The sequence below is a fragment of the Mesorhizobium sp. CNPSo 4684 genome, from assembly GCF_057784315.1.
In genome coordinates, this window is record NZ_JBWLUX010000011.1 from 115,203 (window position 1) to 171,285 (window position 56,083).

Consider the following 56,083-nt stretch of genomic DNA (forward strand, 5'->3'; position numbering starts at 1 on the left):
GCCACGCCGCAGACGCTGGAAACTGCGCTCGGCCGCATGGACCAGGAGCGTTTCGGCAAGGCCAAGGCGCGCGTGCTGGCCCGCAATCCGAGGACATGGAGCTACGACCACAGCGACTGCCGCGCCTTTGTCGACCGGCTGCGCGGCCTGGCGGTTTCACCCGGCTCCTTCGTCACCGAGGCACTGGCTTAGGGATGGCTGGCGATGGGAAAAGAGCAGAGCATGGGAAGACACCGATGACGCAAACTGGAGTGCTTCCGCCAAGCCTGATCGTTATCCCGTGCCTGAACGAGGCGGCGCATATCGGGGCGCTGCTCGAGCAACTGAGGCCAGCCTCGCTAAGGCTCGGCGCTCGCATCGTCGTTGCCGACGGCGGCAGCACCGACGGCACTTTGGCCATTGTCGAGGCGGTTGCGGCGAAGGACTCCCAGGTCATCCTCCTGCACAACCCAAAGCGCATCCAGAGCGCCGCGATCAACCTCGCCGTCGCCAGCTACGGCGCCAGCGCCGAATATCTGATCCGCATCGACGCCCATGGCGGCTATCCCGCCGATTATTGCGACCGGCTGGTCGAGGAGGCGCTGGCCACATCTGCCGATTCGGTCGTCGTCTCGATGCTGACCAGCGGCAGCGGCGTGGTGCAGAAAGCGGTCGCGGCGGCGCAGAATTCCAAATTGGGCACTGGCGGCTCCAAGCACAGGCACCTCTCGGCCGGCGAATGGGTCGATCACGGCCATCACGCGCTGATCCGGATTTCAGCCTTCACCGCGGTCGGTGGCTATGACGAGACCTTCAGCCACAATGAGGATGCCGAGCTCGACTACCGGCTGCGCCAGGCCGGTTACCGCATCTGGATGAGCGGCAAGACGCAGATGGTCTACTATCCGCGTTCCTCGCTGAAGGGCCTGTATTTCCAATATCTCGGCTATGGCCGCGGCCGCGCCAAGAATGTGCTCAAGCATCGCATGATCCCAAAGGTACGGCAGATGATCCCGCTTCTGGTGGCGCCTGTCGTTCTTCTCGCGGCATTTTCCTTCATCCACTGGCTGGCGGCGGTGCCGCTGCTGGTCTGGGGCTCGGTGTGTCTCGGCTATGGCGTGTGGACCGCGATTGCCCAGCGCAACCCCAACAATGTGCTGACCGGCATTTCGGCGATGGTCATGCATTTCGGCTGGTCGGTCGGGTTTTGGCTGCAACTGCTCGGGGCGGGATCGCAGCGCAAGGTGGCGTCATGAGCATGGCCTCGAGGGATCGCCGCATCGATATTTGCGTCTGCACGTTTCGCCGGCCGGAACTGGCCGACACGCTGCGCTCGCTCGCTGCCATGAACATGCCTGCCGGCTTCGGCATCGGCGTCATCGTTGCAGACAATGACGACGAGCCGACTGCCGAGTCGCTGGTGACCGAGCTGGCGCGGGAATTGAAGCTGCTGGTCCGCTACCGGCACGCCCCGGCACGCAACATCTCGGTCGCCCGCAACGCCTGTCTTGACACCAGCACGGCGGATTTTGTCGCCTTCATCGACGATGATGAGACCGCCTCCGCGCAATGGCTTGCCGAGCTGGTCGCCACCGCCGAGACGAGCGGCGCCGAGGCCGTGCTCGGTCCGGTGCGGGCGCTCTACCGCGCGGACGCGCCGGACTGGATGCGCAAGGGCGATTTCCATTCGACCTTGCCGGTCTGGGTGCAGGGCGAAATCCGCACCGGCTACACCTGCAACGTGCTGCTCAGAATGGGCGCCGACAGCCTGCGCGACCGGCGTTTTAGCCTGGCGCGCGGCCAAAGCGGCGGCGAGGACACTGAATTCTTCGATCGCATGGTCAGGGACGGTGGCCGCATCGCCTTCGCGCCGGAAGCATGGGTCGAGGAAGTAGTGCCTTCCGCCCGTGCCGCGTTCGACTGGCTGCGCCGCCGCCGCTTCCGCTTCGGCCAGACACATGGCCACCTCATCGGCCAAAATGCCGGTGCTGCCAGACGCGTAAAGGACGTCGGACTTGCCTCGGCCAAGGCAGCCTACTGTTTCGGCATGGCGGCTCTCACCGCGATCAGCCCGGTTCGCCGCAACCGCAGCGTGCTGCGCGGCATCATGCATGTCGGCGTCGTCAGCGGCCTGGTCGGTATCAGCGAGATCCGCCAATACGGCCTGCCATCCCCGCAGCAAGGAGGCAAGCGTGCAGCCTGACGTCTCCTTTGTCATCGCCGCCTACAATGCCGCGGCCACGCTTGACCGGGCGATCGTCAGCGCCATGGCCCAGCGCGATGTGAGCGTCGAAATCATCGTCGTCGACGACCAGTCGCGCGACAACACGCTCGACGTCGCAAGAGCCTACCCGCAGGACACCGTCCGCGTCGTCGCATTGCCCGCAAACCGCGGACCGGGCGGCGCCAGGAATGCCGGGCTCGAGCTGGCTTCCGGCCGCTGGGTCGCGGTGCTCGATTCAGACGATGCCGTCCTTCCCGGGCGGCTTTCCGCCATGATCGCGCGGGCGGAAAAGGCAGGCGCTGTGATCGCCGTCGACAACCTCCAGGTGGTGCGCGAGGACGGCGTTGCCGAAGCGACGATGTTCCCCGCCGAATATCTGGAAGGCCTGCGTGAAATCACGCTCGCCGACTACATCGCCGGCAACATCGTTTTCGAATCCACGTTCAATCTTGGCTATCTCAAGCCGATCTTCCAGCGCCGCTTCCTGACCGAAAACAGGCTCCGCTATGATGAAAATCTGAGCATCGGCGAGGATTACATCCTGCTCGCCAACGCGCTTGCCAAGGGCGGCAAATGCGTGGTCGAGCCGACGACCGGCTATATCTACCACATCCGCACAGGCTCGATCTCGCGTGTGCTCGAACTTCACCATGTCGAGGCGATGCGCAAGGCCGATGCGGTCTTCGCCGAGACCAATTCCATGGACGCGGCTGCCGCGGCCGCCTTCGCCAGGCGCGCCCGCAGCCTGCGCAAGGCGGCATCGTTCCTGTCGCTGGTCCAGCACATCAAGGCGCGCTCGCCGTTGAAGGCGATACGCACCGCGCTAAGTGATCCGGCAGCTGTCAGGCATATGTCGATGCCGATCGCCGTCCGGCTGCGGAGGGTGGCGGCACAGTTTGCCGTGGGGGCGGGGAGATGAAGCATGCGGGCCAGAGCATGATCCCGAAAAGTGGGAACCGGTTTTCTCGGACAAAACGGTTCCCGTTTTGCCCAGAGATCATGCTCCGACAATGAATCGGCCGGCGATAGGTAGAAATCTTTTCTCTCAGAAGGAATACCAGATGCAGAAAGTCAGGAAGGCAGTCATCCCGGTGGCGGGGCTCGGAACACGGTTCCTGCCGGCGACCAAATCGATGCCCAAAGAAATGCTGCCCGTGGTCGACCGGCCCGTCGTCCAATATGCCGTGGACGAAGCTTTCGAAGCCGGGATCGAGCACATTGTGTTCGTCACCGGCCGCAACAAGGCTGTCATCGAGGACTATTTCGACCTGCATCCTGAGCTGATCGGAACGCTTGAGCAGACCGGCAAGAAGACCCAGCTGGAGGCGCTCGAAAGCATGCTGCCGGTGGCCGGCGCGACCAGCTTCATCCGCCAGCAGTCGCCGCAGGGCCTCGGCCATGCGGTGTGGTGCGCGCGCGAAGTCATCGGCGACGAGCCGTTTGCGCTCCTGCTTCCCGACATGGTGTCGTTCGGCAGCCGCGGCTGCCTGGCCGAAACCGTCGATCTCTATCAGCAGACCGGCGGCAACGTCATCGCCGTTGAACGCTGCGACCCGTCTGAGACCAGCAAATACGGCATTGTCGGCCGGGGCGCTGAAGCCGGCGGCGGCTTCGAGGTGACGGCGATGGTGGAAAAGCCGGCGCCGGCCAACGCGCCGTCGAATTACTACATCAACGGCCGCTACATCCTGCAGCCCGAGATATTCTCACTGCTCGGCAACCAGCAGCGCGGCGCCGGCAACGAAATCCAGCTTACCGACGCCATGGTCCGCCTGTCGAAAAGCCAGTCTTTCTACGCCCAGCCCTTCAACGGCCGCATGTTCGACTGCGGCTCCAAGGAAGGCTTCATAGAGGCCACCATCGCCTTCGCGCTGGCGCGCGACGACATGAAGGGGCCGGTGCTGGAAATGCTGCAGGCGTTCGTGCGGTCGCATGAGCGTCAGGAAGTGGCCGCATAATGCCCATCTTTCGAGGGCATATGCGTTTGGACGATGGCGCAGCCCATGCTTGCGCGCCTGGCCCTTCAGACCCGGCGTCGGATGGCACGAAGCTTGCGTTGCATATCTCGCCCCCGATCTCCGCAGCTTCGGGCGAGAAGCCCGTCTCGCTCCGGCGCCTGTAACCTAGAATTGGACCGAAGATGAATTATGCCAGCTTTCCTCTCGACAAGAGGATGCCATTGCCCAACACCGATCAGGAAAAGGGTGAAGATTTCATCGACGTCGAGCGCCTGCTTGGCATGGCGGCGCGGCAGGTCAAGGTGGTGGCGGTCTGCGCCATCATCGGCCTGTTCATGGGCGTGCTTTATCTGCAGACCACGCCCAAGCAATACATGTCGGTCGCCAGCGTGCTGATCGACGAAGGCCTGAACAAGGTGGTCGACGACATCTCGGCTACATCCGTCACCATGCAGACCGACGCCGCCCTTCTCAGCCAGATCGAAATCATCAACTCGGCGCGGCTGGCCTCAGTGGTGGTCGACAAGCTGAAGCTTGACCAGAACGCAGAGTTCATGAACCCGCCGCAATCGGCCCTGGCCAAGGGCATCGGCTTCGTGCGCGGCGTGGTCGGCTATTTCCGCTCAAGTTCCGCCGACCAGATTCCCGGCATGGAAAATGTCGATGAAGCGACGCGCCAGGCGATGATGCAGACGGCGCGCCATGACTATGCCGTGCTGAAGCTGCAGAGCGAGGTGCTGGCACAGCGCACCGGCCGCAGCTATGTGATTGCCATCGGTTACCAATCGACAAATCCGGCGCTGGCCACCGCCATCACCAAGGCCTATGCCGACGCCTATCTCGCCGACCAGCTCAACGCCAGCTTCGACGCCACCGAGCGCGCGGCGGTCTGGCTGCAGGGCCGGCTGACCGAACTTCGGCAAAACTCGCAGGCAGCGGCGCTCGCGGTCGAGAAGTTCAGGTCCGAGCACGGCCTGGCCGCCAACAGTGACGGCCAGCTGATCAGCGACAAGCAGATCGCCGACCTCACCGCCCAGCTGATCGTCGCGCAGGCCGATACGGCGCGCGCCGGCGCCCGCTACCAGCAATACAAGGCTATCGTCGAAAGCGGTTCCGACAACGCCTTCAACGATTCCGCCATATCGAGCGACCAGCCGGCGAGCTCGGTCATTGCAACGCTCAAGACCCGGTATCTCACGGTCGCCAAGCGGCTGCAGGACGTGACGGCCAATTTCGGCGCCGAGCATCCGCAAGCCGTGGCGCTGGCCAAGGAGAAGGCCGATCTGTCGACACAGATTTTCGGCGAGTTGAAGCAGCTGACCGAAAGCTATCGCAACGAATATGAAGTGGCTCTGTCGCGCGAGACGGCGTTGAGGCAGAAGATCGCCGACGCCGCCGGCAAGAGCTCCGTCGACAACCAGAGCCAAGTCAAGCTGCGCGAACTCGACCAGCAGGCGCAGGCGCTGACCACGCTCTACCAGACTTTCCTCGGCCGCTATGAGGAAGCCTCGCAGCAGCAGTCCTTCCCGGTCGGCAAGGTCCGCATCATCTCGGATGCGTCAGCACCGCTTTCCGCCTCGAGCCCGCGCACCTCCAGGGTGCTGGCGCTCGCGCTGGTGCTTGGCGTGCTGCTCGGCGCCGGCTTTGGCGGCCTGAACGAGTTCAACGAGCGGTTCTTCAGGACCGGCGAGGACGTTCGCGATCGCGTCGGCCTCAAATTCCTGGGTTATCTGCCGACGATCGGCGGCAGGCTGAGCAAGGATGCCGATGACGGTGCGGCGGATGCCAAAGGCACCAACACCTTGTCGGCGGCCGAGAAACGCGCGCGCATGCGGGTGAGCGTTGATGCGCCGGCCTCGATGTTTTCCGAAACGCTGCGCAACGCCAAGATCGCCTTCGACGTCGTCATGGAAGGGCAAGGCAGCCGGGTCATCGGCGTGATCTCGATCCTGCCTGGCGAGGGCAAGTCGACGGTCGCCGCCAATCTGGCCGGATTGCTTGCCGCCAACGGCTCGAAAACCCTTTTGATCGACGCCGATCTGCGCAATCCGGGCCTCAGCCGCAACCTCGGCATGGAGGCCGAGCAAGGGCTGATGGAAGCCGTGGTCAACGGCCAGACGTGGCAGTCGGTCGGCAAGGTCGACCGCCAGACCAAACTGGCGATCATCCCGGCCGTGCTGCGCGGCCAGTTCTCGCACACCAGCGAGCTGCTTTCGTCCGCCGGCATGCGGCGCTTCATCGACAACGCCAAGGAGACGTTCGAGTACATCGTCGTCGACCTCCCGCCGCTCGGCCCCGTGGTCGACGCCAAGGCCTTCGCGCCGCTGGTCGACGGTTTCGTGCTGGTCGCCGAATGGGGCCGCACACCGCGCGCCATGGTACGCTCGCTGCTGGAACAGGAGCCCTATGTTGCCAACAAGATCGTCGGCGCCGTGCTCAACAAGGTCGACCTGAAGAAGCTGGCGAAATACGGCTCGCTCGGCGGCTCGGAGAAGTTCTTCGATCGCTATTCGACCTATTATCTCGAAAAGTCGGATCTGCGCGCCAAGACGGCGGCGTGAAGTCGTTGTAGCAGCTCAGCGTCAAACGCTGGGCTGCTTTGATCTCTTGCTCGCGGAATAGGGCAAGACGCCGGCGCCGGCGGTATGGCGCTGCTGGCCGGCGGGTCGGGGTAATATTGCGACCCAGTCGAACATTTCGAACGGACCGGTCACATCGAGCATATCGACATGATCGTAAACCGGAATGCCGCTTCTCATCCTCGCGCTCCTGGCAAGCCGCATTCAACTGTCAGGAAAAGATCAGCTTGCCGAATTTGCCGGCGATCCTGACGGCGGTCAGCCGGCCGGTGTGAAAGGCGCCGGTGTCGATGTCGAGCCTTCGTCCGTCGAGCCGGGGGATGTCGACCGGCGTGTGCCCGTGCACAACAAAGCGGTCGAGCAGATAGGCGGCATCGAAGAACTCGTCGCGGATGTTGAGCAGATCCTGCTCGTCTTGCGCGACAAGGTCGATGCCCGGCCTGATGCCGGCATGGACGAACACGAATTTCTCCGAACAGAGCAACACCGGCAGGCTACGCAGGAAGTCGATATGATCGACGGGGATGACCTCCCTTATGCGCCTGTCGACCTCGTCGCTGGATGCGTAGAGGCTGCTGAGTCGCTCCGGGTCGACGCCGTAGGAAAACAGCGTCTCGCGGCCGCCGATCGCCAGCCAGCTGTCCCGCGACAGATAGCCGTCGAGATAGTTCAGCATCGCCACTTCATGGTTTCCCGCCAGACAGACGCGCAAAAACCCTTTCGGCGGCGGCGCCAGCAGATGATCTAGCACGCGCGCCGATTGCGGCCCGCGATCGATATAGTCGCCAAGCATGACGATGATCTTGCGCCCGCGAAATTGCAGCCCGTCGAGCGCGATCTTCTCCTCCAGCGACAGCAATTCCTTGTAGCAGCCATGCACGTCGCCGATCGCGTAGACGACGGTATCCTCCATATCCATTTCCAGGCGCTCGCGCGGCGCCGGTCGAGGGGGTCTGGATCGCTGAAACAAGGCCACTGGGCTCGATGCCTGCCAAAAATCGGGTTTCGTTTCCACTGGCGCGCCTTTGTGACGCGCCAGAAATCCGTGGATACATGGCAGGCGTTGGAAATTCCATAACGGCGGCTGCTTTCGCCACGAGCCTCAAGGCCTGGCGATCAGACCGCCTTGTGGTCGAGCAGCAGCCGGATCCGTGACTCAGCCGATCGCCACCACGCCTCTGTGCCGGCTCGGCCCCCGCAGCGCGAGTGGTCAGATTCCGATGCCGCGCGCCTTGAGCGCCGCGGTGATCTCGTCGAGGATGACGGGATCGTCGATGGTCGCCGGCATCGTCCATTCTTCCTTGTCGGCGATCTTCTGCATGGTGCCGCGCAGGATCTTGCCGGAGCGCGTCTTGGGCAGCCGCTTGATCGTCACCACCGTCTTGAAGGCGGCGACCGGACCGATCCGCTCGCGCACCAGCCCCACCACCTCGCTTTCGATGGCAGCGGCATCGCGGGCGACGCCGGCATTGAGCACGACGAAGCCGAGCGGCACTTGGCCTTTCATGGCGTCGGCGATGCCGATGACAGCGCATTCGGCGACATCGGGATGCGCCGAAAGCACCTCTTCCATGGCGCCGGTCGACAGCCGGTGGCCGGCGACATTGATGATGTCGTCGGTGCGCGCCATAACATAAAGATAGCCGTCCTCGTCGATCATGCCGGCGTCGGCGGTCTTGTAGTAGCCGGGGAACTCCTCAAGATAGGCCTGCCGGAAGCGGGCGTCGGCGTTCCACAGCGTCGGCAGGCAGCCGGCCGGCAGCGGCAGTTTCACCACCACATTCCCGAGCGTCCCGCGCGGCACTTCATGGCCGGCATCGTCGAGCACCCGGATGTCGTAGCCCGGCATCGGCACGCCGGGCGAGCCGTATTTCACCGGCAGCAGGCCGAGGCCCGCCGGATTGATGGTCATTGGCGATCCCGTCTCGGTCTGCCACCAATGGTCGACCACCGGCACATTGAGTTTCTGTTCCGCCCATTTGATGGTTTCGGGGTCGGCGCGCTCGCCGGCGAGGAACAGCGTGCGGAACTTCGACAAATCGTATTTCGCAACGAACTCGCCCTTGGGGTCCTGCCCCTTGATGGCGCGGAAGGCGGTCGGCGCGGTAAACAGCGCGACGACCCCATGCTCGGCAATTACTCGCCAATAAGTGCCGGCATCGGGCGTGCCGATCGGCTTGCCCTCGAACAGCACGCTTGTCGCGCCATGCAGCAGCGGCCCGTAGACGATGTAGGAGTGGCCGACCACCCAGCCGACATCGGATGCCGCCCAGAACACCTCGCCCGGTTTGACGCCGAACTCGTTTTCCATCGTCCATTTCAGCGCGACCATGTGGCCGCCATTGTCGCGCACGATGCCCTTTGGCTGGCCGGTCGTACCGGAAGTGTAAATGATGTAGAGCGGGTCGGTGGCGAGCACCGGAACGCAGTCGACATTGGCGCCTGCCGCGCGCTCGCGCGCAACCGCGTCGGCAAAATCGATGTCGTAATGCTCCTTCAGATCGCAGCGCAGCTGGTCGCGCTGCAGGATCAGGCAGGCGTCCGGCTTGTGACGCGACATCTCGATCGCCTTGTCGAGCAGCGGCTTGTAGGCAACGACGCGTCCGGGCTCCAGGCCGCAGGACGCCGAAATGATCAGCTTCGGCTTGGCATCGTCGATGCGGGTGGCAAGCTCGTGCGAGGCAAAGCCGCCGAACACCACCGAATGCACCGCTCCGATGCGGGCGCAGGCGAGCATGGCGATCGCCGCCTCGGCCACCATCGGCATGTAGATGATGACGCGGTCGCCCTTGACGATGCCGCGGTTCTTCAGCACCGACGTCAGCGCCACCACTTCGCGCTTCAGCTCGGCATAGGTGAATTTCTTGACCGTGCCGGTGATGGCGCTGTCATGGATCAGCGCGATCTGGTCGGCACGGCCGCCGGCGACATGGCGGTCGATGGCGTTGTAGCAGGTGTTGCAGGTGGCGCCGTTGAACCAGCGCCCGTAAACGCCCGCACTGGCATCGAACACGCTGGTCCACGGCGAATACCAGTCGATCGCCTCGGCGGCATCGGCCCAGAATTTTTCGGGGTCGCGTTTCCAGCCGTCATAGACCTCGTGGTAGCGTGACGCCATCCATTCCTCCCCAGGCAAGTTTGCCGTCTTGCAATAGCCTATGCCGGCTTTCCCGGCCATGCCCCCCAAGTTTGCTGTATAACCGATCTCGCCATGGTCACAAATTGCAGGCACCATAAATCGAGTTGAAATCGGGGCAGGGCGCAATGACGTCGCGATACGGGTTTGGATCTGCCAGCCTGGCAGTGCTGTTGTTGATGACTGTTTCCGCCGCCCAGGCCGGCGATGCCGCGGCCCGGCGCATCATCGGCTTCTCGCCCGACGGCAATTATTTTGCCTTCGAACAATATGGCACGCTCGACGCCGGAGCGTCCGATTCAGGTTACTCGGAGATCGAGATCATCGACACTCGCACCGACGAATTCGTCGGTGGCAAGCCGATTCTTATCGTCGATCTATCGGAACAGGCGACGATGACGTTGGAGCAGGCACGGGCGCAGGCGGCAGAGCAGGCCGCACCCATCCTTGCCCAATATGCCATTGCCGCACGCGGTGAGCGCACGGCGTCCGACAAGTTCTCCTTCCCGGACGATATCGTCGAGTACAACGACATCTTCCGCCTCGAACAAGCGGCGCAGAAGTGGCTGTCGCCGCTCTATGACGAAACGGAGATCTCGACCATCCAGCTCGATGAGATCCTGGCCGACAGCAAGACGGATTGCTCGGCAAGCTTCGACGATGCAAAGCCGGACGATCAGCAGGGCGACAAGGCACTTCAAGGCGACAAGGCACTTCAAGGTGACAAGGCACTTCAAGGTGACAAGGCACTTCAAGGTGACAAGACGGGCAAGGCGCTCGGCTTCCGCCTGTCGCTGCAGGGGCAGGACGGCAAGCCGTTGAAGGTGCTGCACGAGGACAGGGCTGTGCCAGGCTCGCGCAACTGCCCGACCTCATACAGCCTGTCGGAATCCTACAAATACGCGCCGCCCGGCAAACCGGCCGTGCTGGCTGTGCTGGTGCAGCGTTTCAGCCAGGGTTTCGAGGGACGCGACCGCCGCTTCATCGCCGTGACGGGGTACGCACGATGAGCCGCGGCCTGCCTTGCGGCAGGCAGCAACGGCTTATGCGCCCCCGTGAGGCTCGTGTCGGATATCAGCTCTTAAAGCGGCAAGGCCGCCAGCATGAGGCCGACGCCACCTGCAATCAATATAGCGGCTGCCAGTGCCTTCCGATGGCGTTCGAACGTCGTCGGAGCCCGCTCCCAATTGTAACGCATACTCGTAAGTCTCCCAAAACCCGGCGACTCCATAGCTTACTTAAGGTAAGAAAAGCAACACCTTGACCCTGTCCGACAGCCGGCTTGACGGTTTGCGCACTGGGGCGGAGTCCTGCTCTCAGCCCTGCGACGGCGTGGAACTTAACACAACCCAGGATTGGATGTCTCCACCGTGTTTTGGTAGCGTGTGTCGTAGAGGTGTTGCCGTTGCCGGATTGCCACAGATCGTTTCGACCGGCCTGTTCTCCGTCCCGTCCGCGTAATGGACATCGCCGCATCGCCGCGCTATCTCCTCTTCAGGAAATGGTCTGGAGGGGCTCCATGGCCCAAATCGCTTCTGAAATGGTCCTGCGGCTGGCCGACGACGCCTCGGTCCAGCATGTCGGCGATGGCGCCGTCGTGCTGCTCGCACGCAGCGGCCAGCTTTACACCTGCAACGGAACCACCGAAGCCTTTCTCGACAAGGTCGACGGTGCCCGCAGCCTCGACCAGATCGTTGTCCTGTTGTCCGACGAGTTCGAGGTCGACAAGGATACGCTCGGCCAGGACATGGCGGCGCTGGCCGCCGAACTGGTGGGCGAAGGCATTCTCGCCGATCCGGCTCTCTGATGGCGGACGGCGTTCTCCTGCGCACCCTGTTTCGCGTCCATCTGTGGACAAGCGCGCGACTGATGCCGATCCTGATCGGCCGCCGCAGCTTCGAATCGGTGTTGAAATGGGCGCCGCTCAGCGCGCCTACCCCCTATCGCGGCCTGTCGTCCGCCTACATCGTGGCTGCCGTCAACCGTACCGTCCGGCACCCCTGGTTGATGCGCGATCGAAGATGCCTCAGGGAAGGCCTGCTGGCTCACCGATTTCTGCGCTTTGCCGGCTTCGATCCGGATCTGCGCTTCGGCGTCGATCCAAAGTCGATGCAGGCGCCGCGCATGTCCGCCCATTGCTGGGTTTGCCTCGACGGCCGGCCGGTGGTCAGCGACAGCCTCCCCGGCATGGTGGAGATCTATCGCCATCACGCCGATGCCGGAAAGGCGCACGCTGCTTGACCGGTTCGGCGGCCACTTTCTGCTATGACCTCAAGGGCCAGGTCATCAGCATATCGGCCTCGCGGGCCGATCTCTGGCCGAGTTTCGACCTCATGCTCGGCACGTTGCGTGTGGCCGAACCCGTCGAGCCCGCTTTCCGCGTCAACATCGTCGAGACGTCGGCGCTGCAGGAATCACCTGCCGGCAACCTCGCTTTCGACGGCGAGGTGCCGGAGGAAGGCCATTGCCGGATGATCGACGGCGGCGGCATCATTCACCTGATCTTTCCCGGCCTGCAGACCGCCTCGATCAACGCCGATGAGGGCTGGGCCGAAATCCGTGTTCATCCCGACGCCAAGGTCAAATGGACGTTGCTGATGATGGTGCTGGATGCCGCCCTCGATGCCGGCGGCCAGCATATGCTCCATACCGCCGGCCTGACATTGCCCGGCCACGAGGCGCTGGTGCTGGTCTATGCGCCGAGCGGCACCGGCAAGTCGACGACCTCGCTGGCGCTGGCATCGCAAGGCTTCGGCCTGTGCTCGGACGACGTCATGATCCTCAAGCTTGCGTCCGACGGCGGTATCACGGCCTGGGGCTTGCCGCGCAAGGTGAAGGTCCACCGCAACACGGCGGCGATGCTGCCCTTCGTGGCTCCCTGCCTTGGCGACAAATGGGATACCAATGGCGAGCAGGCCGTCTCGCTGGAACGTCTCGCCGAGATCATCCGCATCGAGGAGACAGTCGACCGGCCGGTCGTAGCATTGCTTCATCTCGCCCGCTCGGCGGACGGGCAAACCCGGCTGGTGCCGATGGCCAGGACCGACGCCATGGTGGCGCTCGCCGCCGACAATGTCAGGACCGGCATGACCGGCCTTTTGCCGGCGCAGAAGCGTCGCATGGCAACGATCGCGATGCTGGTCAAAGCCGTTCCGACATTTACGCTGGAAGTCGGCGCGAACCCGGCCGAGGCGTCCCCGCTGATCCGCTCGGCGCTGGCGGCGCGGGACTAGAGCGTTTCACCGTTTCACGGAAACGGCGAACCTCTCTATCTCTTTGTTTTTACGCAATTCCGGACGGAAAACCGCACACACTTTTCCTGGAATTGCTCTAGCACCATTCAGGCGACATGCGGCTTTGGCCTGGCAAGCCGCTGGACCCAGCGGAAGGCGTCGCGGCGCAGACGCGAATGCATCTTGTCCCTGGAATTGACGCCGAGCAGTGTATCGCCCGTGATGAGCCATTTGGCCAGACGTATCGGGAGATCGGGCTCAATGCGGTCGGCCAGTTCGACCGCGCGCGGTGCATTAAACAGCCGCCCCGTCACATTGAGAACCGTCGCCAGTTCGAGCTCGATGCCGCTCATGCGCGCCGCCTCGAACAGCCGGTCCTCGTCCGCATGCGAGCGCAGCGCGCGCACACCCTGCAACACGTCCACGCAAAGCTGCAGCCGGTGGAACTTGTGCCCGCCCGCGGCATGCACGATGGCGATGGTCAGCAGCGCGGCCGGCGTGTCGGCCTCGCCGCTGTCGATGATCTGCAATTCGCGAAAGCCTAGTGACAGCCGTCGCCGCATGCCGGAATCATGCACCAGATTACCGTGCAGTTCGATCAGCAGGCTGGTATTCTCCTTCTCCAGCCATTTGAACTCCTGCAAATCCTGCGACTGCGCCTCGCCGCTCCAGAGCTCGAAGCCGCATCCGGCAATCACGGCGTTGGCCTCGACGATGCTGGCCGGCTCGACCAGAATGTCGATGTCGGTGAAAGGCCGGTCGGCGGCGTGGCGGTAAAGTTTGCGCGCGAAGACCGGCCCTTTGACGATGCGGGCCGGAACGCCTTTCGCCGCCAATGCCTTCATGATGCGATCGCCATGATACTGCAACAGCATCGACTGGCCGGTCGCCAGCATCGACTGGTCGCGCAGTTCCGACAATTTTTGCTGCAAGGCGGCGTCTGCCGGCAGTCGCGCGTCGCCGATTTCCCGGAGCTTGCGCAGCATGATCGGCAGCACGCCGTGGAACTCGGCATTGGCGAGCAGTGCCAGCAAGGTTTTGGCAGCAACGTCACTGCCGACAGCAGCCGACGCCTCCGGATCGGCGAAGGTCAGCAGCAGTTTTTCATCGGCAGGCGCAAGAGATGGCAGCATTAACCCGGATGACGTTAGCCCACTGGAGCAATCCCAGGAAAAGTGTGAAGAGGCTTTCCGTCCGGAATTGCGTCAAAACAAGAAGCCAGAGCAGTTCGCTGTTTCGGTGAACTGCTCTGGGAGGGCGTATGTTGCAGAAAAGCATGCATGAAGCCAGCGCATGGTGGCAGAACCGGCTCATGAATTGACTTTCCGAGGTTTCCGTCCATTCTTTTGCATTGGAATCTGGAGGATATTGGAATGACCAAGAAAAAGTATGAGGCGCCTGTGCTGCGCAAGGCGGGCAAATTGTCCAGTCTGGTGGCTGGCGGGGCGTCAAAGGCGCTTTAAGACTTCTGAGACTTCGCTTGGCTAAGGCCAGATGCCGGTGTCCTTGTCGGGGCCACCAGTGGACTTGCCGACAAAGGGGGAAATGAAATGACCAAGAAGCAATACGAGGCGCCGGTGCTGCGCAAGGCGGGCAAGCTGTCCAGCGTGACCGCGGGCAACGGTGCGTCCGGTCCGGCGGGCTGACGGCCGGTTCATAACGCTGCCTGATCGGAATATCGGGCAAAGCCTCTCCGCTACATTCCCCAGCGCAGCGCCGCCGTGTGCACCGGCGCGTCCCACAAACCCGTCGTTTCGCCATCCAGCATGGTCAGCGTAATCGAGCAGCCGGCCATGTCTAGCGACGTCACATAGGACCCAACCAGCGAGCGGGTCACTGTCACGCCGCTGTTTTCGAAGATTTTGCGGGCGCTGTTGTACATCAGGTAAAGCTCCATCAGCGGCGTACCGCCAAAGCCGTTGATGAACAGCAGGGCGGGGCCATTCGCCTTGTCGCCGAGATCGCCCAGGATCGCGGCGCAAATCTCCCCGGCGATCGCATCGGCGCTCTTCAACGTGTCGCGACGCCGGCCGGGCTCGCCATGGATGCCGACGCCGAATTCCATCTCGCCATCGCCAATGTCGAAGGTCGGCTTGCCCGCCGCCGGCACGGTGCAGCTGGTCAGCGCCGCGCCCATTGAACGCGTCGCACCGTTGACGCGGTCGCCGAGCGCCTTGAGATCCGCCAGCGCCATGCCTTGCTCGGCGGCGGCGCCGATGATCTTTTCGACCACCAGCGTGCCGGCAACGCCGCGCCGGCCGGTCGTATAGGACGAGTTTTCGACCGCGACGTCGTCATTCGTCACCACCTGCAGGACGCCGTCGGCCATCTCGGCGGCCATGTCGAAATTCATCACGTCGCCTTCATAGTTCTTGACGATGAACAGGCAGCCGGCGCCGGTATCGACGGCCGCGGCGGCCGCCAGCATCTGGTCCGGCGTCGGCGAGGTGAACACCTGGCCGGGGCAGGCGGCGTCCAGCATGCCGTGACCGACAAAGCCGGCATGCAGCGGCTCATGGCCGGAGCCGCCGCCCGAGATCAGTGCTACTTTCCCTGGCTTCAGCACCTTGCGGTGGATGAATTTGTGCTCGTCACCCAGCACCAGGATGTCGGCATGGGCAGCAACCAAGCCGTCGAGGCTTTCGGTCAGCACCGTGTCGACTGAATTCAGAAATTTCTTCATGTGTCCTCCCGAACACCAGGAAACGCTCAACCCCCGCTTTTACCGGTGATGCTGGTGATCTTCTGGATGAAATCATTGACCGCCCTGTCGAGCGCCGCATTCTGCCTGTCGTCGCCGAAATCCGGCACGATCAGCGAGACATGCCGCGTCTTGCGCATGCCTGCGGCGATCGACATCTTGCCGGGATGCGCCAGATGATAGGCGGCGAGAAAATGATCGCGCTCGGCCGGGCTGAAATGGCAGACAGAAAAAATAGCCGGCAAATGTTTCGATGGTATCGGGATCGAATAGGCTGGGCTGGAGATTTGCGTCACGAAGCTACGGTGCTTGCCCAGCGCATCGGCAAGGCGCTGGCGCATGCCCGACGGGCGCTGGTCGATGACCTGCGACAGGATCGTCTTATAGGCGCGGATCGCCTCGTCGGAGCCGGGTTCTGGTGTCTTGTCGACCATCTCAGCCACGCCTAGATCGCAACATCTGCTATAGTCGCCTTGGCCATGGCAAGTTGTGCAGGAGCGACGGATAGATCGCGCAGCCCGGCCTCAATCAGGGCCGGTATCGCTGCGGGGTCGCCGCCGGCATCGCCGCATAGGCTGACCGGGATCTTTGCGCGCAAGCCGAAAGCGGCGACTTCAGCAATCAGCCGCAATACGGCCGGATGGCGGACCGAATTGAGGTTTGCCACCGCAGCGTTGTCGCGGGCTGCCGCCATCACATACTGGGTCAGATCGTTGGAGCCGATCGAGAAGAAGGCGACATCGGCAAACGCCTCCGGCGCGATCGCCACCGACGGCACCTCAACCATGATGCCGAGCGGCGGCATTTTTTGCGCGACGCCGCGCGCGACGAGCCCAGCCTGCTCTTCCGCGAACAGAGCGGCGGCACGTTGGTATTCATCGCTGACGGCAATCATTGGAAACATCACCTTCAGACTGCCGTGCACGGCGGCGCGCAGCAACGCCCGGATTTGCACACGAAACACGTCAGGCCTTGCCAGTGACAGCCTGATGCCGCGCAGGCCGAGGAATGGATTGCTCTCCCCGACGGTGAAGCCCGGCACCGGCTTGTCGCCGCCGGCGTCGACGGTGCGGATGGTCACCGGCTTGTCGCCGGCCCATTCCAGCACTTTGCGATAGCAGCTGTATTGCGTCTCCTCGTCCGGCGGCGCCTTGCCGAACAGGAATTCGGTGCGCATCAGCCCGATGCCGTCGCAGGTTGCGATGTCGATGCCGTCGACCTCTGAGGGATCGGCGATGTTGACCTGCACGCGCACTGTCGTGCCGGCTTTGGTCACCGCCGGCCTCGCCAGATAGGCTTCGGCCTTGCCGCGGCGTGCCGCAAACGAAGACGACGAACGGCGAAAGGTTTCGATCTCGGCCCTTGAGGGCGCCAATACAATGCCGCCATGTTCGGCATCGAGCAGGGCCAGGCCATCGGGATTAGCCGGCGAAGAGCCAAGCCCCACCACCATCGGCACACCGCGTGAGCGCGCGAGCATCGCAACATGACTGGCGGTGCTGCCGGCCCTTAGCGCGATGCCGCCACCGGCGCTCCAGTCGGTCTCGAGAAAGCGCGTCGGCGCAATGTCCTCGCCATAGAGAATGGCGCCCGCTGGCGCAGCGCTCTCCTGCTCCTCGGTCAGCGCGCGCAGCACGCGGTCGCGGATATCGCGCATGTCGGCAGCGCGCGCCCGGAAATAGTCCTGGTCCGATGTTTCGTAGCCGGCGATCTCAGCGTCCAACGCCTGCCGCCAGGCCAGGTCAGCCGGCATGCCAGACGGGATCGCGGCGAAGGCCGGCCCGGTCAGCGCCTCGTCCTCCAGCATGGCAAGCTGAAACTCGAGAATGCCGGCGGCCTCTTCATCGGCGGTTTCGATCAGGGTCGCAAGCCGGTCCGTCGCGCTGGCGAGTGCTGCTTCCAGAGCAGCCTTTTCCTCGCCGGCTGTCGCCTTTCCCGTGTAGCGCGCTGGGCCGCGGTCGAGATTGAACAGCGGCCCTTCGGCATAGCCGGCCGAGGCCGAAATACCTTGCAGCCTAAGCGGTTCGGGCATGGCCCGCGCCCTCGTCGAAATCGCGCCGCACCAGTTCAGCCAACGCGCCGACCGCCTCAGCAGCGGCCTCGCCGCTGGCCCTTATGTGCAGCATGGTGCCTTTCGGCGCCTTGGTTGCCATCACCTTGACGATGCTCTTGGCGTCGAACCACGGACCGTTGGCGGCGAGTGCTATTTCCACCTCGGCGGCAAAGCTCTTGGCGAGCTTGGTGAACTTCACCGAAGGGCGCGCATGCAGACCCACCTCGTGGGTGATCAGGACGGTTGCCTCGGCAAATGCGGACATGCGCTCAAAATTCCCGTTCATTCACGACGGTGACAATTCATGTGCCGTCGCCACCACTTCCTTCAGCGAGGCGCCGCCGGACGCCTCGGTCGCCGCCATCACCGCACCTTCGACGATCGGCGCGTTGCAGACGACAATTTTCTGCGCCCGCGGCTCACCGATCATTTCCACCGCCATCTCCGAGTTGGTCTCGGCGCCGCCGAGATCGACGAGGATGGCGACTCCGGCCTCCGACCACGCCTTTTCGATGGCGCCCATGATCGCCTCGACACTGGTGCCGAGACCGCCATGGCCGTTTCCGCCGCACCATGCAAGCGGCACTTCGTCGCCCACCATCTGGCGCACCATGTCGGCCGTGCCTTCGGCGACCAGCGGCGAATGCGAGACGATGACGATGCCGACATTGCTCATGGCTGACCTTCCAGCGTTTCGCCGATCGCCCGCACCAGCAACGCGACCGAGCGTCCGCCGGCATCCATGTGACCGATAGAACGGTCGCCAAGGAACGAGGCGCGGCCGCGCAGGGCCTTCATCGGAATGGTCGCGTCGGCCGCCCGATCAGCGATATCGGTGATCTCCGCCGCCGTCTTTCCACCCGCAAGCGCGTCATGCACCGGCTGCAGCACGTCGAGCATCGTCTTCTGGCCGACCTGCGACTTGCCTCTGGCGGCCACCGCTTCGATCGCCTTGCCGAAGGCAGCCGTCAGACTGGCGTGATCCGGCTCTGCCGAAATCTCCTTGCCGAGCGCCAGGAACAGCGTGCCGAACAGCGGCCCGGACGCGCCACCCACCGTCATCACCAGCTTGGTGCCGATCCCCTTCAGGGCCTCGGGCAACGGTTTAGCCGAAAACGCCTCTGCCTCGGCCCGCACGGCTTCAAAGCCGCGCTTCATGTTCAGCCCGTGGTCGCCGTCGCCGATCGCCTGGTCGAGCGCGGTCAACTCCTCGGCGTGGGCGGCAATCGTGTCCGCAGCGGCCGTGATCAGCCTGGCAAGATCAAAGACCGCCATATCCAAATTCCCGGTTTCGGTCCTGCCGGCAGTATCGAAAGAATTTTCATTCGACAACTGAAGCATGCCGTCAGGCCGTTGCATACAGGGCGGCGGTGGCGGCGAACACTTCGGCAACCGCATGCGCGCCGGGGTCGACAACGCCCTGCAATTTGGTGCCGACATAGGCGGAGCGCCCGGCTTTCGCCTTCTCCATGGCGGCAGTGGCGTCGGCGCCATACCGGGCCGCTGTCGCCGCAGTGTCCAGGTCCCTGGCGTCGAGCGCTTTTAGCGCCGGTTCCAGCGCATCGACCATGGTGCGGTCGCCGATCCTGGCGCCGCCGTAGAAGGTCATCCGGTCAAGGCCGGCAAGCAGCGCCTTGGACAGGGTAGCACCCGTATTCGAAGCCCGCGCTGCCGCCGTGAAGAAGATCGACAGCAGCACGCCCGAGGAACCACCCATGGCGACACCCAGGAGATCGCCCACCGCCGCCAGCGTGGCGGCCGGATCGGCCAGCGGCAGCGCATCGAGCTTTTCCAGCACACTGCGCGCCCCGGTCGCTACGGTCGAACCGGTGTCGCCGTCGCCTGCCTTGGCATCCAGCCCGTTCAATGTCCCTTCGAGCCCGATAAGCCGCTCGCAGACCGTGACGACAAGTCGCCTTGTCCGCGCATCCTCGCTCGGCTTGCGCGTCGTGCTTTGTCCGGCCGCTTTCGCCATAGGCACGGTGGCCGGCGCGACTACAGATTTGGCCGGCATCCAGGCGTGCGGACCCACGGGCGCCAGCAAGGCCGCCTCGCGCGCGGCATCGAGCTTGATCAGCGACAGCGAGAAGCCGTTCATGTTGAGCGCCGTCATCAGCGGTCCGGGGCCGATCGCCAGCTTCACTGTCTTTGCCAGCGGCGAGGCCAGCACCGCATTGGTGACCAGCGACATTTCGAGCGGCGGCACCGACCCGAGATTGTTAATCAGCAGCGCGTGGCTGGCTTTCGGGTCAAGCCGCGCTGCCAGCCGCTCCGCCATGATCGCCACCAGCCGGTCAGCGTTTTGCACCGCGATGCGCTCGACGCCTGGCTCGCCATGGATGCCGAGGCCGAGTTCGCCATCATTTTCGCCAAACCGCTCTTCATGCGGCTGGCCGGGGATCGAGCAGGACGACAGCGACATGCCGAGCGAGATGATATCCTTCGCCGCCGTGCGCGCCGCCGTTGCGATCGCTGTCAGATCGCTTCCCGTCTCCGACAGATGGCCGGCTATCTTGTGCACGAACAGGGTGCCGGCAACGCCGCGCGGCTGGTTGATATCTGGCAAGGCGATGTCGTCGGCGACGATCGCCATCTCGACGCGAAACCCTTCGGCGCGCGCCTTCTCGGCCGCCAGGCCGAAATTGAGCCGGTCGCCGGTGTAGTTCTTGACGATCAGCAGGCAGCCGGCCGGTCCGGTCACCGCGCGGATCGCCGCAAGCACTGCCTCGACGCTTGGCGATGCAAAGATCTCGCCCGAGACCGCCGCCGTCAGCATGCCCTTGCCGACAAAGCCGGCATGCGACGGCTCGTGCCCGGCGCCACCACCGGAGACAACGGCGACCCTGGTCTTGTCCCAGTCGGCGCGCAACACGACCTTGATTTCGGGATAGCCGTCGAGGCGCGCGAGATCGCCCGAACCGATGGTCCGCAACAGACCGTCCAGCGCCTCGGTGACGATTGTTTCCCTGCGGTTGAAAAAGTGCTTCATCGAATTCGTCCCGTATTCGCAATCGTCAATCAGAAGCCGGCGTGTAAACCGCCGAAAACCTCACATCAGCCTCTGCCCATCAGCGCCGAAATAGAGCGGCGAGCGGTAGCGGATCACTACTTGGTCGCCTTGCGCCAGATCCGTGTCGGGGTCGGTCAGCGTCACCAGCTTCTTGGCCCCCACCGTCACATGCAGATGGTTCTGGTCGCCGAGATGCTCGACCCAATCGACGACGCCGTCGGCGTGGCCGTTCGCGGCCTTCTCGATCGACAGATGTTCGGTGCGTGCGCCGATCGTCTTGGTGCCGGTCGGAGCGCCACCATCGGGCAGCAGTCCGGCCGGCAGAAGATTGATCGCCGGCTGACCGAGCCGTGCCGCGACATGAAGATTTGCCGGCTCGGAATAGATCGTGCGCGGCGTGCCGATCTGCACCAGCACGCCATCGGCGAGGATGCCGATGCGGTCGGCCATGGTCATCGCCTCGATCTGGTCATGCGTGACATAAAGCATGGTGGCGCCGAGCTCGGCCTGGATGCGTTTCAGCTCGAGCCTGAGATCGGCGCGGAGCTTGGCGTCCAGCGACGACAGCGGCTCATCCATCAGATAGATCGACGGTTTGCGCACCAGGGCGCGGCCGATGGCGACGCGCTGCATCTCGCCGCCGGACAGCTTGGTCGAGCGGTTGTTCAGCTTGTGGTGGATGCGCACCATTTTCGCCACTTCTTCGACGCGGCGGCGGATCTGGTCCTCCGGTATTTTCCGCGCCGGCGAGCGCAGCGGGAAGGCGAGGTTGTCGTAGACCGACAGATGCGGATAGAGCGAATATTGCTGGAACACGAAAGCCGTGTCGCGCTCCGCCGGCGACAGCACCGTCGCATTGTGCCCGCCAATATGGATCGTGCCGCTGTCGGGCTGCTCCAGCCCGGCGATCAGGCGCAGCGTGGTCGTCTTGCCGGCGCCGGTCGGCCCGAGCAGCACGACGAACTCGCCATCCTTGATCTGGAGGTCGAGATTGCTGACGGCGGCGTGGTCGCCAAACGTCTTGGTCACGCCTTTGATGTGTACATCAGCCATGCTGCGCTCTCCCTTGAGAGGCCGTGTCGTGGATCGCGGTGCGCACGGCGCGGCCCGATCCCTTGTCGAACAGCGACAGCCGCGCGCTGTTCAAGGTCAGGCCGACATGATCGCCGGCAGCGAGCCGGATTTCGGCCGGCACCCGCGCCTTGATGATGCCGTCGGCCGTCTCCACCGCGACGATCTGCGTGGTGCCGAGATATTCGGTGCCGTAGATGGCGCCGCGCAGTTTCGAAGCGTCGTCGAAGCGGATGTGCTCGGGGCGGATGCCCAGCGCCATGTCGGCTGGCGCGATGTCTTCGCGCACCTCCGGCACCGCCACCTTCGCGCCCTGGACGACAATCTCCTTCGCCCCCTTGGCCAGTCCGCCGCCAAACCCCAAAAAGTTCATCGGCGGCGAGCCGATGAAGTCGGCAACGAACATGGTTGCCGGACGATCGTAGATTTCGCGTGGGCTGCCGAACTGTTCGATGACGCCGTGGTTCATGACAGCGATCTTGTCGGCCATCGACATCGCCTCCATCTGGTCATGCGTGACATAGACGGTGGTGGCGTGGATGCGGTTGTGCAGCTCGCGCAGTTCATGCACCATCAGGTCACGGAACTCTGTGTCGAGCGTGCCGAGCGGCTCATCCATCAAAAAGCATTTTGGCCGCCGCACGATGGCGCGGCCGAGCGCGACGCGCTGGCGGTCGCCGCCGGCAAGCCCTGAGACCGATTTGTTCAGCAGATGGTCGATGCGCAGCAGCTTTGCGGTCTCTTCGACGCGTTGACGGATTTCGGCCGACGGCATGCCTTGCGCCAAAAGCGGGAAGCCGATGTTCTTGCGCACATTCATGTGCGGGTAGAGCGCAAACAGCTGGAAGACGAAAGCGATGTCGCGCTCCCGCGCCCGGCGCATGGTGACATCCTCGCCGCCGAGCAGGATCTGGCCGCCGGTCGGCAGTTCGAGGCCTGCGATCATGCGCAATGTCGTCGTCTTGCCGCAGCCCGACGGCCCGAGCATGACGAAGAACTCGCCATCCTCGACGACAAAATTGGAGTCCTGCACGGCGACAAAATCGCCGAAGGCCTTTCTCAGATGCTGAACCCTGATCTCAGCCATCGTCTACTCCGGGAACTTCGATACGATGATGAACATCACGGTGCCGGCGAGCATGGTGATGAAGGAATAGGTGTAGAGCGACAGCGCGAAAGGCTGGAACAGCATCAGGAAGCCAATGGCGATGATCGCCGTGGCGATGTTTTCCAAAAGGCCGCGCCGAGCCCAGAGCGGCCAGCGCGACTTGCGTTTCGTGGGTTGGGTCAGGCTCATTTGCGCACCGCGCCGAAGGTGATGCCGCGCAGCAATTGCTTGCGAAGCAGGATGGTGAAGACGAGGATCGGCACCAGGAAGATCGTCGTGCCCGCCGCCACCGCCGGCCAGTCCTGGCCGCCTTCGCCGATGATGGTCGGGATGAAGGGCGGCGCGGTCTGCGCAGTACCGGAGGTCAGCAGTGCCGCGAACGCATACTCGTTCCAGGCGAAGATCAGGCAGAAGATGGCGGTCGCGGCAATGCCGGTGGTGGCCTGCGGCAGCACGGTGCGCCAAAAGGCCTGCAACCTGGTGTAGCCGTCGATCATTGCCGCTTCTTCATACTCGCGCGGGATCTCGTCGATGAAGCCCTTGAGCAGCCACACCGCCAGCGAGACGTTGACCGCCGTGTAGAGCAGGATCATGCCGAGCGCGGTATCGGAGAGGCCGAGCTCGCGGTACATCAGGTAGATCGGGATCGCGACCGCGATCGGCGGCATGAAGCGCGTCGACAGGATGAAGAACAGAAGGTCATCGGCCAGCGGCACCTTGAAGCGCGAGAAGCCGTAGGCCGACAGCGTGCCGAGGAAGACGGCGCAGAAGGTCGAACCGAAGGCGATGATCAGCGAGTTGACGAAGCGCGGCAGGAAGTTGGACGGGCCTGCAATCACCATGTTGCGCTTGCGCACCGTCTCGTCGCAGAAGCCGGTCGCCGGCCCCAGCGAGTTGATGTATTCCGGCGTCTGCCGGGTGCGGGTCGTGAACAGGTTGCAATAGCCCTCGATGCTCGGCTGGAAAACGATCTTCGGCGGATAGGCGATCGAATCCGGCGGCGTCTTGAAGCTGGTGGCAAAAATCCACAGCAGCGGCACGATCGAGATCAGCGCGTAGGCGACGATGATCGTGCCGGCGATGCCTTTTGCCGTTCCCGACGGGGCGACGACGGAGTGGGCGGTGGTCAGGCTCATCTCTGCTTCACCTTGTTGAGCGCCTTGACGTAGATGTTTGCGAGGCCAAACACCGCGACGAACAGGATGATGGCGAAGGCCGAGGAATAGCCGGTGCGCCAGCTCTCGAAGGCCTGCCGCTTCAGCGTGATCGAGGCGACCTCGGTGGTCGAGCCGGGGCCACCGCCGGTCAACAGATTGACCATGTCGAACATCTTGAAGTTCTCGATGCCGCGGAAAAGCACCGCCAGCATGATGAAGGGCAGCGCCATCGGCAGTGTGATCGACCAGAACTGCCGCCAGTTGGAGGCGCGGTCGACCTCGGCCGCCTCATAGATGTATTCGGGGATGGAGCGCAGGCCCGCGAGGCAGATCAGCATCACGTAGGGCGTCCACATCCAGGTGTCGACGATGATGATCGACCACGGCGCCAGCTCGACGTTGGACAACATCTGGATGTTCGTCGGCGGAATGCCTGACACAAACGAGATGGCGTAGGCGAACAGGCCGATCTGCGGCTCGTAGAGGAAGCGCCAGAAATTGCCGACCACCGCCGGCGACAGCATCATCGGCACCAGGATGATGGTCGTCCAGAAGGCGTGGCCGCGGAATTTGCGGTCGATCAGCCAGGCCAGCGTGAAGCCGATCAGCGTCTGCAAAAGAATGGTCCAGAAGACGAAATGTGCCGTCGTCTGCATGGCGATCCAGATGTCCTGGTCGCCAAGGATGCGCTGGTAATTGGCAAAGCCGAGGTTCTTCACCACCTCGTTCGGCCGGTTGGCACGGAAGTTGGTGAAGGACAGATAGATCGCCCAGAACAGCGGGAAGATGTTGATGGCGAGCAGCAACAGGATCGTCGGCGAGATGAACAGCCAGGCGAGGCCCTTGTCGCTGATGCCCCGGACCTTGCGGGCCAACGGCTCCGGGGTCGCCCGGGCAACGCTGTCCGCAGTCCGATTGAGCATGGTGAGTCCTGCTTCGGTCACGTCAAGTCTCGACAACTGGAATTTATCTGAACTGCGTCCCGTGCCAAGAGTGGCACGGGACGCGTCGGTCAGGCTCGGGAGGAGCCCTTACATCTTGCCGTCGTCCTGGAACACCTCTGTCCAGTCCTTGACCAGGCCGTCAAGCGCATCCTTGGCCGAACCCTGGCCGGCAACGACGTAGTCGTGGAAGCGCTTCTGCGAGGCCTGCAGCAGCGGCGCGTAGCTCGGCTCGGCCCAGAAGTCCTTCACGATCGCCATCGAGTCGAGGAAGGTCTGCGCGTAGGGCTGGCTGGCCGGGAAGGCCGGGTCCTTGACCACCGCGTTCAGGCAGGAATAGCCGCCGAGCGACCACCACTTGGCCTGCACGTCCTTGTTGGCGAACCACTTGATGTATTTCAGCGCCGATTCCTGCTTGTCGGAATAGGAAACCACCGAAATGCCCTGGCCGCCGAGCTGGGCGAACTGCTCGCCGTCCGGACCCTTGGGATTGACGAAGTAGCCGATCTTGTCGCCGCCGACATTCTCGTCCTTCTGCAGGCCGGGCCAGGTGAAGGCGAAGTTCATATGCATGGCCACCTGGCCGGATTTGAAGGCGTCGACGCCTTCGCCCATGTAGCTGTTCGAGGCGCCGGGCGGGGTGCAGCAATCATAGAGTGCCTTGTAGAATTCCAGCCCCTTCACCGATTTCTCGGAGTTGACGAAGCCTTCCATTTCGTAGGGCTTCTTCGGGTTTTCGTACTGGAAACCGAAGCTGTAAAGCACGTCCATGGCGCCCATGGTGATGCCTTCCGAGCCACGCTCGGTGTAGATCGAGGCGCCATAGACGGTTTTGCCGTCGATCTCGCGCTTCTGGAAGAATTCGGCGATCTGCTTCAGCTGGTCGAAGGTGGTCGGCGGGCCGAGATCCCAGCCATACTTTTCCTTGAATTCCTTCTGCAGCTCCGGCTTGGAGAACCAGTCCTTGCGATAGGTCCAGCCGACGACGTCGCCCATGGCCGGCAGTGCCCAGTAGTTCGGCGTGTTCTTCGGCCATTCGGAATAGCCGACGACGGTTGCCGGCACGAAGTCGTCCATGCTGATCTTCTCCTTGTCGAAGAAGTCGTTCAGCTTGACGTAGTGGCCGTTTTCGGCCGAGCCGCCGATCCACTGGCTGTCGCCGATGATCAGGTCGCAGAGCTTGCCGTGCGAGTTGAGCTCGTTGAGGAAGCGGTCGGCATAGTTGGTCCACGGCACGAACTCGAATTTCATGCCAATGCCGGTTTCCTTGGTAAAGTCCTTGGACAGTTCGACAAGCGCGTTGGCCGGATCCCAGGCGGCCCAGCACAGCGTCAGGTCTTCAGCGTGCGCAACGTTCGAGACGGCTGCCGACGCGGTGATCGCCGAAGTCAGTCCCAACGCCAGTTTCAAGCTCGATTTCATGCCTTCCTCCCATTTGCGAAACGCGCCCGGATGGCGGTTTCAAGAGCCCTCAACCCTCGCTCCTCCGAGGGCCCAAACATGGCGGCGCGGTGCGCCGCAGATGTTTAGTAATTTGTTTAGTGATGCAATTTTTACTAAACAAGGCAAGCGAATTCGTTGCTGCGCCGCAGCATTTCGAAACGAGGATTGAAATCGTTGGGAAATGATTGCCGGAAGGTTCGCTCGGAAGTTGTTTAGCCGGCGTCGCCTACAATTTTCGTGTGTGGCGTGACCGGCCGGACAGGTGGCGCCGGCGGCAGCAGCCCGCGGATGTCGGCGAAGGGAAATGTCGGCTCGAAGCGGAAGGCCTCGGCCAGGGACCCGGCGACGCTGTTGCACTGCCCGGCACGAAACTCATTCTGGACGCGCGCCCTGTCGACATACTGCTCCGGCATCTGCGACCGGTGCGCGCGGATCGCCTGCGCTTTGACATCCCGGTAGGCGGAAATGTCGACATAGTGCGTCGGCGAAAATCCGGTTCCGCCCATCGTATCGGCATGCAGCACCGGCACGGCGAAGGAGGCCGCGATCCGCACGCCGTCCGACAGCGCGCGGTGGTCGGCATGATAATCGTTGGGAGCATGGGTGATCACCAGATCCGCTGCTGTCTCACGTATCAGCGTTTTCAGCGAACTGATCAGCGCTGCATCGGCCACCAGTTCGCCGTCGGGAAAGTCGAGGAAGCGCGGGGTCGCGCCGAGCAAAGCCGCAGCGGCAGCCGCTTCCTCGCGCCGGACACGGACCAAAACGCTTGGGTCGCCCTTGCCGCCCTTGGCGCCATCGGTGGCTATGGCAAAAGTGAGCTCTGCGCCTTGCGCCGCATAGGCGGCCATCGTACCGAACATGAATATCTCGATGTCGTCCGGATGCGCGCCGAGCGCCAATACCTTCACCGCACTCTCCCCGGAAATGGAAAAACGTGACGAACGGAATCCTGCTCGCCCTCATCGCCTATGCAAGCTATTCGTGCAGCGACGCCGTTATCAAGAGCCTTGGCGCACAGTTCACCGTCTTCGAGATCGCCTTCTTCGTGACGCTGTTTGCCGGCGGCTTCCTGTTTTTCAGCCGGCCGGCCGATGAGCGCTGGCGTGGTTTCTGGCGCACGAAGCGGCCATGGGCGGTGCACGCCCGCGCCTGGGCCGGCATGGCATCGGGCCTGCTCAGCGTCTATGCCTTCACCACCATTCCGCTGGCTGAAGTCTATGCACTGGTCTTCCTGGCGCCGCTCTGCGTCACCATTCTCTCGACGCTGGTGCTCAAGGAAAAGGTCGGCCCATGGCGTTGGCTGGCGGTGGTTGCGGGCTTTGCCGGCGTCGTGCTGGTGGTGCGGCCGGGTTTTCGCGAATTGCATCTCGGCCACCTTGCCGCCTTCGCTGTCGCCTTCCTGGCCGCTTCCAACATCATCCTGACCCGCTCGCTGGCGCAGCAGGAAAAACGCACCACCATGCTGGGCGTGCTGGTTGGCTATGGCCTGGTGTTCAACGGCATAGGCGTCGCCACCACATCGTTTACCCTTCCCAACGCGATGCAGCTGCTGTGGCTGGTGATGGCGGGCGCGTTCGCCGCTTGCGGACAGTTGCTGCAGCTGCTGGCCGCCAGATACGCGCCCGCCAACCGCATCGCGCCGACGCATTATTCGCAGATCGTCTGGGCAGTGATCCTCGGCGCGCTGTTCTTCCAGGAATTTCCCGACTGGCTGTCCCTGGTCGGCCTCGCCGTCGTTGGCGCTTCCGGCCTGCTGACCATGGTGCGCGAGGAAGTGCGGTTGGGTACGGTGCGCTGGAACCCGCTGTCGCGGACAAGACTGTGAGCGAGCGCCGGTTGCACGGCCATAGTGACCGCTGATATGCGGACGCGATGACGACAAGACCCTTGCCGGAGCTTCCGGTGTCCGCCGTACTGCCGGCGCTGAGCGAGGCGCTCGGCACTGGCAACAGCGCCGTTTTGGTGGCGCCGCCCGGCGCCGGCAAGACGACGCTGGTGCCGCTGGCGCTGCTCGACACGCCATGGCTGGGCGCCGGCAAGATCGTCCTGCTTGAACCGCGCCGGCTCGCCGCCCGCGCAGCCGCCCGCCGCATGGCCGAATTGCTGGGCGAGGAGCCCGGCGCCACAGTCGGCTATGCCATGCGCATGGAAAACCGCACGTCGGCCCGGACAAAAATACTGGTCGTCACCGAAGGCGTGCTGGCGCGCATGATCCTCGACGATCCGGAGTTGCCCGGCGTCTCGGCGGTCATTTTCGATGAGTTCCATGAACGTTCGCTCGACGGCGATTTCGGCCTCGCTTTGGCGCTCGATGTGCAGGGCGCGTTGCGGCCGGACCTGCGGCTGCTGGTGATGTCGGCGACGCTCGACGGCGCGCGCGTGGCAAAACTCCTGTCCGGCGCGCCGGTGATCGAAAGCGCGGGCCGCGCCTTTCCCGTCGACATCCGTTACGACGAACGGCCGGCCGGCGTTGCGATCGAAGACGCCATGGCCAAGGCAATCCGTTCGGCGCTTGCCGGGGAGAGCGGCAGCGTCCTCGCCTTCCTGCCCGGCCAGCGCGAGATCGAGCGCACCGCCGAGCGGCTGCAGGACCGCTTGGGAGCCGACACCGACATCGTGCCGCTCTACGGCCAGCTCGACAACAGGGCGCAGGACGCCGCCATCAAGCCGCCGCCGCCCGGCCGCCGCAAGGTGGTGCTGGCGACGTCGATCGCCGAGACCTCGATCACCATCGACGGCGTGCGCGTCGTCATCGATTCCGGCCTGTCGCGGCTGCCGCGCTACGAGCCGGCAAGCGGCCTGACCCGGCTGGAGACGGTGCGGGTTTCCAGGGCATCGGCCGACCAGCGCGCCGGCCGCGCCGGGCGCACGCAGCCAGGTGTCGCCATCCGGCTGTGGCGGGCCGAGCAGACGGCGGCACTTCCTGCCTTCACCCCGCCCGAGATACTCGAAGCCGATCTGTCCGGCCTGCTGCTCGACTGCGCCGCCTTTGGCGTCGCCGATCCGGCGAGCCTGTCCTTCCTCGATCCGCCGCCTACGCCGGCGCTCAACGAGGCACGGATCCTGCTCGGCGCGCTGCACGCCATTGATGACGCCGGCCGGCTGACGGAGCAGGGCGGCGCGATGCGCAAGCTGGCGCTGCCGGTGCGGCTGGCGCACATGGTCGCCGAAGCTGCTGGGACCGGCCATGCGACGGAGGCTGCGATGCTGGCGGTGCTGCTCACCGAGCGTGGTCTCGGCGGCGACGGCGCCGACCTCGAGCGTCGATTGACGCGCTTTCGCACCGAGAAATCGCCGCGCGCCGTGGCGGCAAGGCAATTGGCCGAGCGGCTGGCGAAGCAGGCCTCCTCCCCCTCGTGGGGGTCCGAAGGACGGGCGAGACCCGCGGCTCGCCCAGGCACGTCGATCCGCGCAGCGGATCGGGGTGGGGTCGGTTCGGGCACGCCATCGTCGCGCACGCCACCGGCACCCCCACCCCGTCTCCCTCGCCTTGCTGCGCAAGGCGCGCTCGCCGACCCTCCCCACAAGGGGGAGGGTAGCAGCGCCGGCGCTTTGCTCATCCACGCCTGGCCGGACCGGGTCGCCAAGGCGCGCGGCGAGCGCGGACGCTTTGTGCTCGCCAATGGTTCCGGCGCCATGGTGGATGCTGCCGACCCACTGGCGGGCGAAAGCTGGCTGGTCGTCGCCGATTTGCAAGGCAAGGCGCAGAATGCCCGCATCACCGCAGCGGCCGCCGTCGACGAGGCCGACATCCGCGCAGCACTCTCAGACCGGATCGAGACCCGCCGCGACGTGAGCTTCGACCGCGAGCGGCGCGCGGTGCGCGTGCGTGAGACCGCCAGGCTCGGCGCCATCACTCTGTCCGAGCGCATGCTGCCGGCGCCGTCCGGCGCGGACGCCAACCGCGCCATTCTGGATGCCTTGCGCGAGCACGGCCTGTCGCTGCTGGAATGGGACAAGGACGGCGAGACGCTGCGCCAGCGCCTCGGCTGGCTGCATCGCGGCCTCGGCGCCCCATGGCCCGATGTTTCGGACGCGGCCCTCATCGAACGCCTCGACGACTGGCTGCTGCCGTTCCTCACAGGCAAGGCGTCCTTCGCCGCGATCGATCCGGGCACGCTGTCTTCAGGCCTGATGGCGCTGGTGCCGCATGAATTGCAGCGCAAGATCGGCGCACTGGCGCCGACCCATTTCGATGCTCCTTCGGGCAGCCATGTGCCGATCCGCTATGACGGCGAATGGCCGGTGCTGGCGATCCGCGTGCAGGAGCTGTTCGGCCTTGACCGCCATCCCGCTATCGCCAGCGGCACCGTGCCGCTGACGCTCGAACTTCTGTCGCCGGCCCACCGGCCGATCCAGACGACGCGCGACCTGCCCGGCTTCTGGCGCGGCTCCTGGGCCGATGTGCGCACCGACATGCGCGGCCGCTACCCCCGCCATGTCTGGCCGGAAAATCCGCTGCTCGCCGCTGCCACAGCGCGGGCAAAACCGCGCGGCACCTAGCGTTTCTGCTTTCCCGGCTATAATCCTTGGCCATGATCAAAATCCTGCATGCGCCCGACTTCCAGCAGAGCCAGCGGCTGCGCCTCAACACGCTGATCCGGCTGCGCTGGCTGGCCATTGTCGGCCAGAGCCTGACCGTCCTGGTCGTCGCCTATGGGCTGAAATTCCCGCTGCCGGTCAGCCTCTGCTTCGCGCTGATCGCCTGTTCGGCCTGGCTGAACCTGGTTCTGACCTTCCGCTACCCGGCGGCGCACCGGCTGACCCCGTTCCCAGCCTTTTTCATCCTGACCTTCGACAGCCTGCAGCTTGCCGGCCTGCTTTACATGACCGGCGGCCTCACCAATCCGTTTTCGCTGCTGATGACCGTGCCTGTCGTGGTCTCGGCGACATCGTTGCCACTGCGGCTGACCGCCATTCTCGGCGGGCTGGTGATAGTGGGGGCAAGCTTGCTGGTGTTCTTCCATCTGCCGCTGCCCTGGTACGAGGGCGCGCCGCTGCCCATGCCGTTCATCTATGTCGCCGGCATCTGGATGGCGGTGTTTTCCTCGATCGCCTTTACCGCCATCTATGCCTTCCGCGTCGCCGAGGAAGCCCGCCTGCTCGCCAACGCGCTTGCCGCCACCGAACTGGTTTTGCAACGTGAGCAGCATTTGTCGGCGCTGGATGGCCTCGCCGCCGCGGCCGCGCACGAGCTCGGTACGCCGCTCGCCACCATCGCCCTTGTCTCCAAGGAGATGGAAAAGGCGCTGGGCGACGACCCGAAATACGGCGAGGACGTCAAACTGCTGCGGTCGCAGAGCGAGCGCTGCCGCGAGATCCTGAAACGCCTGACCAGCCTGTCCTCCGAGGGCGAGGCGCATCTGTCGCGTCTGCCGCTGACCTCGCTGGTCGAGGAGGTGACGGCGCCGCACCGCGATTTCGGCATCTCGATCAAGCTGCGGCCGGGCGAGCGCATCGGCCCCGAACCGGTCGGGCGGCGCAATCCCGGCGTCATCTACGGCCTCGGCAATCTGGTCGAGAACGCCGTCGACTTCGCCCGCAAGACCGTCACTATACGCTGGAGCTGGGACGAGCTCGACGTCACCTTCTCGATCATCGACGACGGGCCGGGCTTTCCGCCCGAAATCATCGACCGCATCGGCGAGCCCTATATGTCGACGCGCCAGGGCAACGAAGCCGGCGGTGGCCTGGGTCTAGGGCTGTTCATCGCCAAAACCTTGCTCGAACGCTCCGGCGCCACGCTCGATTTCCGCAATTCGAGCGGGCTGGGCGAGGGCGCCATCGTGCAGATATCGTGGCCGCGCACCGTCTTCCTAAACCCGGAATCGGTGGGAACCTCGATGTTCGACACCGCCTGAGGCATTTTGATTTGGCGCACGATCCTTTCCGAAAATCGATTACGATTTTCGGGGTCATGCACTGGCTGAGACCGGCAAAATTGGACAATGGCGTTCAGGAACTATATCTGCGTAAAATTAAGGCAGCAGGATTTTTTGAGACGATGACTGGCGAAGAAACAATTGGCGCAATGGTTGAAGGCGAGGACACCTCGCTGCTGATCGTCGACGACGACAAGCCGTTCCTGACGCGGCTGGCGCGGGCCATGGAAACCAGGGGTTTCGTGGTCGAGACGGCCGAGAGCGTCGAGGAGGCGGTGGCCAAGGCGCGCGCCCATCCACCGGCCTATGCGGTGGTCGACATGCGGCTTGGCGACGGCAATGGCCTCGACGTCGTCGCTGCCATCCGCGAGAAGCGCGACGATGCCCGCACGGTCATCCTCACCGGCTATGGCAACATCGCCACCGCGGTGACGGCGGTGAAGCTCGGCGCCATCGACTATCTGTCGAAGCCCGCCGATGCCGACGATGTGTTTGCAGCACTTACCCGCACCGCCGGCGAACGCGCCGCCCCGCCCGAAAACCCGATGTCGGCCGACCGCGTGCGCTGGGAACACATCCAGCGCGTCTACGAAATGTGCGACCGCAACGTCTCCGAAACCGCGCGGAGGCTGAACATGCACCGCCGCACACTGCAGCGGATACTGGCCAAGCGCGCGCCGCGTTAATCACCAATGGCGCAGGCCAATCGTCGAGGTCGGCATCGCCCCTCATTGCCCTGCCGGGCATTTCTCCCCGTGAACGGGGAGAAAGAAGCTGGCCGCAACGCCGGCGATTGGCGAAACCAATGGCGACAGCATCCCTCGCCCCGTTTACGGGGAGAGGATGCCGGCAGGCAGGTGAGGGGCAGCGCCGACGCTCGGAACGTGTGACGCTTGCCCTGCCATCGACCTTTGCGCATCATCGCTAACGCCACCGGGAAACCCGGCAACGGAGAACACATGCGCGACGAGCGGCCGAAATCCATCCTTCGCGAATTCCTCGATGGCGAGGCTGCCGGCGGCATCATCCTGATGGTGGCGGCTGCCCTGGCCCTGATCGTGGCCAATTCGCCGCTGGCCGAAACCTATTTCGCCGCACTCCACGCCTATCTCGGTCCGCTCAGCCTCTCGCACTGGATCAATGACGGGCTGATGGCGGTGTTCTTCTTGCTGGTCGGCCTCGAGATCAAGCGCGAGATGCTGGATGGCCAGCTCTCGACCTGGCCGCGCCGTGTGCTGCCGGGCGTCGCCGCCGCCGGCGGCATGCTGGTTCCGGCGCTGGTCTATGTCGCCATCAACCGAAACAATGCGGCCGCGCTCTCCGGTTGGGCGATCCCGACCGCCACCGACATCGCCTTTGCGCTCGGGGTGCTGTCGCTGCTCGGCAATCGCGTGCCGGCGTCGCTGAAAATCTTTCTCACCGCGCTCGCCATCATCGACGATCTCGGCGCTGTCATCATCATCGCCGTCTTTTACACAAGCGGCCTGTCGCTCGCCTATCTCGGCGCCGCCTTTGGCGTCATCGCCGTGCTCGTCGTGCTCAACCGCATGCGGGTGACGACGCTGACGCCCTATCTCGTGCTCGGCGCCATCCTGTGGGTGCTGGTGCTGAAATCGGGCGTGCACGCGACGCTGGCCGGCGTCGCGCTGGCGCTCACCATCCCGCTCAAAGTGTCTCCCGGCAGCGGCCACGATCTCGACCATTCGCCGCTGCACCGGCTGGAGCACGGCCTGCACAAGATCGTGCCCTTCTTCGTCATCCCGATCTTCGGTTTTGCCAATGCCGGCGTGTCGTTGGCCGGCCTCAGCGCCGCTGCCCTGGTTGAGCCACTGACGCTCGGCGTTGCCGCCGGCCTCGTGCTGGGCAAGCTGGTCGGCGTCTTTGGCTCGTCGGCGCTGGCCATCCGGCTCGGCTTCGCCGACCTGCCGGTCAATGCCGGCTGGCTGCACATGGTCGGCATTTCGCTTTTGTGCGGCATCGGCTTCACCATGAGCCTGTTCATCGGCCTGCTCGCCTTCGCCAACGACGTGGCGCTGCAGGACGCGGTCAAGGTCGGAATCCTGGCCGGCTCGTTCATCGCCGCGCTGCTCGGCGCCGCCGTGCTGCTGATGGCGCCGGCCGTGGAGAAATCGACGAAGACTAAAGCAATTCCAGGAAAAGTGTGATCGGTTTTCCGTCCGGAATTGCGCAGGAACAAAGAGATAGAGCGGTTCGCCGTTTCCGCGAAACGGTGAAACGCTCTAGATTGGCGGCAGGCCGAAAGCCGCGAACAGTTCGGGTCCGAGCGGCGGCACATAGATCGTCAGCGAGGCGATCTTGCCGTCCGCAGCTTCGATGACATGCAGCGAATGCGCGCGCCATACAAGGTCCTGATGGCTGCGTGCGTAGACGCCGACCGCCGGTTGGGCGTTGGCTCCGATGGCCACCGTGCGGTAGCCCGAAAAATTGCCCCAGATGGTCGCCAAGAAAGCATGGATCGCCTCGCGTCCCCGGTACCATTCCCGCCATGGCGGCATGTGGTAGGTGGCGTCCTCCTTCAAGAGTTCGATGAGGCTGTCGAGCTTGGCCGCCTGCCAGGCCTGCATGTAGCGCTCGAGCAGCAGCGCCTCTTGCCGGTTGGGCCGTGACCGCTGCTGCGGACGCCCCTGAGGATATCGCTCGCCCAGCGTTGCGCGGGCCCGCTGCAAGGCGCTGTTGATCGAAGCGGTCGAGCCGCCCAGCAATTGCGCCGTCTCGACAGCCGACCATCCCAGCACATCGCACAGAAGCAGAATGGCCCGCTGCCTGGCCGGCAGAAGCTGGATCGCCGCAACGAAGGCGAGCTGGACCGCTTCACGGGCTTCGTAGCGGGCTTCCGGACCGGGCTCGTCGTCAACGAGGTCCGGAAGCTCCGTGTCCGGATACGGCTCCAGCCAGGTGAACTCGGCGGCGGGCCCGCCGGTGGCCCGCCCGTCGGTCTCAGGTCGTCCGGGCTGCTGGAGAATGCGATGCGCCGTCGACCTCGCCTTGATGGCGTTGAGGCAGCTGTGGGTCGCGATCGTATAGAGCCAGCCGCGCACCGAGCCCCGGCCGTCGAATTGCGACCTGCCGCGCCACGCCCTCAGGAACGTGTCCTGGACAAGGTCGTCTGCCTCATGCAGCGAGCCCATCATCCGGTAGCAATGGAGTTTGAGCTCGCGGCGGTGGGCCGCCGTCAAACGCTCGAAGGCCAGTCGATCGAGGATCGGCCGGCCCAGGGGCTCAACAGGGCCAGGAGCGTCTGTCATGGAGGAGCCTGCGGTGCTGAAGCTTCCTGGCATGGTGCGCGCCTCACGCCGCTGCCGCAAGTCCGCTGCCGCTGACGGCGAAGGAGCTGCCTTCCAATTTGCCGGTGGCGAGCGCGACCACCGCGCGGCCGACATCGGCCGGCGTCTGCATGTCGGTCATGCTCGCGAGGACGTCTGCGGGCCGGATGCCCAAATAGGCCGCAAAGCCATCGAGCCCGGCATCGCCTATGCCGGTCCCTGGCATGATGCGAGCCGGTGCGAGCGCCATAAATCGCAGGTCCAGCCCAAGCCGATCCGATTCCTTCTGGCAATGACCGGCCAGGAACATCTGCATGCGCTTTGCGCCTGCATACCCGCCGGCGAACGGCGGTCCGCCGGTCAAGGCTGCGCCGCTGGAGATCAGCACAACCCGGCTGCCTGGCTTCAGCCGGCCCTGGAGCGCGGCCTTGCAGAACAGGAACGACGCCTTGACGTCCATTTCCCAGTTCACCGAGAAGTCCTCCCAGCTCTGATCCTGGACGGGCGCGGACGGGGCAAGGGCGCCGGCGCAGATCACCAGCACGTCCGGCTCGAGCGCGGCGAAAACCGCATCGGGTGCGGTCTCGTCGGTGGCGTCGACCGCAAGCGTCTTCACACCTGATGTCTCCCAGGAGAGTTCCTTCAGCGCCGCTGCACCGCGAGCAACGGCAAGCACTGTCGCGCCCTCGCCAAGCGCAGCCTCCACGATTGAGCGGCCGACACCCCGGCTGCCTCCGACGACGACGACATTCTGACCTTGTAACGATCGCATGGATCACCTCTCTTTCCGGCCGCCGGACCATCCAGCGCCTATTGATGCCTATTGATCAGGACAATCGAGGTGATCGGAAATCATCGGTGCAGGTCAAAAATTGTCTCGATGGATCGGCGGGCTCGCGCGAAGCCGTGGTCGGACACAAGCGGGACGCGCCACCGTCTGTTATTCGCTCTCCCCCTCCAGCGCCGGCACCGCCACGCCCGCCAACTCCGCCGCCAGCAGCCGCGCTGCACCCGCCCTTGCAATGCGCAGCATCAGCGCCTTGCGCGTCGCCGCCGCCATGCGGTGCTCCGGCGCATCGCGCAGGACCTCGGCGCCGTAGCCGTCGGAAAGGATGAAGCCGCATTCCTCCGGGAAGATCTCCGCCGGCACGCCGGGATGGGTGGCGAAGAAGAAGCGGTCGGAATGCAGCCGGTAATCAGGCCATTTGCGGTCGACGCGAAAATCCTCGATCGAGGATTTGATCTCGATGATCCAGATGTCGCCTTGCCGGGTCAGCGCCACCAGATCGGCGCGCCGGCCTGTGGCCAGCGACAGTTCAGGCAGCACATGCATGCCCATCTGCATCAACAGCCGCTGCACGCCACGCCGCACCAGCATGGCGCGTTCCGACTGGCGGCCGTCGATCAGGGGATTGAGGGGAATCGGTGAAATGATCGGCATGGCAGCCACCATGCCAGATTTTGTTCACGGTTTGAACCTGTTTTCGAGGGGGGATTGTATGGTTGACAAATCCAAAGTGAATAGGAACGTCGTCCTCGACAGGCCGACAGTCATTCGGAGCTTTCTCTATTAGTTAGCGTGGACTAATATGCTAACTTCTCCGGGTGGGGAGGGCCGCGCGCATGTCGGATCGAGATGCTTCAGCTCCCGCTACAATCGTGCCAACCACGATGCCGACCCCCATTTGCCTTGGCGTCATGCCTGAAGGGCTTTGGGTGGAAGCATTCCAAACCGATGAGGATGTCCGCCAGTATTGGCGAGGTTATGCCATTGGGGGCGCGGTGTGCGCCTTTCTGCTGATCATCGAGCTTCTGGCAATTCACCTGCTGCTCTGAGCTAGCCCGCCCTTCCATAAGGGGGGCCGCTCGCGTTAGGATTGAAGTTCCTGCTTGGGGAAGGGGGAACTATGTATTCGCGAGGTGTCACGGTTGATCTTATTTTCACCGCTGCAGCGGGCGTCGCTACTGTCGTATGCGTGCTCTTGACTCAAAGGTACAAGGTCAAGCGGTCACTTCTAATCCGCTTGTTTTTCCTGATTATGATTGGGACAATTTTGCTGGAAATGAAGGTGGCAGTCGCTTTCGGATTTTGATCCCAGCATCAGCGCCTCATTAGGCGATTATCCGGTTGGCAACCCAGGGGCGAAGGCTTGATCCGAGCGTCTTCCGCGATCGCACCATATTTGGTCTGGGTGCAGTCTGGTATTGATCCAGGGCGGCCCTATGTCGTGCCAATCAACTTCCGCTCTTAACTATAAGACGGCAGGACGAAAGTCTTGTGCCGTGAACGCAAAGGTCTGATGTAACCGCTTTGGTTCCGGTCTTGTCCATTGGACGTTCCGTATTTTAGTCAAACGAGATATTAGACCTACGGGAAGTCAGCTTTCGTGCGCCACCCCAGCCATGGCGGCCCGAACCGGCCCGTTCCAGACCATAGTGGCACCCTAATCAACCCCTGGGGCATGCCTTCAGGCCACCTCGACCGTCACCGGCACGCCCCGCCGCAGCGAGTTGCTGATCGCGGAAATCTCACCGGCTTTGTCGATGACCTTCCGGGGATCTGAGCCGTCCAGTGTTTCGCAGGAAACGGTCATCGTGGCTGAGGTCGCCAGCAACGGCTTGCCATCGAGGTTCACGGTCACGCTGACGGCGATCTTTCCCAGACCAACGCCCATCTCCTCGGCGACATAGCGCAGGTCGTTGCAGAAGCAGCCGCCGATCGCCAGCGCCAGCATCTGGGCGCCGTTGAAGCCCAGCCCCATGCCGCCGGCCTTGCCTTCGGGCCGGTCGACGACCACCGTATGTCCGCCGGCCCAGCCCATCGCGGCCTGCGTGCCCTCGACAGTGCGCAGTTCAACGGTTGCCGACATCATCGCTGGATCGCCCTCCCTGCGAAGCGCCAAAAGCGTCCGGCGCCTAGTCCTTCAAGCCGTGGCCGACGTCGACCTGTCTCCGGCCGGCGCCGACCCCGCAATATCGTCCAGGATCGGGCAGTCCGGCCGGTCGTCGCCATGGCAGGCATGGATCAGCTTCTGCAAGGTCGCGCGCATCGACTGCAGCTCGCGCACCTTCTCCTCGATCGCACTGACATGGGCAGCGGCGATCTCGCGCACATCGTGGCTGGCGCGACTGCGATCGCGATAGAGCGCCATCAACTGGCGGCAATCGTCGATTGAAAAGCCGAGGTTGCGGGCGCGGCGCAGGAAAGCCAGCCGGTGGATGTCGTCGCTGGAATAATCGCGATAGCCATTGCCGGCGCGCGCCGGCGCGATCAGGCCGATCTCTTCATAGTAGCGGATGGTCTTGGCCGGCAGGCCAGACCGCGCCGCGGCATCGCCAACATTCATAGTGGTTCCTCGATGTGGTTCCCTGAATCTGGGCCATCCGACAGGACCGCCCATTGTTTTTCCTTCACAATCCCGTGACCCCTGTTGCCGAAATGCCATAGTTGACGGCTTACCGGCGGGTAAGGTCTCGCATATAGGCATCGCGCGCTTGGCAAGCAAAGCAAATGCCAGCATGAATGATTTCAGGAAAAGCGGCCGCAACGTGCCGCTCGATTCTGGGCGGGGCATCGGACCATTTCATGCGCATGAAGTCATTTGCAATCGTCGCTGCACTTGCGTTGTCGACCGCGATCTCGGGTTGCAGCACGATCGGCTCGCAGCTCTTCAGCAACAACTACGGCGCGGTGAACGATGCAGGTTATCAACTGCCGCGCATCCCGATCGAGAAGGTGCCGTTGAAGTACCACCGGCAGGAGGTGAATTACGACACCTCGGAAAAGCCGGGCACCATTGTCGTCGATACCCAGAACAAGTTTCTCTACTTCGTCGAAGGCGACGGCCGGGCGATCCGCTACGGCATCGGCGTCGGCCGCGAAGGTTTTGAATGGCACGGCACCGCCCACATCGCGTTGAAGCGCGAATGGCCGACCTGGACCCCGCCGCGGCAGATGATCCAGCGCCAGCCGGAGCTCGCCAAGTTCGCGGGCGGCATGGAGCCGGGCCTGAAGAACCCGCTCGGCGCGCGCGCCATGTACCTCTTCAACAAGGGCGGCGACATGGGCTACCGCCTGCATGGCAGCCCGGAGTGGAATTCGATCGGCAAGGCGATGTCGTCGGGCTGCATCCGGCTGATGAACCAGGACATTATCGACCTCTACGACCGCACGTCGGTCGGCGCCAAGGTCATTGTGATGTGATTACAGTTCGTGCGCGGACCGTCTAGGCAACAACGGACGTCCCAAACAGAAAACCGGGCAATTTGGCCCGGTTTTTTGTTTTTTACGGCACTGGCGGAAGCTCTGCGCTGAGAACTCTCAGGAAACCTGCTCGACCTGCTGCACTTCCGGCACGAAATGCCGAAGCAGGTTCTGGATGCCGTGCTTCAGCGTCGCCGTTGACGACGGGCAGCCGGCGCAGGCGCCCTTCATGTGCAGGAACACGGTGCCGTTCTCGAAGCCGCGGAAGGTGATGTCGCCGCCATCCTGAGCAACCGCCGGGCGCACCCTGGTGTCGAGCAGTTCCTTGATGGTGATGACCAGTTCCTCGTCGGCCTTGTCGTAGAATTCGCCGGTCTGGCTGGTCTCGGCGGCGGGGCCGGCATTGACCATGACAGGCGCGCCCGACATGAAATGCTCCATGATGGCGCCGAGGATGGCCGGCTTCAGATGCTGCCAGTCGGGGCCGTCCTTGGTCACGGTGATGAAGTCATAGCCGAAGAAGACGCCGGTGACGCCGGGAATCTCGAACAGGCGGCCGGCCAGCGGCGAGGCGCCCGCCGCACTGTCGGCATCGCGGAAATCGGCGGTGCCTTCGACAAGCACTTCCTTGCCGGGCAGGAATTTCAGCGTTGCCGGGTTCGGCGTCGATTCGGTCTGGATGAACATGGCCGTCTCCGTGCCCCATTCGGGCAGCTAGTTTGGAGTAATTCTAAATAGGCTCAATTGGCTGGACATTCAAGCGAAACGCATCGCTCAAACGGCTGGCTGGCGGAATGTTTTTTGCTGGCCCTTACCTCAAGCCGAGGCGTGTTGAGATTCAAGGCCGGCTCACCTCAGGCGAGGCTGTCGATCTCCTCGTCCGACAAATTCTGCGGCACCACCGTGACCGGAATGGGGAAGGCCGCGCCCTTGCCGGCGACAGCGCCGACCAGCGGTCCGGGCCCTTCCTTGCCGGCGCCTGCGGCCAGCACCAGGATGGCGATATCCTGGTCTTCCTCGATCAGTTTGTGGATCTCTTCAGTCGGCTTGCCTTCGCGCACCACCATTTCGGGCTCGATACCGAGCTTCTGGCGCACCTTGTTGGCATAGCCGTCGAGAGCGGCGCGTGCCGTGGCGTTGGCCTCCTCGCGCATGATCTTCTCGACGCCCAGCCAGTGCTGGAAATCATCCGGCGTGATGATGTAGAGCAACACCAGTGTGCCGCTGGTGCTCTGCGCCCGCTTCGAGGCGTAAGCGACGGCGCGCTCGCACTCCGGCGTGTCGTCGATGATCGCCAGGAATTTCCTGCGATGGCCGGCTTCGCGACTGAGGCGTTTGGAGACCATATCTATCTACTCGATGCTATTTCGGCTGCAATCTGCCACCCGCGCCGGCCGGCCGCAAGCGGCCGGCCTTGTGCCAGCGTGGTGCAGTGCACTGTGACGGCTACGCTCAGCCCTGTAGCAGGCCGATAATGTCGCGCACGGTCTTCATCGTGGTCTCGGCCAGCACGCCGGCGCGCTCGCCGCCATCCTTCAGCACCGCATCGACATAGGCGCGGTCGCCCTCGATGCGGCGCATCTCGCCGGCGATCGGCGCCAGCTTTTCCACGGCAAGGTCGGCCAGCGCCGGCTTGAACACCGAAAACTGCTGGCCGCCGAATTCCTTCAGCACGTCGGCCTTCGACATCTCGGCCAGCCCGGCATAGATGCCGACCAGGTTTTCCGCCTCGGGTCGGCTTTCCAGTCCGTCGACCTCGCTCGGCAAGGCCTCCGGGTCGGTCTTGGCCTTGCGGATCTTCTTCGAGATGGTGTCGGCATCGTCGGTCAGGTTGATGCGCGACAGATCCGACGGGTCCGATTTCGACATTTTCTTCGAACCGTCGCGCAGGCTCATGATGCGCGCTGCCGGGCCGCCGATCACCGGTTCGGTGATCGGGAAAAAGCCGTTCACTGTCTCTTCGCCGACCTGCATCTCGACGCCGACGCCAAGGCTGGCGATGCGGCTCGAAAAGTCGTTGTTGAATTTTTGAGCGATGTCGCGGGTCAGCTCCAGATGCTGCTTCTGGTCCTCGCCCACCGGCACATGGGTGGCGCGGTAGAGCAGGATGTCGGCTGCCATCAGCGAGGGATAGGCGAGCAGGCCCAGCGAGGCATTCTCGCGGTCCTTGCCGGCCTTGTCCTTGAACTGCGTCATCTTGTTCATCCAGCCGATGCGCGCCACGCAGTTGAAGATCCAGGCCAGCTCGGCATGTTGCATCACCCGCGATTGGTTGAAGACGATGTGCTTCTTCGGGTCGATGCCGGAGGCGAGGAAGGCGGCGGTGATCGAGCGGGTCTGGTCGGCGAGGTCGTCATGGACGAGCTGTGCGGTCAGCGAATGCAGGTCGACGACGCAATAGATGCAGTCGGACGTGTCCTGCAGGGCGACGAATTTCTTGATGGCGCCGAGATAGTTGCCGAGATGCAGATTACCGGTCGGCTGGACGCCGGAAAAGACGAGCTGTTTGAAGGCGGTCATGGGTTCCTCATGGCTTGTGGAGGGCCGTATAAGCGTGATTCCGAAAAGTTGCAGACTTTTCGGAGCCAATCACGCGGCTGGAAACCGCGTGCGGCGAAAGTCTTGCGACGGCGCGCTTATGGACGAAGGGGCGGACGGGATCAAGACCGGTGTTGCCGTTAGCTCGCCCGGACTATTCGTCCAGATCGGCCTTTGGCGCCGGCGCCGCTGCCTTGCCCGAGCCGCGTTTCACGTTGCGACGGATCATGCCGAAATCGGCGCCGCCGGTGGCAAAGGCGGTGACGAAGTAGAGCAGCGCGCCGCCGGCCACCAGCGCCAGCAATGTCGTTGCCTTGATCACCAAGGGCGAGCCGGGGCCGAGCCTGACGGCCAGCCAATGCTCGGCGAAATAGAGCGCGGCCGCCATCACCGCAGCCGACAGCACCAGGCGGGGAATCCGCTTCAACAGCGGCACGTCACGGCCCCAATGGCCGCGCCGGATCAACACCGCAAGCAGCATCATGGCGTTGACCCAGCCGGCGACGGCCGAGGCGACCGCAATGCCGGGCGCGCCCATCCTGGGAAACAGCGTCAGCGCGGTCGCGACGTTCACGCCCACCGAAATGGCGGCGAACATCATAGGGGTCCGCGTATCCTCGCGCGCGAAATAGCCGGGGGTGAAGGCCTTGATCAGCACGAAGGCCGGCAGTCCGAGGCCGAAGATCGCCAGGATCGCCGCCACCGTCGGCGTCGAGCCGTTGGCGGCAAAGGCGCCGCGCTCATAGACCAGCCGCACGATCGGCTCCGACATGACCCAGAGCGCCGCCGCCGCCGGCAAGGTCATGAACAGCGTGAACTCGACCGAGCGGTTCTGCAGGTTGGCTGCCTCGACCAGATTGCCCGATTTCAGCGCCCGCGACAGTTCCGGCAACAGCACGATCGCCACCGCGACGCCGACGACGCCGAGCGGCAGCTGGTAGATGCGGTCGGCGTAAGCCAGCGAGGACACGGCGCTGTCCTGCGCCGAGGCGATCGCCGTGCCGATCAGCTGGTTGATCTGGGTGATGCCGCCGGTTATCGCCGCCGGCAGCGCCAGGATCAGCAGCCGCTTGACGTTGGGCGTCATCTTCGGCCGGCGAAAACCGATCGCAATGCCGGCATTGCGCACCGCGATCCAGACGATGGCGAGCTGCACCAGGCCGGCCGCCAGCACGCCCCAGGACAGGCTGAAGCCGACATCATGCGCATCCATGCCGTGGTACCAGGCATAGCCGAGCACGCTGATCAGGATGATGTTGAGGAAAGCGGGCGCAACGGCCGCCGCGAAATAGCGGCGCAGCGAATTCAGCATGCCGGCCATCATGGCGGCCAGCGACATGCAGATGAGATAGGGGAACATGATCGTCGCAAGCAGGACGGTCGTCTCGAACTTGCCCGGTGTGTCGGCAAAGCCCGGCGCCACCAGATAGCGCACGATCAGCGGCATCGCCAGTTCCATGACGATGGTCAGCGCCAGCAGCGCCGAGAACAGCACGCCGAACACTTCCTCCGAAAAGCGCTTGGCGCCGTCGGTGCCGTGGGTCTCGATCTCCTTGGCAAACAGCGGCACGAAGGCGGCGTTGAACGCGCCCTCGGCAAACAGCCGGCGAAACGTGTTGGGAAACTGGAAGGCGGCGTTGAAGGCGTCCGCCATCGGTCCGGTGCCGAGTGCGGCCGCCATCAGCATCTCGCGGCCAAAGCCGAGCGCGCGGCTCATCAGCGTGCCGGATGCAACTGTGGCGAATTTCTTGACGAGGCTCATGCGCGCGGAGATTGCCTGGGTGATTGGGAGAAAGGGGGTGATTGGGACAAAGTGATGGTCACTCGGCCGCCGCCTTGGCCTTGCCGCCGCGCTCGGGGGCCACGCCCTCCAGCGCTGTGATAAGCCTGGTGTGGATGGCGGCCGTGCGCGCCGGGCTGTCGATCTTCTGTCCCGTCAGGTCGGTGACATAGAAAGTGTCGATGACCTTCTCGCCGAAGGTGGTGATGTGGGCCGAGGCGATGTCGAGCGACAGGTCGGACAGCGCGCTGGTGATCTCCGACAACAGGCCCGGCCGGTCCAGCCCCTCGACCTCGATCACCGAAAACCGGTTCGACAGCGTGTTGCGGATCTCGGCGCGCGGCGGAATCTTGAACACCTTGGCGCCGCGCCGCGGCCTGGTGCGCTTCTCGATCATCTCCGGCAGCCAGCTCTTGCCCGACAGCACGTCCTCGATCAGCCGGCCGACGCGCTCGGCACGGCGGCGCTCGTCCTCGTCGCGGTCGAATTCGCGGGAGATCAGGATGATGTCCAGCGCGCGGCCGTCGGATGTGGTGAAGATCTGCGCGTCGACGATGTTGCCACCGGCCCCCGCACAGGCGCCGGCAATCACCGAAAGCAGGCGTGGATGGTCCTGCGCCAGCACGGTGATCTCGGTCACCGCTTCGAACTGGTGGGTCCTGACCACGGTGGCGAGCTTCTTGCCCGCCGCGTCGGCTTCGCGGATGAATTCGGCATGGCGCAGCTGATCGGCAAGGTCGACGGTCAAGAGGTAATTCTCATAGTGCAGGCCGACATAGCGCTTGCGCGCCTTGTCCGGCCAGTCGGCCAGCGCCTCGGCCAGACGCTCGCGCGCCGCCGCCGTGCGCTTGGCGCGCGACACCTCCGAGAAGCCGCCGGTCAACAGTAGCTCGGTCTCGTAGTATAGCGTGCGCAGCAACTGGCCCTTCCAGCCGTTCCAGACGCCTGGCCCGACGCCCCTGATATCGCAGACGGTCAGGATCAACAGTAGCTTCAGCCGTTCGACCGACTGCACGATCGAGGCGAAATCCTCGATCGTCTTGCGGTCGTTGAGGTCGCGGGTCTGCGCCGTCATCGACATCAAGAGATGGTTCTCGACCAGCCAGGCGACCGTCTCGGTGTCGGCGGCCGACAGCCCCATATGCGGGCAGATGCGCCGTGCGATCCGGGCGCCGGCCTCGGAGTGATCCTCCGGCCTGCCCTTGGCGATGTCGTGCAGCAGCACCGCCACATAAAGCGCCTCGCGGCTCTTCTTCAGCCCGGGCATCAACGTGTGCGACAGCGGATGCACCTTTTCGCCATCGCCGCGCTCGATCTCGGCCAGCACGCCGATGCAGCGGATCAGGTGCTCGTCCACCGTATAGTGGTGGTACATCGAGAACTGCATCATGGCGACGATCTTGCCGAAGTCGGGGATCAGCTTGCCGAGCAGGCCGGCCTCGTTCATGCGCCGCAGATTGAGCTCGGCATTGCGGTCCGAGGTCAGGATGTCGAGAAACAGCCGGTTGGCCTCCTCGTCGCGCCGCAGCGACTTGTTGACGAGACCGAGCGAACGCGTGAGCAGCTTCAGCGCATCGGGATGGAATTCCAGCCCGTGCTTGTCGGCGAACCAGAACAGCCTGAGCAGATTGACCGGGTCGCGCTCGAACACCGTGTCGTCGGCGACGTTGATGCGATGGTTGTCGACGATGAAATCGGACGTGCCGGCCAGCTTGCGCTTGCGGCGCTGGAAGGTGAGGAAGATGCGGTTGAAGCCCGGCACGTGCTTGGCCTGCTCTTCCTCGAGCGCTGCGCAGAAGATGCGGGTCAGGTCGCCGACATCCTTGGCGACGAGAAAATAGTGCTTCATGAAGCGCTCGACCGCCGACAGGCCGGGATGGGTGGTGTAACCGAGACGCTCGGCGATTTCGCGCTGGATGTCGAAATGCAGCCGCTCCTCGGGCTTGCCGGTGAGGAAATGCATGTGGCAGCGCACCGCCCACAGAAAGTCCTCGGCCTTGAGGAACTCCCTGTATTCGGCCTCGGTGAAAACGGCCTTGTCGACCAACTCCTCGCCGGTGCGCACGCGATAGAAGTATTTCGCGATCCAGAACAGCGTCTGCAAATCGCGCAGACCGCCCTTGCCGTCCTTGACATTGGGCTCGACCAGATAGCGGCTTTCGCCGGCCTTGGCATGGCGCTCGTCGCGTTCGGCGAGCTTGGCCTGCACATATTCCGGCCCGGTGGTGCGCACCACTTCATGGTCGAAGCGGGTCAGCAATTCATCAAAGAGCTTTTGCTCCCCCCACAGGAACCGCGCTTCCAGGATCGAGGTGCGGATGGTGATGTCGCTGCGCGACAGCCTCAGGCACTCGTCGATGTTGCGGGTGGCGTGGCCGACCTTCAGCCCGAGATCCCACAGCATGTAGAGCATGTATTCGACGATCTGTTCGCCCCACGGCGTCTGCTTGTAGGGCAGCAGGAACAAGAGGTCGATGTCGGAACCCGGCGCCAGCGTGCCGCGGCCATAGCCGCCGACCGCGACGACGGCCATGCGTTCGGCGGTCGACGGGTTTTTCACCCGATAGACATGGGTCGCGGCGAACTCGTAGAGGGCGCGGATGATCTCGTCCATGAGATGCGACAGCCGGGCAGCACACGCCGCGCCGCTGCCATCGTCCATCAGCATGCGCTCGGCGATCTTGCGACCCTCGGTCAGGCGTCCCTTCAACAGCTTGAGCGCACCGACGCGCGCGCCGGGCTCGGCGCCGTTGCCGGCCGAGGTCAGCGCCGTCATCTCGCGGCGCAGGGCGTCGCCGTCGATCAGCTCGTCGAGTTTGAGGGAGATTTTTGCCATAAGTTACCGGTCGGCCTCGCCTTTCGGCGGCGTCTATAGCGCGTTTTCACGGCGCTGTGTATGGGGCGGACGGACGCGTCGGCCGCGATACTCGAACGGGATGATTTTCTCCCGCCGTAGCCGGAAGAGATCGGCGATGTGCCTCGCTAGTCGCCTTATCTCGATGCCTACCTTGGCTGCAATCGGCTTGTGGCGCCTTTTGCCCATCCCGCTTGCGGCCCATTCCTCTTCGCGCTCCTGCTTGAGCAGGCTCGGCAATTGCACTGGCCCGCCGCCAAGGAACTGAGCCTGCAGGCACAAAGCCGGCACAAGCTGATAAATGACGTCGCGGGACGAGGTCGCAAAACGCGGATTGAAGACGAGATGATCGACGGGAATGGCGATCTCATTCGCCGCCTCGATGAGGTCTCGTGCAGCCTGTCTCGACAGGATGTACCCGGCCGCGCCGATATGGACGGCGTGCAGCCTGCTCGCGGAAAAACCGTGGCCACAGGCAACTTGCTTGCGTGAAATCACGGTTCGATTGAAGAACGTTTCCAGTTTGACGATGTCGGCATCGGCGGGAATCCAGCCCACATCGGCAAGCAAAGCGCCGGCATTGTCAGAGAAGACGACATCGTCCTCGAAGATGGCGCCATAGAGGTCATCGCCTGCCGCGATCATCGACCAACACTGTTTGTGACTGAGCAGGCAAGCGATCTCGGTGTCGGCCATACGCAAACGCTTTTTTCTTTGCGGCATTTCGGCCAGATCCGGCCGATCGCGCGCGTCGATGGCGACGACCCGTTCAAAGGCAACGCCGATGCGGGCGAACTCGGCCGACACATGGGCGAGGCGGTCGCGGGACCGATCGAGATTGATAACCAGGCATTTCATTGGGGTGGGTTCGATGCAGCGGGACGCGGTAGCCGCGTCCATAACATAGGAAAGAAATTGCGTAAGCGATTTTTCCCTCGATGCCGCCCGATGGCGGCCACGATCGAAAAGTCGAAATCGCCCCTTGACCTTCCAGTTACTGGAAGCACTACCTCCGCACCCAGACAGACATGAAGGCATTTATTTGATGGCGCATTCCGAGCATCACCACCACGCGCACACGGCCGATGGCGGCTGCTGTGCGGCAAAGGCGGCTGCGCCGACCGCCGAGGCCGTGGTGCGCGATCCCGTCTGCGGCATGAGCGTCGATCCGGCAGCGGGCAAGCCGTCGGTCGAGCATGGCGGTCGCCTCTTTCACTTCTGCAGCGAGAATTGCCGCACGAAATTCGTCGCTGAGCCTGAAAAATACCTGACCGCCACGGACCCGGTCTGCGGCATGAGCGTGGATCGTGCCACAGCCAGGCATTTCTTCCGGCACGAAGGCCAGGGTTTCTATTTCTGCTCGGCCGGATGCCAGGCGAAGTTTGAGGCCGAGCCGCAAAAATATCTCGACGACAGGCCGGCACTGCTGCCAATGCCGAAAGGTACGCAATACACCTGTCCGATGCATCCCGAGATCATTCGCGACAAGCCCGGCTCGTGCCCGATCTGCGGCATGGCGCTGGAGCCGATGGGCGTTCCTACCGGCGATGAGGGCCCGAACCCCGAACTGGTCGACTTCACCAGGCGGTTCTGGGTCAGTACGGTGCTGTCCGTGCCGCTGCTGATCGTCGCCATGGCGCCGATGCTCGGTGTGACCTTCCAGGCCTTTGTCGACGAGCGCACGATGGTTTGGCTCGAACTGGCGCTGGCGAGCCCCGTCGTGCTGTGGGCGGCCTTCCCGTTCTTCCATCGCGGCTGGGATTCACTGGTCAACCGCAGCCCCAACATGTGGACGCTGATTTCGCTCGGTGTGGGTGCTGCCTATCTCTACAGCGTCGTGGCGACGCTGTTTCCGGATATCTTTCCGCATCAGTTCCGCGGTCATGGCGGCGCCGTGCCGGTCTATTTCGAGGCCGCCGCCGTCATCGTCGCGCTGGTGTTCCTCGGCCAGGTCCTCGAATTGCGGGCACGTGAAAAGACCGGCTCGGCCATTCGCGCGCTGCTCGACCTGGCGCCGAAGACGGCGCGGCTGCTGGGCGTGGACGGCTCCGAGACCGACGTGCCGCTCGATGCGGTCAAGGCCGGCGACAGGCTGCGCATCCGTCCGGGCGATGCCGTGCCGGTCGACGGCATCGTGCTTGAGGGTCGCTCCTCGGTCGACGAATCGATGATTTCGGGTGAGCCGCTGCCGGTCGAAAAGACTGAAGGCGATGCCTTGACCGGCGGCACGCTCAACAAAAACGGTTCGCTGATTATGCGCGCCGAAAAGGTCGGCGCGGAAACCACGCTGGCGCGCATCGTTGAACTGGTGGCCAAAGCACAGCGTTCACGCGCGCCGATTCAAGGGTTGGCCGACCGCGTCTCCTTCTACTTCGTCCCCGCCGTCGTGCTGGTGGCGCTTGCCGCCTTTGCCGCCTGGGCCGTCTTCGGCCCCGAGCCCAGCCTGATCTTCGCCATCGTCTCGGCAGTCTCGGTGTTGATCATCGCCTGTCCCTGCGCGCTTGGTCTCGCGACGCCGATGTCGATCATGACCGCGACCGGGCGCGGGGCACACGCCGGTGTGCTGATCAAGGAAGCCGCCGCTCTGGAACGTTTCGCCTCGGTCGACACGCTGATCGTCGACAAGACCGGAACCTTGACTGAGGGACGGCCGCGCCTGACCGATGTCGTCGCGGCGGTTGGCCTAGCGGAGAACGAATTGCTTGCGCTCGCCGCTGGTCTCGAAAAAGGCTCGGAGCATCCTTTGGCCGAAGCAATCGTCGGCGGCGCCGGTGAGCGTGGCCTGACAATCGAAGAGGCCGCTGGCTTCGAAGCCGTCACCGGCAAGGGCGTCTCCGGCACTGTGTCAACCCGCGAGGTCGCGCTCGGCAATGCCGCCATGATGGCCGATCTTGGTATCGATACCGCGTCCCTGTCGGCCAGGGCCGAGGCGCTACAGGCCGAAGGCAAGACCGCCATGTTCGTTGCCGTCGACAAAAAATTGGCCGGCATCGTCGCCGTCGCCGACCCGATCAAGGCAACGACGGCCGAGGCGATCCGGGCACTGCACGACAGGGGACTGAAGATCATCATGGCGACCGGCGACAATGAGCGCACGGCGCGCGCCATCGCCAAAAGCCTCGGCATCGACGAGGTGCGCGCCGGCCTGCTGCCGGAGCAGAAGGCGGCATTGGTCGAGGAACTGCGCGCCAAGGGCACCGGCGTCGCCATGGCCGGCGACGGCGTCAACGACGCACCCGCACTTGCCGCCGCCGATGTCGGCATCGCCATGGGCACGGGCGCCGACGTTGCGGTCGAAAGCGCGGGGATCACCCTGGTCAAGGGCGACCTCAACGGCATCGTTCGGGCGCGAACGCTGGCCCAGGCGACGATCCGCAACATCCGCCAGAATCTGTTTTTTGCCTTCCTCTACAATGTGCTTGGCGTGCCGGTTGCCGCCGGCGTGCTCTATCCGCTGACCGGCACACTTTTGTCGCCGATGCTGGCGGCAGCGGCGATGAGCCTGTCATCGGTTTCGGTGATCGCCAACGCATTGCGGCTCAGGACATTGAAACTCTGAACTCAACCCCCAAATACGAAATCCAATCAACAGGAGATCATGGATGACCTTGGCTAAAAAGATCGTGCTTTTGCTGATGGCGGCGGGAATGCTGCTTGCCGTTTTCCTCGAAAGCGTTCCGGCGCAGTCCGAGGAGATGAAACACGACATGGGCGCGATGGCGACAGACGCGACCGGTCCGTCGACCGAAGGCTACAAGGCGGCGATGGACAAGATGCATGCCGACATGATGGCCTCGCAATATACCGGCAATGCCGATGTCGATTTCGTGCGCGGCATGATCCCGCATCATCAGGGCGCGATCGACATGGCCAAGGTGGAACTCGCCAACGGCAAGGATCCTGAAATCCGCAAGCTGGCCGAAGGCGTCATCGCCGCGCAGGAAGCCGAGATCAAGCAGATGCAGGACTGGCTCGCCGCCCATCCGGCGAAGTAGGCATCCGCCGTCGTGCAGGAGAGATCCATTCTGGATTTCTCCCTGTGCTTGTGATGCCATGCGCATCGACCGCCAGACCAGCAATTCCAGGAAAAGTGCGAGCGGTTTTCCGTCCGGAATTGTGTAACAAAGATAGAGCCTCTATGCCCACTACGATCAGAACCACCACGCTGCCTTCGGGCGAAGCCGTCCAGGTGCTGGGACAGGGTACGTGGAAGATGGGCGAGGATTCCCGCCGCCGTGCCGGCGAGGTCAACGCCCTGAAGCTCGGGCTGGACCTCGGCATGACGCTGATCGACACCGCCGAAATGTATGCCAGCGGCGGTGCCGAGGAGGTGGTGGCCGAGGCCATTGCCGGACGCCGCGACGAACTCTTTCTCGTCTCCAAGGTGCTGCCGTCCAATGCCTCGCGCGCCGGCGTGGCGCGGGCCTGCGAAAACAGCCTGAAGCGCCTGCGCACCGATCGCATCGATCTCTATCTCCTGCACTGGCCGGGCAGCGTGCCTCTGTCTGAAACCGTCGAGGCTTTCGAGGCATTGAAAAAGGCCGGCAAGATCCGCCATTGGGGCGTCAGCAATTTCGACACCGACGAGATGGAGGAACTGACCGGGCTGCGCTCGGGCGACAATGTCCAGACCAATCAGGTGCTCTACAATCTGTCGCGGCGCGGCCCGGAATTCGATCTCGGGCCATGGAGCCGGCAACGTGGCATTCCGCTGATGGCGTATTCGCCGGTCGAGCAGGGCGCGCTGGCGCGCAATGCCAGGCTGGAGACCATCGCCGCCCGCCACAACGCCACGGCGGCACAGATCGCGCTTGCCTGGGTGATGGCGCAGCCAGGTGTTATCGCCATCCCGAAGGCCAGCAGCCAAGAGCACGTCCGCCAGAACGTAGCTGCTCTCGACGTCAAGCTCACCGGCGAAGACCTCACCGAGCTCGACCGCGCCTTCCCGCCGCCGACCCGCAAGCGTGGGCTGGAGATGATCTAGATTGGAACGGATTTCGACCGGGCATCGTCATACTGCGTATAGAATCGGAGCTTTGACGGTCACGTCGCTGCGCGACGGCTATGTCGACATGCCGGTAAGGCGACTGCGCCAGCCGGGAGACATTGCATTCGGCGATGACCTGCCGTCGCAGGTATCACTCGTCGACGGTGCGCTCAGGCTATCGGTCAACGCGTTTGCCATCGATGACGGCAACGACATCACGCTCATCGACACGGGCTCCTCGAACGCCTGGCACTCGACAATGGGGCATCTGCCCGAGGCGCTGCGCGAGGCGAAGATCGCCACTGGGCGGATACGGACCGTTGCTTTCACCCATACCCATCTCGACCATATACACGGGCTGATCCTTGCCGATGGTGGCGACGGCTTCCCGCAACTCTCTCGTCTGCTTGTACCGCGAGCTGAACTCGACATGTTCCGGGAAGTGGCGAGGCTGGAACGCTTCCACGACCGAGCCCAGCCTTTCGACGCCGGACAGCGTCTGGGCGCGAACATCGAGACTATCGCCGCCGCCGGCCATGAAGTCGGGCACACGTGCTTTCGCGTGACGAGCGCCGGCGAAACACTGTTGATTTGGGGCGACACCGTGCATGTGCCGTCGCTTCAGTTCGGTCGCCCGGAGATCGCCTGGGAATTCGACGCCGACCGGGAGCAGGCGCGCGCAAGCCGATTGCGACTGTTGGCCCTTGCCGCCGACAACGCCTGCTTCGTTGCGGGAGCGCATCTCGATTCACCGGGAATCGGCCGGGTTTTTCGAACCGAGACAGGCTTCCGCTTCGAACCTGTCTAGATATCGTCGCCTGCTGTCAGCCCCAACCGCATGCGCGTCCTGCGCAGCGCGCGCGAAAACATGCCGGCATCGTCGACGGCGCGGGCAAGCGTGAGCGCGCCCTGGATGGCGGAGACGGCTTCTTCGGCAAGCTCGGCTGCCTCGGTCGTTCCGTGCCCGTCTCGCGCCAGCGCATCGGCGAGGTGCCCGACCCAGCGGCCGAAATAGTCCCTGATCTGCCTGGCGAAGAGATCGCGCGATTCCTCCAGCGCGAAGGCGCCGATAAGGCACACCCGGCGCCCCGAGCGGAAATAGCTGTCGGTCGCCTCGAACATATGCTCGATCCCGGCTCGCGGATCGGTGCCGTCGCGCAAGGGTGCGAAGACATTGTCCTCGAACCAGCCGTCGATATGGGCGATGACGGCCCCTGCCATCTCTTCCTTGCCGCCGGGGAAGAAGTGGTAAAGGCTTCCCTTGCCCAGCCCCGTCGCCGCGCCGATCAGCGCGATGCTCGCGGCCTCATAGCCGTGTTCGCGAAAGACCTCAGCCACCATCGCCAGCAGCTGGTCGCGGTCGGGTGCGATGCGCCGCATTAGCGACTTTACAGCCCGAGTTCGGTCAGGCCCGGATGGTCGTCCGGCCGGCGGCCGAGCGGCCAATGATACTTGCGCTCGCTCTCGGCGATCGGCAGGTCGTTGATGCTGGCGACACGGCGGCGCATCAGCCCGGCTTCGTCGAATTCCCAGTTCTCATTGCCGTAGGAGCGGAACCAGTGGCCGCTGTCGTCGCGCCATTCATAGGCAAAGCGCACCGCGATGCGGTTGTCGTTCCAGGTCCACACTTCCTTGATCAGACGGTAGTCCAGCTCGCGCGCCCATTTGCGCTTGAGGAAGCCGACGATCTCGCTTCTGCCGGAAACAAACTCGGCGCGGTTGCGCCAGGTGCTGTCCTCGGCATAGGCGAGCGAAACCCGCTCGGGGTCGCGGCTGTTCCAGGCGTCTTCGGCCATGCGCGCCTTCTGTGCGGCGGTCTCGGCGGTAAAGGGCGGCAGCGGTGGACGGCTCATGGAATTCTCCCATCGGAAAGGGCGATGAGAGGCATTGTACCGTTTGGTACAGTCGGGTCAAGGCCAATGGTCAAAGGCCTGAGTTAGGCTAGGGTTTCCCCGCCAGCCCCTTCAGCCGGTAGAGCGCCTCCAGCGCCTCGCGCGGCGTCATCTCGTCGGGGTTGATCTTGCCGATTGCAGCGCCCAGAGCATCGCTCTTCGCCGGCTTGGGCGCTTCCCGCCTCGCCGCCACCGAAAACAGCGGCAGATCGTCGACCAGCCGGTTGGCCTTGCCCGAAACCTCGCCTTCTTCCAACTGGTGCAGCACCTCTTTGGCGCGACCGACCACCGCTTCCGGCAGTCCGGCCAAGCGGGCCACTTGCACGCCGTAGGAACGGTCGGCGGCACCCTTGCCGACCTCGTGCAGGAAGACCACGTCGCCTTCCCATTCCTTGACCCGCATGGTGACATTGGAGAGGCGCGGCAATTTGCCGGACAGCGCCGTCATCTCATGGAAATGGGTGGCGAAGATCGCTCGGCAGCAGTTCTTTTCGTGCAGGTACTCGACCGCCGCCCAGGCAATCGATAGGCCATCGAACGTCGCGGTGCCGCGGCCGATTTCATCCAGGATCACCAGCGCTCGTTCGCCGGCCTGGTTCAGGATCGCCGCCGTCTCGACCATCTCGACCATGAAAGTCGAGCGGCCGCGCGCCAGATCGTCCGAGGCGCCGACGCGCGAGAACAGCCGGTCGACAACGCCGATATGGGCTGACGATGCCGGCACGAACGAGCCGGTCTGGGCGAGGATTGCGATCAGCGCGTTTTGCCTGAGGAACGTCGACTTGCCGCCCATGTTCGGGCCGGTCAAGAGCCAGATGGCGCCGGCTTTGGCGCCGCCTTGCGGCGACAGATCGCAATCATTGGCGACGAACGGCCCTTCGCCCGAGCGCCGCAGCGCCTGTTCCACCACCGGATGGCGCCCGCCTGCAATATCGAAGGCAAGGCTGGCATCGACCAGCGGCCGGCACCAGGCTTCGCTCTCCGACAACAACGCAAGGGCTGCCGACACGTCGAGCACGGCGAGCGCGTCGGCGCCGGCGCGGATCCTTTGCGCCTCGCCGACCGCTTCAGCCGTCAGCGTGTCGAAGGCGGTAAGCTCGATGCTCAGGGCCCGGTCGGCGGCATTGGCGATCTTGGTCTCGAGCTCGGCAAGCTCGGTCGTCGTGAAGCGCATGGCATTGGCCATGGTCTGGCGATGGATGAAGCGCGCCTTGGCGCCGTCGCTGCCGGTCATGATCGAGTGGTGGTTGGCGGTCACCTCGATGTAATAACCCAGCACATTGTTGTGCCGGATTTTTAGCGAGCGGATGCCGGTCTCCTCGATCAGCGAGCGCTCCAGCCCGGCTATGACCTTGCGTGATTCGTCGCGCAGCGCCCGCATTTCGTCGAGTTCGGCATGGTAGCCACCGCGCACGAAGCCGCCGTCACGCCTGAGCAATGGCAGCTCGTCGCCGAGTGCTTGCGTCAGATGCTGGGCCAGCGCGCTCGGCAGCGCTTGAATAGCAGCAAGGGCTTCCGCCAATTCATGCGGCAAAGTGGTGGTCGCGAAGATTTCGGCTATCGCGCCTGCCGCCTCGAAGCCGGCGCGCAGCGCGCCGAGGTCGCGCGGCCCGCCACGGTTGAGGGCCAGCCGCGACAGTGCGCGCGGCATGTCGGCGACGCTCTTCAGGCTTGACCGCACCGCCTGGCAAAGCTGTGTCTCCGCACGGAAGAACGACACCGAATCGAGCCTGGCCGCAATCGCCGCCGGATCGGTCAGCGGCGCCATCAGCCGGTCGGCCAGCAGTCTGGCGCCGCCGCCGGTCACCGTGCGGTCGATCGCCTTGAACAGCGAGCCGTCGCGGCTGCCCGACAGCGTGCGCAAAAGCTCCAGATTGCCGCGCGTCGCCGGATCGATGAACAGCGTCGAGCCCTGCTCCTCGCGCTCAGGACGCGACAGCGGCGGCCGCTCGGCCTTCTGCGTCTTTTCGACATAGGCAATGGCGCCGGAGATCGCCGACAGTTCGGCGCGCGAGAAGGCGCCGAAACTGTCAGGTGTCGCCACCTCGAAGAAACGCGCGATCCTG

Annotated in this window: 54 protein-coding genes (2 of these 54 only partly in view); 22 read left to right on the plus strand and 32 right to left on the minus strand. The window is 64.1% G+C overall.

Annotated elements, in window-relative coordinates; all coding sequences use genetic code 11:
- From AC04SG_RS12255 to AC04SG_RS12280, 6 genes are all read left to right on the plus strand, one after another.
- A protein-coding gene (locus AC04SG_RS12255) for a glycosyltransferase (protein ID WP_488551233.1) crosses the window boundary here: on the plus strand, positions 1–192 show its end. The gene continues 981 nt to the left of window position 1, outside the view; 192 of the gene's 1,173 nt are visible here — the last part of the coding sequence; its start codon lies off the left edge, out of view; its stop codon occupies positions 190–192.
- A 44-nt stretch (positions 193–236) separates the two neighbouring features.
- Positions 237–1,235 carry a glycosyltransferase family 2 protein gene (locus AC04SG_RS12260; protein ID WP_488551234.1) on the plus strand — a complete coding sequence of 333 codons (999 nt, stop codon included), beginning with the start codon at positions 237–239 and terminating at the stop codon, positions 1,233–1,235.
- On the plus strand, positions 1,232–2,182 hold the full coding sequence (locus AC04SG_RS12265) for a glycosyltransferase family 2 protein (RefSeq protein WP_477350236.1): 951 nt from the start codon (positions 1,232–1,234) through the stop codon (positions 2,180–2,182). Before AC04SG_RS12260 ends, AC04SG_RS12265 begins: the two co-directional genes overlap by 4 nt.
- A complete protein-coding gene (locus AC04SG_RS12270; protein ID WP_488551235.1) occupies positions 2,172–3,122 on the plus strand; it encodes a glycosyltransferase family 2 protein in 951 nt (316 codons plus the stop codon). The genes AC04SG_RS12265 and AC04SG_RS12270 overlap by 11 nt, the downstream gene beginning before the upstream one ends.
- Before the next feature lie 142 nt (positions 3,123–3,264).
- Positions 3,265–4,161, plus strand: coding sequence for a UTP--glucose-1-phosphate uridylyltransferase GalU (gene galU, locus AC04SG_RS12275; RefSeq protein ID WP_192249535.1), 897 nt, complete (start codon positions 3,265–3,267; stop codon positions 4,159–4,161).
- 182 nt (positions 4,162–4,343) lie between these two features.
- Positions 4,344–6,722, plus strand: coding sequence for a polysaccharide biosynthesis tyrosine autokinase (locus tag AC04SG_RS12280; RefSeq protein WP_488551236.1), 2,379 nt, complete (start codon positions 4,344–4,346; stop codon positions 6,720–6,722).
- A 21-nt stretch (positions 6,723–6,743) separates the two neighbouring features.
- On the opposite strand, the gene AC04SG_RS12285 is transcribed toward AC04SG_RS12280, so the two are convergent.
- The 3 genes from AC04SG_RS12285 to AC04SG_RS12295 form a co-directional block, all read right to left on the minus strand.
- A complete protein-coding gene (locus AC04SG_RS12285; RefSeq protein ID WP_488551237.1) occupies positions 6,744–6,920 on the minus strand; it encodes a hypothetical protein in 177 nt (58 codons plus the stop codon).
- A 31-nt stretch (positions 6,921–6,951) separates the two neighbouring features.
- Positions 6,952–7,659 (minus strand): metallophosphoesterase family protein, encoded by a 708-nt coding sequence (locus AC04SG_RS12290; RefSeq protein WP_488551238.1) that lies wholly within the window; start codon positions 7,657–7,659, stop codon positions 6,952–6,954.
- A gap of 291 nt (positions 7,660–7,950) precedes the next feature.
- Entirely contained in the window at positions 7,951–9,858 is a 1,908-nt protein-coding gene (locus AC04SG_RS12295; protein ID WP_488551239.1) for a propionyl-CoA synthetase, read from the minus strand.
- Positions 9,859–10,055: 197 nt separating this feature from the next.
- On the opposite strand from AC04SG_RS12295, the gene AC04SG_RS12300 reads away from it, so the two are divergent.
- The 4 genes from AC04SG_RS12300 to AC04SG_RS12315 all read left to right on the plus strand — a co-directional run bounded on the left by AC04SG_RS12300 (position 10,056) and on the right by AC04SG_RS12315 (position 13,109).
- A complete protein-coding gene (locus AC04SG_RS12300; protein WP_488551240.1) occupies positions 10,056–10,886 on the plus strand; it encodes a DUF2259 domain-containing protein in 831 nt (276 codons plus the stop codon).
- A gap of 509 nt (positions 10,887–11,395) precedes the next feature.
- A complete protein-coding gene (locus AC04SG_RS12305) occupies positions 11,396–11,683 on the plus strand; it encodes a PqqD family protein (protein WP_488551241.1) in 288 nt (95 codons plus the stop codon).
- Entirely contained in the window at positions 11,683–12,117 is a 435-nt protein-coding gene (locus AC04SG_RS12310) for a lasso peptide biosynthesis B2 protein (RefSeq protein WP_488551242.1), read from the plus strand. Before AC04SG_RS12305 ends, AC04SG_RS12310 begins: the two co-directional genes overlap by 1 nt.
- Positions 12,114–13,109 carry a serine kinase gene (locus AC04SG_RS12315; protein ID WP_488551243.1) on the plus strand — a complete coding sequence of 332 codons (996 nt, stop codon included), beginning with the start codon at positions 12,114–12,116 and terminating at the stop codon, positions 13,107–13,109. The genes AC04SG_RS12310 and AC04SG_RS12315 overlap by 4 nt, the downstream gene beginning before the upstream one ends.
- A 107-nt stretch (positions 13,110–13,216) precedes the next feature.
- Here the strand turns inward: AC04SG_RS12315 and AC04SG_RS12320 are convergent, their stop codons facing one another.
- On the minus strand, positions 13,217–14,242 hold the full coding sequence (locus tag AC04SG_RS12320) for a nucleotidyltransferase family protein (protein ID WP_488551244.1): 1,026 nt from the start codon (positions 14,240–14,242) through the stop codon (positions 13,217–13,219).
- Positions 14,243–14,659: 417 nt separating this feature from the next.
- Between AC04SG_RS12320 and AC04SG_RS12325 the strand changes: the two genes are divergently transcribed.
- A complete protein-coding gene (locus AC04SG_RS12325; protein WP_488551245.1) occupies positions 14,660–14,755 on the plus strand; it encodes a lasso RiPP family leader peptide-containing protein in 96 nt (31 codons plus the stop codon).
- Positions 14,756–14,805: 50 nt separating this feature from the next.
- On the opposite strand, the gene dhaK is transcribed toward AC04SG_RS12325, so the two are convergent.
- The 14 genes from dhaK to AC04SG_RS12395 all read right to left on the minus strand — a co-directional run bounded on the left by dhaK (position 14,806) and on the right by AC04SG_RS12395 (position 27,504).
- Positions 14,806–15,792 carry a dihydroxyacetone kinase subunit DhaK gene (gene dhaK, locus AC04SG_RS12330; protein WP_488551246.1) on the minus strand — a complete coding sequence of 329 codons (987 nt, stop codon included), beginning with the start codon at positions 15,790–15,792 and terminating at the stop codon, positions 14,806–14,808.
- Positions 15,793–15,818: 26 nt separating this feature from the next.
- Positions 15,819–16,244 (minus strand): hypothetical protein, encoded by a 426-nt coding sequence (locus AC04SG_RS12335; RefSeq protein ID WP_112560582.1) that lies wholly within the window; start codon positions 16,242–16,244, stop codon positions 15,819–15,821.
- A gap of 11 nt (positions 16,245–16,255) precedes the next feature.
- A complete protein-coding gene (ptsP, locus tag AC04SG_RS12340; RefSeq protein WP_488551247.1) occupies positions 16,256–17,842 on the minus strand; it encodes a phosphoenolpyruvate--protein phosphotransferase in 1,587 nt (528 codons plus the stop codon).
- Positions 17,826–18,128, minus strand: coding sequence for an HPr family phosphocarrier protein (locus tag AC04SG_RS12345; protein ID WP_488551248.1), 303 nt, complete (start codon positions 18,126–18,128; stop codon positions 17,826–17,828). Before AC04SG_RS12345 ends, ptsP begins: the two co-directional genes overlap by 17 nt.
- 21 nt (positions 18,129–18,149) lie before the next feature.
- Positions 18,150–18,539 (minus strand): dihydroxyacetone kinase phosphoryl donor subunit DhaM, encoded by a 390-nt coding sequence (dhaM, locus tag AC04SG_RS12350; RefSeq protein ID WP_142867578.1) that lies wholly within the window; start codon positions 18,537–18,539, stop codon positions 18,150–18,152.
- Positions 18,536–19,138 (minus strand): dihydroxyacetone kinase subunit DhaL, encoded by a 603-nt coding sequence (gene dhaL / locus AC04SG_RS12355; protein ID WP_192249572.1) that lies wholly within the window; start codon positions 19,136–19,138, stop codon positions 18,536–18,538. Before dhaL ends, dhaM begins: the two co-directional genes overlap by 4 nt.
- A 70-nt stretch (positions 19,139–19,208) precedes the next feature.
- Positions 19,209–20,852, minus strand: coding sequence for a dihydroxyacetone kinase subunit DhaK (locus tag AC04SG_RS12360; RefSeq protein WP_488551249.1), 1,644 nt, complete (start codon positions 20,850–20,852; stop codon positions 19,209–19,211).
- A gap of 60 nt (positions 20,853–20,912) precedes the next feature.
- Positions 20,913–21,926 (minus strand): ABC transporter ATP-binding protein, encoded by a 1,014-nt coding sequence (locus AC04SG_RS12365; RefSeq protein WP_488551250.1) that lies wholly within the window; start codon positions 21,924–21,926, stop codon positions 20,913–20,915.
- Positions 21,919–23,031: an ABC transporter ATP-binding protein gene (locus AC04SG_RS12370; RefSeq protein WP_488551251.1), complete on the minus strand. Its 1,113-nt coding sequence runs from the start codon at positions 23,029–23,031 to the stop codon at positions 21,919–21,921. The genes AC04SG_RS12365 and AC04SG_RS12370 overlap by 8 nt, the downstream gene beginning before the upstream one ends.
- Before the next feature lie 3 nt (positions 23,032–23,034).
- Positions 23,035–23,241: a hypothetical protein gene (locus tag AC04SG_RS12375; RefSeq protein ID WP_488551252.1), complete on the minus strand. Its 207-nt coding sequence runs from the start codon at positions 23,239–23,241 to the stop codon at positions 23,035–23,037.
- Positions 23,238–24,188 carry a carbohydrate ABC transporter permease gene (locus AC04SG_RS12380; RefSeq protein ID WP_112560588.1) on the minus strand — a complete coding sequence of 317 codons (951 nt, stop codon included), beginning with the start codon at positions 24,186–24,188 and terminating at the stop codon, positions 23,238–23,240. Before AC04SG_RS12380 ends, AC04SG_RS12375 begins: the two co-directional genes overlap by 4 nt.
- Positions 24,185–25,132, minus strand: a complete 948-nt coding sequence (locus AC04SG_RS12385; RefSeq protein ID WP_352555987.1) for a carbohydrate ABC transporter permease — start codon at positions 25,130–25,132, stop codon at positions 24,185–24,187. The genes AC04SG_RS12380 and AC04SG_RS12385 overlap by 4 nt, the downstream gene beginning before the upstream one ends.
- Before the next feature lie 108 nt (positions 25,133–25,240).
- On the minus strand, positions 25,241–26,572 hold the full coding sequence (locus AC04SG_RS12390) for an ABC transporter substrate-binding protein (protein WP_488551253.1): 1,332 nt from the start codon (positions 26,570–26,572) through the stop codon (positions 25,241–25,243).
- A 233-nt stretch (positions 26,573–26,805) separates the two neighbouring features.
- The gene (locus AC04SG_RS12395; protein WP_488551254.1) at positions 26,806–27,504 is read right to left on the minus strand and encodes a PIG-L deacetylase family protein; all 699 of its coding nucleotides are present in this window, start codon (positions 27,502–27,504) and stop codon (positions 26,806–26,808) included.
- A 26-nt stretch (positions 27,505–27,530) separates the two neighbouring features.
- Here AC04SG_RS12395 and AC04SG_RS12400 point away from each other — a divergent pair, with 26 nt between their 5' ends.
- The 5 genes from AC04SG_RS12400 to nhaA all read left to right on the plus strand — a co-directional run bounded on the left by AC04SG_RS12400 (position 27,531) and on the right by nhaA (position 34,643).
- Complete coding sequence (locus AC04SG_RS12400; RefSeq protein ID WP_488551255.1) at positions 27,531–28,421, plus strand: DMT family transporter; 891 nt, start codon at positions 27,531–27,533, stop codon at positions 28,419–28,421.
- Positions 28,422–28,468: 47 nt separating this feature from the next.
- On the plus strand, positions 28,469–31,099 hold the full coding sequence (gene hrpB / locus AC04SG_RS12405) for an ATP-dependent helicase HrpB (protein ID WP_488551256.1): 2,631 nt from the start codon (positions 28,469–28,471) through the stop codon (positions 31,097–31,099).
- A gap of 32 nt (positions 31,100–31,131) precedes the next feature.
- Positions 31,132–32,457, plus strand: a complete 1,326-nt coding sequence (locus AC04SG_RS12410) for an ActS/PrrB/RegB family redox-sensitive histidine kinase (protein WP_192250043.1) — start codon at positions 31,132–31,134, stop codon at positions 32,455–32,457.
- Between the two features lie 143 nt (positions 32,458–32,600).
- Complete coding sequence (locus AC04SG_RS12415; RefSeq protein ID WP_112560594.1) at positions 32,601–33,164, plus strand: ActR/PrrA/RegA family redox response regulator transcription factor; 564 nt, start codon at positions 32,601–32,603, stop codon at positions 33,162–33,164.
- A 273-nt stretch (positions 33,165–33,437) separates the two neighbouring features.
- Entirely contained in the window at positions 33,438–34,643 is a 1,206-nt protein-coding gene (nhaA, locus tag AC04SG_RS12420; RefSeq protein WP_488551257.1) for a Na+/H+ antiporter NhaA, read from the plus strand.
- A 75-nt stretch (positions 34,644–34,718) separates the two neighbouring features.
- On the opposite strand, the gene AC04SG_RS12425 is transcribed toward nhaA, so the two are convergent.
- The 3 genes from AC04SG_RS12425 to AC04SG_RS12435 form a co-directional block, all read right to left on the minus strand.
- Positions 34,719–35,744 carry an RNA polymerase subunit sigma-70 gene (locus tag AC04SG_RS12425; RefSeq protein WP_488551258.1) on the minus strand — a complete coding sequence of 342 codons (1,026 nt, stop codon included), beginning with the start codon at positions 35,742–35,744 and terminating at the stop codon, positions 34,719–34,721.
- A 43-nt stretch (positions 35,745–35,787) separates the two neighbouring features.
- Complete coding sequence (locus AC04SG_RS12430; RefSeq protein ID WP_488551259.1) at positions 35,788–36,534, minus strand: SDR family NAD(P)-dependent oxidoreductase; 747 nt, start codon at positions 36,532–36,534, stop codon at positions 35,788–35,790.
- Between the two features lie 168 nt (positions 36,535–36,702).
- A complete protein-coding gene (locus AC04SG_RS12435; protein ID WP_162712051.1) occupies positions 36,703–37,203 on the minus strand; it encodes an MmcB family DNA repair protein in 501 nt (166 codons plus the stop codon).
- A 182-nt stretch (positions 37,204–37,385) separates the two neighbouring features.
- Here AC04SG_RS12435 and AC04SG_RS12440 point away from each other — a divergent pair, with 182 nt between their 5' ends.
- Positions 37,386–37,598 (plus strand): hypothetical protein, encoded by a 213-nt coding sequence (locus AC04SG_RS12440; RefSeq protein ID WP_477338371.1) that lies wholly within the window; start codon positions 37,386–37,388, stop codon positions 37,596–37,598.
- Positions 37,599–38,230: 632 nt separating this feature from the next.
- Here the strand turns inward: AC04SG_RS12440 and AC04SG_RS12445 are convergent.
- Both AC04SG_RS12445 and cueR read right to left on the minus strand, forming a co-directional pair.
- Positions 38,231–38,635: an OsmC family protein gene (locus AC04SG_RS12445; protein WP_477338367.1), complete on the minus strand. Its 405-nt coding sequence runs from the start codon at positions 38,633–38,635 to the stop codon at positions 38,231–38,233.
- Between the two features lie 51 nt (positions 38,636–38,686).
- Positions 38,687–39,109 carry a Cu(I)-responsive transcriptional regulator gene (gene cueR / locus AC04SG_RS12450; RefSeq protein ID WP_488551260.1) on the minus strand — a complete coding sequence of 141 codons (423 nt, stop codon included), beginning with the start codon at positions 39,107–39,109 and terminating at the stop codon, positions 38,687–38,689.
- Positions 39,110–39,348: 239 nt separating this feature from the next.
- Here cueR and AC04SG_RS12455 point away from each other — a divergent pair, with 239 nt between their 5' ends.
- Positions 39,349–39,966 carry a L,D-transpeptidase gene (locus tag AC04SG_RS12455; RefSeq protein WP_477233522.1) on the plus strand — a complete coding sequence of 206 codons (618 nt, stop codon included), beginning with the start codon at positions 39,349–39,351 and terminating at the stop codon, positions 39,964–39,966.
- A gap of 117 nt (positions 39,967–40,083) precedes the next feature.
- Here AC04SG_RS12455 and AC04SG_RS12460 read toward each other — a convergent pair whose 3' ends face one another.
- From AC04SG_RS12460 to AC04SG_RS12485, 6 genes are all read right to left on the minus strand, one after another.
- Entirely contained in the window at positions 40,084–40,653 is a 570-nt protein-coding gene (locus AC04SG_RS12460; RefSeq protein WP_488551261.1) for a NifU family protein, read from the minus strand.
- A 167-nt stretch (positions 40,654–40,820) separates the two neighbouring features.
- Positions 40,821–41,312, minus strand: a complete 492-nt coding sequence (locus tag AC04SG_RS12465) for a universal stress protein (RefSeq protein WP_192249619.1) — start codon at positions 41,310–41,312, stop codon at positions 40,821–40,823.
- Between the two features lie 106 nt (positions 41,313–41,418).
- The gene (gene trpS / locus AC04SG_RS12470) at positions 41,419–42,486 is read right to left on the minus strand and encodes a tryptophan--tRNA ligase (protein ID WP_192249630.1); all 1,068 of its coding nucleotides are present in this window, start codon (positions 42,484–42,486) and stop codon (positions 41,419–41,421) included.
- A gap of 172 nt (positions 42,487–42,658) precedes the next feature.
- The gene (gene murJ / locus AC04SG_RS12475) at positions 42,659–44,266 is read right to left on the minus strand and encodes a murein biosynthesis integral membrane protein MurJ (RefSeq protein WP_488551262.1); all 1,608 of its coding nucleotides are present in this window, start codon (positions 44,264–44,266) and stop codon (positions 42,659–42,661) included.
- Between the two features lie 58 nt (positions 44,267–44,324).
- Positions 44,325–47,120 carry a [protein-PII] uridylyltransferase gene (locus AC04SG_RS12480; protein WP_488551263.1) on the minus strand — a complete coding sequence of 932 codons (2,796 nt, stop codon included), beginning with the start codon at positions 47,118–47,120 and terminating at the stop codon, positions 44,325–44,327.
- 33 nt (positions 47,121–47,153) lie between these two features.
- A complete protein-coding gene (locus AC04SG_RS12485; RefSeq protein ID WP_488551264.1) occupies positions 47,154–48,176 on the minus strand; it encodes a glycosyltransferase family 25 protein in 1,023 nt (340 codons plus the stop codon).
- Positions 48,177–48,183: 7 nt separating this feature from the next.
- Here AC04SG_RS12485 and AC04SG_RS12490 point away from each other — a divergent pair, with 7 nt between their 5' ends.
- The 4 genes from AC04SG_RS12490 to AC04SG_RS12505 all read left to right on the plus strand — a co-directional run bounded on the left by AC04SG_RS12490 (position 48,184) and on the right by AC04SG_RS12505 (position 52,933).
- Positions 48,184–50,697, plus strand: a complete 2,514-nt coding sequence (locus AC04SG_RS12490; RefSeq protein ID WP_488551265.1) for a heavy metal translocating P-type ATPase — start codon at positions 48,184–48,186, stop codon at positions 50,695–50,697.
- 43 nt (positions 50,698–50,740) lie between these two features.
- Positions 50,741–51,133 (plus strand): CopM family metallochaperone, encoded by a 393-nt coding sequence (gene copM / locus AC04SG_RS12495; protein ID WP_112560605.1) that lies wholly within the window; start codon positions 50,741–50,743, stop codon positions 51,131–51,133.
- 143 nt (positions 51,134–51,276) lie between these two features.
- The gene (locus tag AC04SG_RS12500; protein ID WP_488551266.1) at positions 51,277–52,122 is read left to right on the plus strand and encodes an aldo/keto reductase; all 846 of its coding nucleotides are present in this window, start codon (positions 51,277–51,279) and stop codon (positions 52,120–52,122) included.
- A gap of 1 nt (position 52,123) precedes the next feature.
- Positions 52,124–52,933, plus strand: a complete 810-nt coding sequence (locus AC04SG_RS12505) for an MBL fold metallo-hydrolase (RefSeq protein WP_488551267.1) — start codon at positions 52,124–52,126, stop codon at positions 52,931–52,933.
- On the opposite strand, the gene AC04SG_RS12510 is transcribed toward AC04SG_RS12505, so the two are convergent.
- The 3 genes from AC04SG_RS12510 to mutS form a co-directional block, all read right to left on the minus strand.
- On the minus strand, positions 52,930–53,505 hold the full coding sequence (locus tag AC04SG_RS12510) for a TetR/AcrR family transcriptional regulator (RefSeq protein ID WP_488551268.1): 576 nt from the start codon (positions 53,503–53,505) through the stop codon (positions 52,930–52,932). The genes AC04SG_RS12505 and AC04SG_RS12510 overlap by 4 nt on opposite strands.
- An 8-nt stretch (positions 53,506–53,513) precedes the next feature.
- On the minus strand, positions 53,514–53,978 hold the full coding sequence (locus tag AC04SG_RS12515; protein WP_488551269.1) for a nuclear transport factor 2 family protein: 465 nt from the start codon (positions 53,976–53,978) through the stop codon (positions 53,514–53,516).
- An 88-nt stretch (positions 53,979–54,066) separates the two neighbouring features.
- Positions 54,067–56,083: the 3' portion of a DNA mismatch repair protein MutS gene (gene mutS, locus AC04SG_RS12520; protein WP_488551270.1), read on the minus strand. It continues 716 nt past the right edge of the window; only the last 2,017 of its 2,733 coding nucleotides appear in the window; the start codon falls outside the window, past its right edge; the stop codon is at positions 54,067–54,069.

Excerpts from the sequence above, each read along its gene's own strand:
- AC04SG_RS12435 (WP_162712051.1), bottom strand. The coding sequence starts at position 37,203 with ATGCCGATCATTTCACCGATTCCCCTCAATCCCCTGATCGACGGCCGC.
- AC04SG_RS12310 (WP_488551242.1), top strand. The coding sequence starts at position 11,683 with ATGGCGGACGGCGTTCTCCTGCGCACCCTGTTTCGCGTCCATCTGTGG.
- AC04SG_RS12415 (WP_112560594.1), top strand. The coding sequence starts at position 32,601 with ATGACTGGCGAAGAAACAATTGGCGCAATGGTTGAAGGCGAGGACACC.
- AC04SG_RS12280 (WP_488551236.1), top strand. The coding sequence starts at position 4,344 with ATGAATTATGCCAGCTTTCCTCTCGACAAGAGGATGCCATTGCCCAAC.
- AC04SG_RS12465 (WP_192249619.1), bottom strand. The coding sequence starts at position 41,312 with ATGGTCTCCAAACGCCTCAGTCGCGAAGCCGGCCATCGCAGGAAATTC.
- AC04SG_RS12515 (WP_488551269.1), bottom strand. The coding sequence starts at position 53,978 with ATGAGCCGTCCACCGCTGCCGCCCTTTACCGCCGAGACCGCCGCACAG.
- ptsP (WP_488551247.1), bottom strand. The coding sequence starts at position 17,842 with ATGCCCGAACCGCTTAGGCTGCAAGGTATTTCGGCCTCGGCCGGCTAT.
- AC04SG_RS12365 (WP_488551250.1), bottom strand. The coding sequence starts at position 21,926 with ATGGCTGATGTACACATCAAAGGCGTGACCAAGACGTTTGGCGACCAC.
- murJ (WP_488551262.1), bottom strand. The coding sequence starts at position 44,266 with ATGAGCCTCGTCAAGAAATTCGCCACAGTTGCATCCGGCACGCTGATG.
- cueR (WP_488551260.1), bottom strand. The coding sequence starts at position 39,109 with ATGAATGTTGGCGATGCCGCGGCGCGGTCTGGCCTGCCGGCCAAGACC.
- AC04SG_RS12390 (WP_488551253.1), bottom strand. The coding sequence starts at position 26,572 with ATGAAATCGAGCTTGAAACTGGCGTTGGGACTGACTTCGGCGATCACC.
- AC04SG_RS12425 (WP_488551258.1), bottom strand. The coding sequence starts at position 35,744 with ATGACAGACGCTCCTGGCCCTGTTGAGCCCCTGGGCCGGCCGATCCTC.
- dhaK (WP_488551246.1), bottom strand. The coding sequence starts at position 15,792 with ATGAAGAAATTTCTGAATTCAGTCGACACGGTGCTGACCGAAAGCCTC.
- AC04SG_RS12385 (WP_352555987.1), bottom strand. The coding sequence starts at position 25,132 with ATGCTCAATCGGACTGCGGACAGCGTTGCCCGGGCGACCCCGGAGCCG.
- AC04SG_RS12325 (WP_488551245.1), top strand. The coding sequence starts at position 14,660 with ATGACCAAGAAGCAATACGAGGCGCCGGTGCTGCGCAAGGCGGGCAAG.
- AC04SG_RS12320 (WP_488551244.1), bottom strand. The coding sequence starts at position 14,242 with ATGCTGCCATCTCTTGCGCCTGCCGATGAAAAACTGCTGCTGACCTTC.
- copM (WP_112560605.1), top strand. The coding sequence starts at position 50,741 with ATGACCTTGGCTAAAAAGATCGTGCTTTTGCTGATGGCGGCGGGAATG.
- AC04SG_RS12295 (WP_488551239.1), bottom strand. The coding sequence starts at position 9,858 with ATGGCGTCACGCTACCACGAGGTCTATGACGGCTGGAAACGCGACCCC.
- hrpB (WP_488551256.1), top strand. The coding sequence starts at position 28,469 with ATGACGACAAGACCCTTGCCGGAGCTTCCGGTGTCCGCCGTACTGCCG.
- AC04SG_RS12455 (WP_477233522.1), top strand. The coding sequence starts at position 39,349 with ATGCGCATGAAGTCATTTGCAATCGTCGCTGCACTTGCGTTGTCGACC.
- galU (WP_192249535.1), top strand. The coding sequence starts at position 3,265 with ATGCAGAAAGTCAGGAAGGCAGTCATCCCGGTGGCGGGGCTCGGAACA.
- AC04SG_RS12260 (WP_488551234.1), top strand. The coding sequence starts at position 237 with ATGACGCAAACTGGAGTGCTTCCGCCAAGCCTGATCGTTATCCCGTGC.
- nhaA (WP_488551257.1), top strand. The coding sequence starts at position 33,438 with ATGCGCGACGAGCGGCCGAAATCCATCCTTCGCGAATTCCTCGATGGC.
- AC04SG_RS12360 (WP_488551249.1), bottom strand. The coding sequence starts at position 20,852 with ATGAAGCACTTTTTCAACCGCAGGGAAACAATCGTCACCGAGGCGCTG.
- AC04SG_RS12265 (WP_477350236.1), top strand. The coding sequence starts at position 1,232 with ATGAGCATGGCCTCGAGGGATCGCCGCATCGATATTTGCGTCTGCACG.
- AC04SG_RS12445 (WP_477338367.1), bottom strand. The coding sequence starts at position 38,635 with ATGATGTCGGCAACCGTTGAACTGCGCACTGTCGAGGGCACGCAGGCC.
- AC04SG_RS12285 (WP_488551237.1), bottom strand. The coding sequence starts at position 6,920 with ATGAGAAGCGGCATTCCGGTTTACGATCATGTCGATATGCTCGATGTG.
- AC04SG_RS12290 (WP_488551238.1), bottom strand. The coding sequence starts at position 7,659 with ATGGATATGGAGGATACCGTCGTCTACGCGATCGGCGACGTGCATGGC.
- dhaL (WP_192249572.1), bottom strand. The coding sequence starts at position 19,138 with ATGGCGGTCTTTGATCTTGCCAGGCTGATCACGGCCGCTGCGGACACG.
- AC04SG_RS12335 (WP_112560582.1), bottom strand. The coding sequence starts at position 16,244 with ATGGTCGACAAGACACCAGAACCCGGCTCCGACGAGGCGATCCGCGCC.
- AC04SG_RS12305 (WP_488551241.1), top strand. The coding sequence starts at position 11,396 with ATGGCCCAAATCGCTTCTGAAATGGTCCTGCGGCTGGCCGACGACGCC.
- AC04SG_RS12430 (WP_488551259.1), bottom strand. The coding sequence starts at position 36,534 with ATGCGATCGTTACAAGGTCAGAATGTCGTCGTCGTCGGAGGCAGCCGG.
- dhaM (WP_142867578.1), bottom strand. The coding sequence starts at position 18,539 with ATGAGCAATGTCGGCATCGTCATCGTCTCGCATTCGCCGCTGGTCGCC.
- AC04SG_RS12510 (WP_488551268.1), bottom strand. The coding sequence starts at position 53,505 with ATGCGGCGCATCGCACCCGACCGCGACCAGCTGCTGGCGATGGTGGCT.
- AC04SG_RS12410 (WP_192250043.1), top strand. The coding sequence starts at position 31,132 with ATGATCAAAATCCTGCATGCGCCCGACTTCCAGCAGAGCCAGCGGCTG.
- AC04SG_RS12480 (WP_488551263.1), bottom strand. The coding sequence starts at position 47,120 with ATGGCAAAAATCTCCCTCAAACTCGACGAGCTGATCGACGGCGACGCC.
- AC04SG_RS12300 (WP_488551240.1), top strand. The coding sequence starts at position 10,056 with ATGACTGTTTCCGCCGCCCAGGCCGGCGATGCCGCGGCCCGGCGCATC.
- AC04SG_RS12375 (WP_488551252.1), bottom strand. The coding sequence starts at position 23,241 with ATGAGCCTGACCCAACCCACGAAACGCAAGTCGCGCTGGCCGCTCTGG.
- AC04SG_RS12380 (WP_112560588.1), bottom strand. The coding sequence starts at position 24,188 with ATGAGCCTGACCACCGCCCACTCCGTCGTCGCCCCGTCGGGAACGGCA.
- AC04SG_RS12345 (WP_488551248.1), bottom strand. The coding sequence starts at position 18,128 with ATGTCCGCATTTGCCGAGGCAACCGTCCTGATCACCCACGAGGTGGGT.
- AC04SG_RS12490 (WP_488551265.1), top strand. The coding sequence starts at position 48,184 with ATGGCGCATTCCGAGCATCACCACCACGCGCACACGGCCGATGGCGGC.
- trpS (WP_192249630.1), bottom strand. The coding sequence starts at position 42,486 with ATGACCGCCTTCAAACAGCTCGTCTTTTCCGGCGTCCAGCCGACCGGT.
- AC04SG_RS12370 (WP_488551251.1), bottom strand. The coding sequence starts at position 23,031 with ATGGCTGAGATCAGGGTTCAGCATCTGAGAAAGGCCTTCGGCGATTTT.
- AC04SG_RS12500 (WP_488551266.1), top strand. The coding sequence starts at position 51,277 with ATGCCCACTACGATCAGAACCACCACGCTGCCTTCGGGCGAAGCCGTC.
- AC04SG_RS12440 (WP_477338371.1), top strand. The coding sequence starts at position 37,386 with ATGTCGGATCGAGATGCTTCAGCTCCCGCTACAATCGTGCCAACCACG.
- AC04SG_RS12460 (WP_488551261.1), bottom strand. The coding sequence starts at position 40,653 with ATGTTCATCCAGACCGAATCGACGCCGAACCCGGCAACGCTGAAATTC.
- AC04SG_RS12485 (WP_488551264.1), bottom strand. The coding sequence starts at position 48,176 with ATGCCTTCATGTCTGTCTGGGTGCGGAGGTAGTGCTTCCAGTAACTGG.